This window comes from Frankia sp. AgB1.9 (assembly GCF_016786355.1).
GTDB lineage: Bacteria > Actinomycetota > Actinomycetes > Frankiales > Frankiaceae > Pseudofrankia.
Window position 1 is genome coordinate 1 of sequence record NZ_JADWYX010000046.1, and the last position, 56,307, is coordinate 56,307.

The 56,307-nt window shown below is 73.4% G+C and carries 53 protein-coding genes (1 of these 53 only partly in view); 23 read left to right on the top strand and 30 right to left on the bottom strand.

All coding sequences use genetic code 11. The features are described 5' to 3' along the window. Window positions 1-145 precede the first annotated feature (145 nt). The 8 genes from I6A60_RS19565 to I6A60_RS19600 form a co-directional block, all read right to left on the bottom strand. The gene (locus I6A60_RS19565) at window positions 146-505 is read right to left on the bottom strand and encodes an ATP-binding protein (RefSeq protein WP_203020763.1); all 360 of its coding nucleotides are present in this window, start codon (window positions 503-505) and stop codon (window positions 146-148) included. Beyond that, entirely contained in the window at window positions 480-1,067 is a 588-nt protein-coding gene (locus tag I6A60_RS19570; RefSeq protein ID WP_203020729.1) for a 3'-5' exonuclease, read from the bottom strand. Before I6A60_RS19570 ends, I6A60_RS19565 begins: the two co-directional genes overlap by 26 nt. Then, window positions 1,064-2,218, bottom strand: a complete 1,155-nt coding sequence (locus tag I6A60_RS19575) for a radical SAM protein (protein WP_307873757.1) — start codon at window positions 2,216-2,218, stop codon at window positions 1,064-1,066. Before I6A60_RS19575 ends, I6A60_RS19570 begins: the two co-directional genes overlap by 4 nt. 135 nt (window positions 2,219-2,353) lie before the next feature. Further along, on the bottom strand, window positions 2,354-3,235 hold the full coding sequence (locus I6A60_RS19580) for a helix-turn-helix transcriptional regulator (protein WP_203020731.1): 882 nt from the start codon (window positions 3,233-3,235) through the stop codon (window positions 2,354-2,356). Beyond that, window positions 3,204-3,743 (bottom strand): DUF6879 family protein, encoded by a 540-nt coding sequence (locus I6A60_RS19585; RefSeq protein WP_374210253.1) that lies wholly within the window; start codon window positions 3,741-3,743, stop codon window positions 3,204-3,206. The genes I6A60_RS19580 and I6A60_RS19585 overlap by 32 nt, the downstream gene beginning before the upstream one ends. Beyond that, window positions 3,740-3,988, bottom strand: a complete 249-nt coding sequence (locus I6A60_RS19590; protein ID WP_238435797.1) for a hypothetical protein — start codon at window positions 3,986-3,988, stop codon at window positions 3,740-3,742. The genes I6A60_RS19585 and I6A60_RS19590 overlap by 4 nt, the downstream gene beginning before the upstream one ends. Window positions 3,989-4,058: 70 nt before the next feature. Beyond that, window positions 4,059-4,244: a hypothetical protein gene (locus I6A60_RS19595; RefSeq protein WP_203020735.1), complete on the bottom strand. Its 186-nt coding sequence runs from the start codon at window positions 4,242-4,244 to the stop codon at window positions 4,059-4,061. After that, the gene (locus tag I6A60_RS19600) at window positions 4,241-5,698 is read right to left on the bottom strand and encodes an amidase (protein WP_203020737.1); all 1,458 of its coding nucleotides are present in this window, start codon (window positions 5,696-5,698) and stop codon (window positions 4,241-4,243) included. Before I6A60_RS19600 ends, I6A60_RS19595 begins: the two co-directional genes overlap by 4 nt. A gap of 72 nt (window positions 5,699-5,770) precedes the next feature. Here I6A60_RS19600 and I6A60_RS19605 point away from each other — a divergent pair, with 72 nt between their 5' ends. Both I6A60_RS19605 and I6A60_RS19610 read left to right on the top strand, forming a co-directional pair. Next, the gene (locus I6A60_RS19605; protein ID WP_203020739.1) at window positions 5,771-6,475 is read left to right on the top strand and encodes a GntR family transcriptional regulator; all 705 of its coding nucleotides are present in this window, start codon (window positions 5,771-5,773) and stop codon (window positions 6,473-6,475) included. Window positions 6,476-6,630: 155 nt separating this feature from the next. After that, window positions 6,631-8,229: an MFS transporter gene (locus I6A60_RS19610; protein WP_203020741.1), complete on the top strand. Its 1,599-nt coding sequence runs from the start codon at window positions 6,631-6,633 to the stop codon at window positions 8,227-8,229. A gap of 29 nt (window positions 8,230-8,258) precedes the next feature. On the opposite strand, the gene I6A60_RS19615 is transcribed toward I6A60_RS19610, so the two are convergent. Beyond that, on the bottom strand, window positions 8,259-8,915 hold the full coding sequence (locus I6A60_RS19615; RefSeq protein ID WP_203020743.1) for a TetR/AcrR family transcriptional regulator: 657 nt from the start codon (window positions 8,913-8,915) through the stop codon (window positions 8,259-8,261). A gap of 55 nt (window positions 8,916-8,970) precedes the next feature. Between I6A60_RS19615 and I6A60_RS19620 the strand changes: the two genes are divergently transcribed. Both I6A60_RS19620 and I6A60_RS19625 read left to right on the top strand, forming a co-directional pair. Continuing rightward, complete coding sequence (locus I6A60_RS19620; RefSeq protein WP_203020745.1) at window positions 8,971-10,698, top strand: amidohydrolase family protein; 1,728 nt, start codon at window positions 8,971-8,973, stop codon at window positions 10,696-10,698. Between the two features lie 20 nt (window positions 10,699-10,718). Further along, entirely contained in the window at window positions 10,719-11,936 is a 1,218-nt protein-coding gene (locus I6A60_RS19625; RefSeq protein ID WP_203020747.1) for an amidohydrolase family protein, read from the top strand. A gap of 72 nt (window positions 11,937-12,008) precedes the next feature. Here the strand turns inward: I6A60_RS19625 and I6A60_RS19630 are convergent, their stop codons facing one another. The 3 genes from I6A60_RS19630 to I6A60_RS19645 are packed head-to-tail and all read right to left on the bottom strand — an operon-like array spanning window position 12,009 to window position 17,595. Beyond that, entirely contained in the window at window positions 12,009-13,034 is a 1,026-nt protein-coding gene (locus I6A60_RS19630; protein WP_203020749.1) for an acyl-CoA dehydrogenase family protein, read from the bottom strand. After that, the gene (locus tag I6A60_RS41815) at window positions 13,031-15,547 is read right to left on the bottom strand and encodes an acyl-CoA dehydrogenase family protein (RefSeq protein ID WP_238435799.1); all 2,517 of its coding nucleotides are present in this window, start codon (window positions 15,545-15,547) and stop codon (window positions 13,031-13,033) included. Before I6A60_RS41815 ends, I6A60_RS19630 begins: the two co-directional genes overlap by 4 nt. Further along, complete coding sequence (locus I6A60_RS19645) at window positions 15,544-17,595, bottom strand: mycofactocin system FadH/OYE family oxidoreductase 1 (RefSeq protein WP_203022752.1); 2,052 nt, start codon at window positions 17,593-17,595, stop codon at window positions 15,544-15,546. Before I6A60_RS19645 ends, I6A60_RS41815 begins: the two co-directional genes overlap by 4 nt. Window positions 17,596-17,800: 205 nt before the next feature. Here I6A60_RS19645 and mftR point away from each other — a divergent pair, with 205 nt between their 5' ends. Continuing rightward, on the top strand, window positions 17,801-18,427 hold the full coding sequence (gene mftR / locus I6A60_RS19650; protein WP_203022751.1) for a mycofactocin system transcriptional regulator: 627 nt from the start codon (window positions 17,801-17,803) through the stop codon (window positions 18,425-18,427). Between the two features lie 17 nt (window positions 18,428-18,444). On the opposite strand, the gene I6A60_RS19655 is transcribed toward mftR, so the two are convergent. Further along, window positions 18,445-19,245 (bottom strand): DUF4232 domain-containing protein, encoded by an 801-nt coding sequence (locus I6A60_RS19655; RefSeq protein WP_203022750.1) that lies wholly within the window; start codon window positions 19,243-19,245, stop codon window positions 18,445-18,447. 185 nt (window positions 19,246-19,430) lie between these two features. After that, on the bottom strand, window positions 19,431-20,126 hold the full coding sequence (locus I6A60_RS19660) for a TetR/AcrR family transcriptional regulator (protein ID WP_203022749.1): 696 nt from the start codon (window positions 20,124-20,126) through the stop codon (window positions 19,431-19,433). 392 nt (window positions 20,127-20,518) lie between these two features. Here I6A60_RS19660 and I6A60_RS19665 point away from each other — a divergent pair, with 392 nt between their 5' ends. Continuing rightward, window positions 20,519-21,430 (top strand): PAC2 family protein, encoded by a 912-nt coding sequence (locus I6A60_RS19665; RefSeq protein ID WP_203022748.1) that lies wholly within the window; start codon window positions 20,519-20,521, stop codon window positions 21,428-21,430. A 7-nt stretch (window positions 21,431-21,437) separates the two neighbouring features. On the opposite strand, the gene I6A60_RS19670 is transcribed toward I6A60_RS19665, so the two are convergent. Then, window positions 21,438-22,322, bottom strand: coding sequence for an LLM class flavin-dependent oxidoreductase (locus I6A60_RS19670; RefSeq protein ID WP_203022747.1), 885 nt, complete (start codon window positions 22,320-22,322; stop codon window positions 21,438-21,440). Window positions 22,323-22,477: 155 nt separating this feature from the next. On the opposite strand from I6A60_RS19670, the gene I6A60_RS19675 reads away from it, so the two are divergent. After that, complete coding sequence (locus I6A60_RS19675) at window positions 22,478-23,647, top strand: epoxide hydrolase family protein (protein WP_203022746.1); 1,170 nt, start codon at window positions 22,478-22,480, stop codon at window positions 23,645-23,647. A 10-nt stretch (window positions 23,648-23,657) separates the two neighbouring features. On the opposite strand, the gene I6A60_RS19680 is transcribed toward I6A60_RS19675, so the two are convergent. The 4 genes from I6A60_RS19680 to I6A60_RS19695 all read right to left on the bottom strand — a co-directional run bounded on the left by I6A60_RS19680 (window position 23,658) and on the right by I6A60_RS19695 (window position 25,990). Continuing rightward, window positions 23,658-24,068 carry a type II toxin-antitoxin system VapC family toxin gene (locus I6A60_RS19680; protein WP_203022745.1) on the bottom strand — a complete coding sequence of 137 codons (411 nt, stop codon included), beginning with the start codon at window positions 24,066-24,068 and terminating at the stop codon, window positions 23,658-23,660. Beyond that, a complete protein-coding gene (locus I6A60_RS19685) occupies window positions 24,065-24,328 on the bottom strand; it encodes a hypothetical protein (protein ID WP_203022744.1) in 264 nt (87 codons plus the stop codon). The genes I6A60_RS19680 and I6A60_RS19685 overlap by 4 nt, the downstream gene beginning before the upstream one ends. Window positions 24,329-24,649: 321 nt before the next feature. Continuing rightward, complete coding sequence (locus tag I6A60_RS19690; protein ID WP_203022743.1) at window positions 24,650-25,132, bottom strand: hypothetical protein; 483 nt, start codon at window positions 25,130-25,132, stop codon at window positions 24,650-24,652. Window positions 25,133-25,150: 18 nt separating this feature from the next. After that, a complete protein-coding gene (locus I6A60_RS19695) occupies window positions 25,151-25,990 on the bottom strand; it encodes a mycofactocin-coupled SDR family oxidoreductase (RefSeq protein WP_203022742.1) in 840 nt (279 codons plus the stop codon). A 123-nt stretch (window positions 25,991-26,113) separates the two neighbouring features. Between I6A60_RS19695 and I6A60_RS19700 the strand changes: the two genes are divergently transcribed. Continuing rightward, on the top strand, window positions 26,114-26,593 hold the full coding sequence (locus tag I6A60_RS19700; RefSeq protein ID WP_203022741.1) for a MerR family transcriptional regulator: 480 nt from the start codon (window positions 26,114-26,116) through the stop codon (window positions 26,591-26,593). Between the two features lie 43 nt (window positions 26,594-26,636). Next, on the top strand, window positions 26,637-27,002 hold the full coding sequence (trxA, locus tag I6A60_RS19705; protein WP_203022740.1) for a thioredoxin: 366 nt from the start codon (window positions 26,637-26,639) through the stop codon (window positions 27,000-27,002). Between the two features lie 58 nt (window positions 27,003-27,060). On the opposite strand, the gene I6A60_RS19710 is transcribed toward trxA, so the two are convergent. Together I6A60_RS19710 and I6A60_RS19715 are read right to left on the bottom strand one after the other, a co-directional pair. Then, window positions 27,061-27,603 carry a GNAT family N-acetyltransferase gene (locus tag I6A60_RS19710; protein ID WP_203022739.1) on the bottom strand — a complete coding sequence of 181 codons (543 nt, stop codon included), beginning with the start codon at window positions 27,601-27,603 and terminating at the stop codon, window positions 27,061-27,063. A gap of 202 nt (window positions 27,604-27,805) precedes the next feature. Continuing rightward, the gene (locus I6A60_RS19715; protein ID WP_203022738.1) at window positions 27,806-28,321 is read right to left on the bottom strand and encodes a VOC family protein; all 516 of its coding nucleotides are present in this window, start codon (window positions 28,319-28,321) and stop codon (window positions 27,806-27,808) included. Window positions 28,322-28,957: 636 nt separating this feature from the next. Between I6A60_RS19715 and I6A60_RS19720 the strand changes: the two genes are divergently transcribed. Together I6A60_RS19720 and I6A60_RS19725 are read left to right on the top strand one after the other, a co-directional pair. Beyond that, complete coding sequence (locus I6A60_RS19720) at window positions 28,958-30,070, top strand: PHB depolymerase family esterase (protein ID WP_203022737.1); 1,113 nt, start codon at window positions 28,958-28,960, stop codon at window positions 30,068-30,070. A gap of 314 nt (window positions 30,071-30,384) precedes the next feature. Then, on the top strand, window positions 30,385-32,229 hold the full coding sequence (locus I6A60_RS19725; protein ID WP_203022736.1) for a DUF4139 domain-containing protein: 1,845 nt from the start codon (window positions 30,385-30,387) through the stop codon (window positions 32,227-32,229). Between the two features lie 22 nt (window positions 32,230-32,251). Here the strand turns inward: I6A60_RS19725 and I6A60_RS19730 are convergent, their stop codons facing one another. Then, the gene (locus I6A60_RS19730; RefSeq protein ID WP_203022735.1) at window positions 32,252-33,604 is read right to left on the bottom strand and encodes a DUF1501 domain-containing protein; all 1,353 of its coding nucleotides are present in this window, start codon (window positions 33,602-33,604) and stop codon (window positions 32,252-32,254) included. Between the two features lie 17 nt (window positions 33,605-33,621). Continuing rightward, window positions 33,622-34,965 (bottom strand): DUF1800 domain-containing protein, encoded by a 1,344-nt coding sequence (locus tag I6A60_RS19735; RefSeq protein WP_307873758.1) that lies wholly within the window; start codon window positions 34,963-34,965, stop codon window positions 33,622-33,624. Window positions 34,966-35,189: 224 nt separating this feature from the next. On the opposite strand from I6A60_RS19735, the gene I6A60_RS19740 reads away from it, so the two are divergent. Next, window positions 35,190-35,903 carry a response regulator transcription factor gene (locus tag I6A60_RS19740; protein ID WP_238439905.1) on the top strand — a complete coding sequence of 238 codons (714 nt, stop codon included), beginning with the start codon at window positions 35,190-35,192 and terminating at the stop codon, window positions 35,901-35,903. Next, window positions 35,896-37,488 carry a cell wall metabolism sensor histidine kinase WalK gene (locus tag I6A60_RS19745; protein WP_203022037.1) on the top strand — a complete coding sequence of 531 codons (1,593 nt, stop codon included), beginning with the start codon at window positions 35,896-35,898 and terminating at the stop codon, window positions 37,486-37,488. Before I6A60_RS19740 ends, I6A60_RS19745 begins: the two co-directional genes overlap by 8 nt. Window positions 37,489-37,497: 9 nt before the next feature. Here I6A60_RS19745 and I6A60_RS19750 read toward each other — a convergent pair whose 3' ends face one another. Together I6A60_RS19750 and I6A60_RS19755 are read right to left on the bottom strand one after the other, a co-directional pair. Continuing rightward, the gene (locus I6A60_RS19750) at window positions 37,498-37,743 is read right to left on the bottom strand and encodes a DUF2630 family protein (protein WP_203022038.1); all 246 of its coding nucleotides are present in this window, start codon (window positions 37,741-37,743) and stop codon (window positions 37,498-37,500) included. Between the two features lie 53 nt (window positions 37,744-37,796). Continuing rightward, window positions 37,797-38,714 carry a hypothetical protein gene (locus I6A60_RS19755; protein ID WP_238435800.1) on the bottom strand — a complete coding sequence of 306 codons (918 nt, stop codon included), beginning with the start codon at window positions 38,712-38,714 and terminating at the stop codon, window positions 37,797-37,799. A gap of 162 nt (window positions 38,715-38,876) precedes the next feature. Here I6A60_RS19755 and I6A60_RS19760 point away from each other — a divergent pair, with 162 nt between their 5' ends. The 7 genes from I6A60_RS19760 (at window position 38,877) to I6A60_RS19790 (ending at window position 45,449) form a co-directional block, all read left to right on the top strand. Beyond that, a complete protein-coding gene (locus I6A60_RS19760) occupies window positions 38,877-39,098 on the top strand; it encodes a hypothetical protein (protein ID WP_203022040.1) in 222 nt (73 codons plus the stop codon). 138 nt (window positions 39,099-39,236) lie between these two features. After that, window positions 39,237-40,484, top strand: coding sequence for a serine hydrolase (locus I6A60_RS19765; protein ID WP_238435801.1), 1,248 nt, complete (start codon window positions 39,237-39,239; stop codon window positions 40,482-40,484). A gap of 118 nt (window positions 40,485-40,602) precedes the next feature. Continuing rightward, window positions 40,603-41,163, top strand: a complete 561-nt coding sequence (locus tag I6A60_RS19770; RefSeq protein WP_307873760.1) for a nuclear transport factor 2 family protein — start codon at window positions 40,603-40,605, stop codon at window positions 41,161-41,163. Continuing rightward, window positions 41,160-41,441, top strand: coding sequence for a hypothetical protein (locus tag I6A60_RS19775; RefSeq protein ID WP_203042406.1), 282 nt, complete (start codon window positions 41,160-41,162; stop codon window positions 41,439-41,441). Before I6A60_RS19770 ends, I6A60_RS19775 begins: the two co-directional genes overlap by 4 nt. Before the next feature lie 110 nt (window positions 41,442-41,551). After that, the gene (locus tag I6A60_RS19780; RefSeq protein ID WP_238435802.1) at window positions 41,552-42,406 is read left to right on the top strand and encodes a GNAT family N-acetyltransferase; all 855 of its coding nucleotides are present in this window, start codon (window positions 41,552-41,554) and stop codon (window positions 42,404-42,406) included. Window positions 42,407-42,495: 89 nt separating this feature from the next. Beyond that, complete coding sequence (locus I6A60_RS19785) at window positions 42,496-44,820, top strand: FdhF/YdeP family oxidoreductase (RefSeq protein WP_203022043.1); 2,325 nt, start codon at window positions 42,496-42,498, stop codon at window positions 44,818-44,820. An 89-nt stretch (window positions 44,821-44,909) separates the two neighbouring features. Beyond that, window positions 44,910-45,449, top strand: coding sequence for a hypothetical protein (locus I6A60_RS19790; RefSeq protein WP_203022044.1), 540 nt, complete (start codon window positions 44,910-44,912; stop codon window positions 45,447-45,449). A 6-nt stretch (window positions 45,450-45,455) separates the two neighbouring features. On the opposite strand, the gene I6A60_RS19795 is transcribed toward I6A60_RS19790, so the two are convergent. From I6A60_RS19795 to I6A60_RS19815, 5 genes are all read right to left on the bottom strand, one after another. Continuing rightward, entirely contained in the window at window positions 45,456-48,143 is a 2,688-nt protein-coding gene (locus tag I6A60_RS19795) for a tetratricopeptide repeat protein (protein ID WP_203055662.1), read from the bottom strand. 54 nt (window positions 48,144-48,197) lie between these two features. Then, a complete protein-coding gene (locus tag I6A60_RS19800; protein ID WP_203025180.1) occupies window positions 48,198-48,665 on the bottom strand; it encodes a hypothetical protein in 468 nt (155 codons plus the stop codon). Further along, a complete protein-coding gene (locus I6A60_RS19805) occupies window positions 48,662-48,943 on the bottom strand; it encodes a hypothetical protein (RefSeq protein ID WP_203025181.1) in 282 nt (93 codons plus the stop codon). Before I6A60_RS19805 ends, I6A60_RS19800 begins: the two co-directional genes overlap by 4 nt. 51 nt (window positions 48,944-48,994) lie before the next feature. Beyond that, window positions 48,995-51,001 (bottom strand): S8 family serine peptidase, encoded by a 2,007-nt coding sequence (locus I6A60_RS19810; RefSeq protein WP_203025182.1) that lies wholly within the window; start codon window positions 50,999-51,001, stop codon window positions 48,995-48,997. A gap of 78 nt (window positions 51,002-51,079) precedes the next feature. Then, entirely contained in the window at window positions 51,080-51,496 is a 417-nt protein-coding gene (locus I6A60_RS19815; protein ID WP_203025183.1) for a hypothetical protein, read from the bottom strand. Between the two features lie 315 nt (window positions 51,497-51,811). Here I6A60_RS19815 and fabG point away from each other — a divergent pair, with 315 nt between their 5' ends. The 3 genes in view from fabG to I6A60_RS19830 are tightly spaced (at most 23 nt apart) and all read left to right on the top strand, a layout consistent with a single transcriptional unit that may run on beyond the window. Continuing rightward, window positions 51,812-52,564 (top strand): 3-oxoacyl-ACP reductase FabG, encoded by a 753-nt coding sequence (gene fabG, locus I6A60_RS19820; protein ID WP_203025189.1) that lies wholly within the window; start codon window positions 51,812-51,814, stop codon window positions 52,562-52,564. 23 nt (window positions 52,565-52,587) lie between these two features. Next, complete coding sequence (gene gabT, locus I6A60_RS19825; protein ID WP_203025184.1) at window positions 52,588-54,012, top strand: 4-aminobutyrate--2-oxoglutarate transaminase; 1,425 nt, start codon at window positions 52,588-52,590, stop codon at window positions 54,010-54,012. Window positions 54,013-54,026: 14 nt separating this feature from the next. Beyond that, a protein-coding gene (locus I6A60_RS19830) for an NAD-glutamate dehydrogenase domain-containing protein (RefSeq protein ID WP_307873761.1) crosses the window boundary here: on the top strand, window positions 54,027-56,307 show its 5' portion. It continues 1,100 nt past the right edge of the window; the window shows 2,281 of its 3,381 coding nt (coding positions 1-2,281); it begins with the start codon at window positions 54,027-54,029; its stop codon lies beyond the right edge, outside the window.

Sequence of the window (56,307 nt, forward strand, 5' to 3'; positions counted from 1 at the left end):
CCCCGGGGGGGGGGGGGGCGCGCCATCGCCCCCGCGCGGCCCCCCCGCTCACGTATGCCGTCCCCGAATGTGGGCGCGGTCCGGCACCGCCGGTCCTGCGTCTCTGAGGCGGCCGAGCGTTTCCCTTGGCCGCGGGTGCTGTGCCCTACGCTGGTGTCTCGATGGCGGGCGCGGCGAAGAAGGCCATGAGACGGTCGCGGATGGCCTCGGCCAGGCGTTCGGGGGGCCGTGCGCCGCAGTCGATACGCAGCACATCGAAGCCGGCCTGGAGCAGTCGGTCGGTGGCCTGGCGGTAGAAGTGGGCCTCGGCGTGGCTGGAGCCGGGGGCGAGCTGGAAGCGGTTGTGCGCGCCTCGCTCGACTACGCGGCGGGCGATGACTTCGGGATCGGCGACGAGCAGCTGGGCCAGATGCCGCACCAATGTGGACTTCCCGGCACCGCTCGGACCGTCGATGGTGATGAACAGTCCGCGCTGGTGGTCAGAAAAGGGTCGCAGGCGGGTCATCGGCGCCTCCAGGGTCAAGGTCTCGGAGTTCGTCCAGAGACATGGGGCGGCCGTCCGGGCTGGTGGCCAACAGCGCGAACAACCGGGCCGTCACCAGGGCGTCATAGGTGGCGCGGTGAGGCCGGAGGTCCAGGCCCTGTGCCAAGCCGAATTCCTCCACCAACGAGCCGAGGCGGTAACTGAGGCGCTCGGGCCGCAGCCGCCGGGCGAGCTTCAGCGTGTCGAAGACTTCCCGCGGTTCCCAACCCGTGAGACTGCGCCGCAGAACGCTCAGATCGACGTGCGCGTTGTGAGCGACGAACACCGCACTTTCCAAGGCGGTCCGGATCTCCTTCTCCGCGTCGGCCACGACGGGGGCGGAGATTACGGTCTCATTGGTGATGCCGTGGATGCGCCGAGCGAATGCGGTGATCGGGCGTTCGGGCCGCAGAAGCCACGTCGTAGGCTCGCCGATGATGCCGGCCGCGATGGGTACGACCGACAGTTCCACCAGGTCCGGCGGTTGCTGGCCGTTGCCCTCGACGTCGACGACGGCGTAGTCGAGGCTGGTCCAGTCGGTCACGAGGCGGTGGGTTCCTTCCATCCGATGTCGGCGCGGCCGTGGCGATGGGTGCGGTGCGGGTGGTGGGTGTCGTGGATCTGGAAGCCGAGGGCGTGTTGCAGGAAGTAGCGGGGCTGCTCGTGCGGGAGGCCGGCGACCACCGCGGCGCGGTCGTCGATGCTCAGGATCTGTAGGTCCGCCGCGTCCGGGACCGTGTCGGCCAACGCCATCAGCTGCGCGGCGGTCGGTATCTGGTGGGCGCTGTGACACCGGCGTATCTGTGCCACCGGGCAGATGTCGCACAGCTCGCGGACGCCATGGTGGCCGTTGTAGTCGGGCAACCCGTGGACATACGACACGGCACACGAGGTCTTGCGAAACAGCTGACTGCGGCCGCCGAGGGTGTCGAGGACTCGCCGTTCGAGCATCTCGGGCAGCACCTTGCGTCGCGCGGTGGCCGGGTACGGTTCGGGCAGGCCTCTGTCCTGGTAGTAGGCAGCGATCTCGTGTCGGTAGAAGAGGCCTGTGAAGACCGTGGCATCGGCGTGCTGGGACAGGTCGGCGCCACGGGCGAGGTGCTCGTCGGTGTCGTTGAGGCCGGGCACCAGGGGACGCCAGTAGAAGATCGTGCGGTAGCGGCGAGGCTGGACACCTGTTGCCAACTGCAGCGAGGCGGCGGCTACCTCGGACGGGTAGGGCTCGATGCGCCGGTCCTCGATCCCCGAGTAGGTGAACAGCAGCGTCACTTTGAGGTGGCGCAGGTGGTCCAGCCGCTCGCAGTCCTCAGGCCGCAGCTGGTAGCGCGTGATCACGAGGACGTGGTTGGTCAGTCCTCGAGCGTCGAGGTCCTCCAGCACGGCGAAGGTGTGTGGCTTCACGGCCGGGAGGAAGGGCTCGGTGGCGCGGTTGAAAAGCTGGATGGGCGTGGTTCCGGCCCGGAAGTAGCGGTGCCGCACGAGCGTCTCGACGGCCTCGGCGTCGGACATCAGCGCCCGCGGCTCGCGCTGGTCCCACAGCCCGTAGGTGTGGCGGATGCAGTAGGCGCAGTCCAGTGGACATCCTTGGATGTGGTTCAGCGACAGCCCGCTCTTGCGGTACTCGACAACCTCGCGCGCTCGCGCGGGCAGACGTTCGATCTGCCCTTGGCCGAGCAACGGGACGGAACGGTGCACTCGTCGGCCCTCCAACCCTCCCCAAACGGGGCGGCGTGACGTCATTGCGTCGGAGGGTAAACAGGCGTCGATGCGCAACACCAGAAAGTTTCTTGAGATTGCTGGAAATATTGGATGCCGGATCGGTCAGCGAAACTACGAGCCATCCTCGGGGGCGTCCGACGCAAGATCCTCTGCCACCTGGTTGATGATCGTCCGGGCCGAGCGGCCGTAGCTGGCGACGGCAGCGAGCTCGTCAAAGGCGCCCGCATATAGCTCAAGCTCCTGCGGCTGCCGCAGATCGAGGGCCGCACTGAAGGTCTCGATCAGGACCCGCTCGGTGTCGTAGATCCAGAAGCCGTGCCAGGGCGACGTGTCGTACTGCGTGGCAAAGCCGATGATCCCCAGCCGGACGTTGGGGAGCTGGGAGAACGAGATCAAGCGGTCAAGCTGCCCGAGCATGACGTCCGGCGGGCACAGCCGAAACCGGAGCGCTGCTTCGGTCAACACGAAGTGGAACCGCTTGTCGGGGCGGTACAAGATTTCTTGCCGCCGGACCCGGCTAGCCACCGCTTCGTTGATGTCGTTCGGCAACTTCAGGCGGCGGATGGCCTCGGCGAACCGCGCCCGCGCATACTCGGCGGTCTGGAGCAGGCCTGGGATCACAGTGGCCTCGAACGCCCGGAAGAGCCGGGTCCGCTCGTCCCACTCGATCAGCTCTTGCTGCCGTGGCTTCAGGCCCATCCGCAGGATGCGCTGCCACTCGGCGTGCTGGACTTCGAGCGTGTGCAGGGTGGCGAGCAGGGCTTCGGTCTCCGCCTCGCCGCCGGTGGCTCCGGTCCAGCCCCTGATGTCGTCATCCGTGGGAGTCTGCCGACCGTTCTCCAGCTTGGACACCTTCGACGGTGGCCACGACAACGACTCCGCGAGCTGCCGACCGCTCAGGGCGGCTGACGTGCGAAGCTCGCGGAGTCGCTTGCCGAGCGCGTTGCGCGCCTCGTGGACGTTAGACGCGCCTGAGGTGCTGTTCGGTGGCAAAATCGTCCCGTCTTACAGCGTGGTGCCAGGCGGCATCACGCCAGTAGTTGTGCCGTACGACCTCGGTCGGGTCCTCGACGACCTCACCGCCGAGGAAGCTGTCGGCATCGAAGACCATCCGAACCAGCTTGGACGAGTCGAACAGCCAGTAGTCGTGGTCCGGCAGGCCGCCGGCTTCGGCCAGGTCGCGCGTCAGGTAGCGGATGTCCTCGCCCGCCCCGTTGGTGAACTGCGCACACCACACCCCGAACCGGCTGTAGTCCGTAAGGGGCAGGCTCACCACCCGGACGCGGGCGAACCGGCGGCCCGCGGCCGTCGCATCCCGGAGCATGTCCAGCCAGCTCTGCATCCACGGAAGGTCGTCCGGCTCGCCTGCGAGGAACCTGCGCAGCGACTCAGTCTCGTAGCTCGCCTGGTAGGTGTCGCGTGCCTCCAGGCGGTACGCGGTGTGCTCGAAGGAGTGGAAGAGGCGCCGGAACTCGGGGCCGGCTGGGATGAGCTGGCTCAGTGCTCCTCCTTCTGCTCCAGGTAGCGGCGGGCGTAGAACTTCAGGACGTCTTCCGGGATCTCGATCAGGGTCTCGTGGTCGGGCACGGCGCCGATGTCCGCGAGTGCCTGCGGGTCGGTCACCTTCCATCCTTGGGCGATGTAGGTCACGCGGTCCGTGCGGTCGGTGGCGAACAGGGTGGGTGAGTTGTCGATCTGAGACTCAGGGTCCTTGCCGAGGAACCGGACACGCACGGGTGTCTCCATTGCTAGAAATATCGCGAACCGTTCGCCATCCATGGTGACGAACCGGTTGGGAGACGTCAACTGAGGATGGTCAGAGGACGATCCAGGACGCCCCGCGCGGCAGGGACCTGGAGACCGCCCGGCCGTCGGCGACGACCCGCGTGCCGCGGCAGTAGACGTCGCGCACCGTGCCGGCGCACGTCCAGCCCTCGTAGAGGGAGTAGTCGACCTCGCTCCCCGCCGTGATGGTCGTGCCGCCGGCGATCCGGGTCCTCACCGGCGTGCTGCCCGCGTGGCCGCCGCGAGCGCGGCCGCCCCGAGGTCGCGGTCCACCTCCAGCTCGGCCGCGACGTCCAGCGCGAGGTGTTCCTTCCAGGGCGCGGCGATCACCTGGACCGACAGCGGTAGCCCTTCCGCCGACACGCCCACCGGGACCGACACGACAGGCACGCCGAGCAGGCTCACCGCCCGGCAGTGGGCCATCAGGTCGGGGCCCTCGACGCGGACGCCGTCGACGTCGAGCCCGTCGTCCGGGTCGCAGGCCGGTCCCGGCGCGACCGGCAGGATGACGACGTCAACCAGGTCGAACACGGCGAGGGCGGCGGACCGCGCCTCGTCCGCCGCCCGTTCCGCCCGGGCGAGGCGGTCGGGATCCGGCCCGGGCGGTGGGATGAGCTTCGCGAGGACGTCGGCCGGCACCCGGTCGAGGTGCGAGAGGGCGGCGAAGTGGTCCGGGTTCGGCGTGAGCGCCCGGACCTCGCGGTAGCGGTCGAAGCACTCGGCGAACACGTCCGGCAGCGCCACGACCGCCGCGCACAGCGAGGCGAGCCCGCCGGCGACGTGGGCCATCAGGTCGGCGACCTCGCGGCGCACCGGCGCGATCGAGGCGCCCGTGCTCCAGCCGATGATGAGCCGGTCGATACCGGCCGGCGCGGGCACGGGCAGGTCCCGGACGCGGGGATCGATCCCGTCCGGCCGGGCGATCACGGACAGGAGCAGGCGCAGGTCCTCGACCCGCCGGGCCATCGGGCCGATGACCTGCAGGCGGCCCTGCAGGCCGGTCAGATCCGGCAGCGGGGGGCGGCGGTCGCCGAGCTCGCCGCCGGCGCCCGGTACCTGGCCGGTGCCGGGGACGCGGCCGACGGTGGCCCGCAGGCCGACGATGCCCGTGCACTGCGCCGGCCACCGGATGGATCCCCCGAAGTCGCCGCCCAGGCCGGCCGCGCTCAGGCCCGCGGCGATGGCCGCCGCCTCGCCGCCGCTCGACCCGCCGGGGGAGTGGGCGGTGGACAGCGGGTTGGCCGTCGCGCCGAACCGGGCGTTGTCGGTCACCGTGCCGAACGCGAGCTCGGGCAGGTTGGTCTTGCCGACGATCAGCGCCCCGGCGGCCCGCAGGCTCGCCACCGCCGAGGCGTCGGCGGCCGCGGCCCGGTCGTCCCAGCCGAAGCCGCCGGCGGTCGTCGGCGCGCCGGCCACGCAGATGATGTCCTTGACCGTCACCGGCACCCCGGCGAGCGGGAGGCGCCCGCGCTCGCCGGGGTCCAGCCCGTCGAGGCGCTTGGCCGCCGCGTGGGCCGGCTCCCACAGCGGCGTGACGATGGCGTTCAGGTCACTGGCCGCCGCGCGCGCGGCGTGGGTCTCCAGCACCTCGACCGCGCTGCGCCGGCCGGACCGGACGTCCGCGGCGATCTGGGCCGCGGACTCGGGCGGGCCGTCGGCTGGAGTTGACACGGAGCGCCTCCTCGAAGCTCTGGTATCCCCAAAGTAGAGAGACGCGCATGTCTGCCGAGTAAAATCTCCACTGTGAGCCCATCGGGTATACCGGATGATGAGATCGGCGGCGGGAGTGGCGACGCGTCGCCTCCCGCGACCGAGTCCCTGCGGCTGCTGGACGGTCTGCGGGAAGGGATCATCCGCGGCGACTACCCGCCGGGCACGCGGCTGCGCGAGCGCGACCTCGCCGTCGAGTTCCAGACCTCTCGGATGCCGGTGCGCGAGGCCCTGCCCCAGCTGGAGAGCGAGGGCTTCGTCATCACGCATCCCCGCCGGGGCACGGTCGTGACGCGGCTGACCCTGCGGGACGCCGTCGAGCTGTTCGAGGTCCGGCTGGGCATCGAGGTCCTCGCGACCCGCCAGGCGGCGAACCGGGTCGCCGCCGGAGCGTCGACCGACGGGCTGCGGGCGGCGATGGCGCGTTCGGAGGAGGCGACCGTCGGGGGCGACCCGCGGGAGGTGGCGCTGCGCAGCGTCGCCCTGCACGCCGAGATCATCGCGCTCGCCGGCAACTCGCTGCTCAGCTCGATGATGCGCACCGTCGCGATGCGCGACCGCTGGATCTCCCAGATCGCCAAGGATGCGAAACCGAGCATCGCCTGCGAGGAGCACCATCGCCTGTGCGACGCCATCTACGCCGGGGACGGTGACCTCGCCTCGTCGCTGGCCTACGCCCACATCGCGCGGGCCCGGGGCGAGCAGCTGGCCGTGCTACGGACCGTCCTGCCGTCCTGACGCCACCCCCGGACAAGCCCGGCCCGCAGGAGTGACGCGCCTACCTTCCGATCTGGAGCTGATCCTCCCTTTACCCTGCTAGGGTCAAATGGAGGATCTTCCTCCATTTGTGGCGCTGCTCACGACGGTCGCGCGCTTGACGAAGGGATGGCCGCATGTCACAGGACGTCGTCGCCGGCGACCGGCGGACTCGGTCCGCCTCGGCGAGCGCCGCCACTGGCCGGCGGGGAAATCCCTGGTGGGCGCTGGTGAGCGTCGCCCTGGGCGTCATCATGGTCGGCCTGGACGGGACGGTCGTGTCGATCGCGAACCCGCGGATCGCCCAGGACCTCGGCGCCTCGCTGACCGACCTGCAGTGGATCACCAACTCCTACCTGCTGGCCCTGGCGGCGCTACTGATCTTCGGTGGCAAGCTCGGCGACCGATACGGCCGCAAGAGGATCTTCCTGATCGGCGTCGTCGGGTTCGGTCTCACGTCGCTGGCGATCGGCCTGGTCGGCAACATCATCGGGATCATCGTGCTTCGGGCGCTCCAGGGAGCGTTCGGCGCACTGCTGATGCCGAACACCCTCGCCATCCTGCGCGGCGCCTTCGAGCCCAAGGAGCTGAACCGGGCGATCGGGATCTGGACCGGCGCGTCGTCGGTCTCGATCGCCGGCGGCCCGATCCTCGGCGGCCTCCTGGTCGAGCACGTGAGCTGGGAGTCGGTCTTCTACATCAACGTGCCGATGGGCGCGATCGCGCTGGCCGTGGGCCTGGCGGTGCTCAACGAGTCCCGCAGCGAGAGCGCGCGCCAGCGCCACGACGTTCCCGGCATCGTCACGCTGTCCGGCGGCCTGTTCGTCGTCATCTTCGGGCTGATCAAGGCGTCCAGCTGGGGCTGGACGGACGCGAAGACGCTCGGCTTCATCCTCGTCGGGCTGGCGGTGCTGGCGGTGTTCACCGTGATCGAGATGAGAGTGCCCGCTCCGCTGCTGCCGATGCGGCTGTTCGCGAGCCGGTCGATCTCGGTGGGCAGCGCCGTTCTCATCATCAACTTCTTCGCGCTGTTCGGCGTGCTGTTCTTCGTCACGCTGTTCCTGCAGAACGTCCAGGGCGCCTCGCCGGTCGCGACCGGCGTCCACATCCTGCCGCTGACGCTGGCAATGATGATCATGTCGCCGATCGCCGGGCGAGTCACCGAGCGCTTCGGGCCGCGCCCGCCGATGGCGGTCGGTCTCACCCTGTCCGGGGTCGGGCTGCTCCTGCTCACCAGGCTCCAGGTCGGCTCCGGCTTCGGCGCGCTGTGGCCGTCGCTGCTCATGCTCGGCATCGGGATGGGCCTGGTCATCACGGCGAGCGCGGAGGCCATCATCAGCAACGCGCCGGTCGACGACGCCGGGGTCGCCGGCGGCCTGCAGACCACGGCGCTGCAGCTGGGCGGGGTCGTCGGCACGGCGGTGCTGGGCTCGATCCTCAGCAGCCGGGTCGGATCGGTCCTGGTCGACCGGCTGACCGGCGCCGGAGCACCGGGCGAGGTCGCGAACCGCCTGACCGGCTCGACCGAGCTCGTCAGCCAGGGAGTCGCGCCGACGGTGACGGGCGCGTCGGACTCGGTGCAGGCCGCCGTGGACGCCGGCAGCCACGCGGCCTTCATGACCGGCCTGCACACCTCACTCGTCGTCGCCGGCGTCGCGACCCTCGTCGCCGCGGCGCTGAGCCTGCTGGTCCGCCGAGGAGCCAACACCGAAGGCGCCCCGGTCGTCGTGCACTGACGCAGCGAGCGACCGAGGGAGCCCGGGCCTCAGGAACGCGATTGCTGGGGGCGTTCGAGGGCCGAGGTGATCCAGCGCTGGCAGGTGTCGCGGACGCGGCCCATCTCGGTCAGGCCGGCGTCGGTCAGCAGGGTGGCGGCGACGCCCCGGACCAGGCCCTGCAGCAGCACCGCCACGGTCTGGGCGTCGAGGTCGGGCCGGATCGAACCGTCGCGCTGGCCTGTCTCGATCAGGCCGGCCCAGCCTTCGAGGCTGCGCCGGTCCGCGTCGATCATCCCCTCGACCGAGGCCTCGGTGGGGAAGGTCGCGCCCCACATGACGATCAGCGCCCGGTCGTCGGAGTGCGGGTGCTCGAAGCGCTCCAGGAACCCGTCGACCGTCGCGCGCACGAGGTCCAGGCCGTGCGCGTCCTCGACGTTGGGCATCCGCTCCCGCAGGGCGGCCCAGGCGGAGTCGTCGATCTGGTTCTGCGCGCGCCGGGCCAGTCGGGCGACGAGCGCGTCCTTCGAGCCGAAGTGATGGGTCGCCAGCCCACGGCTGGTCCCGGCGCGCTCGCCGATGCTGGCCAGCGAGGCGCGCTCGACGCCGCGCTCGGCCACGAGGTCGGCGGCGGCGTCGAGGAGGGCCTCCTCGGAGTCGTTGCGCCGTTCGACCTGGGTCCGGCGTCGAGGAGTGGCTGCGGTCACGACTTTTAGCCTACTTACTTGATAGACGACCAACAAGTTAGGTACCGTCCGGGCCATGGCCACGTACGACATCGTCATCATGGGCGGGACCGTCATCGACGGCCTCCGTACCCCTCGCTACAAGGCCGACGTCGGGATCAAGGACGGCGTGATCGCCCAGATCGGCGTGATCGACGCGAGCGAGGGCGCCGAGGTGGTCGACGCGACGGGCAAGATCGTCGCGCCTGGCATCGTCGACATCCACACCCACTACGACAGCCAGCTGTTCTGGGACCCCTGGTGCACCATGTCGGCCTGGCACGGCGTCACGACGGTCGTCCTGGGCAACTGCGGCTTCGGCTTCGCCCCGTGCCGGCCGGAGGACCAGGACCGCACGATGCTCAGCCTGTCCCGCAACGAGGCTGTGCCGATCAAGACGATGCGGGCCGGGATGCCGTGGGACTGGGTGAGCTATCCCGAGTTCCTCGACAGCGTCGAGCGGACGCCCAAGGGCGTGAACGTCATGTCGCTCGTCCCGCTCGCGCCGCTTTACACCTACGTCGTCGGCATCGACAAGGCCAAGAAGGACCGGGCCTCCGACGAGGAGCTCGCGCGGATGTGCGAGCTGCTCGTGGAGGGCATGGAGGCCGGCGGCTGCGGCTGGAGCTCGCAGATCTCGGGCGACCTGAACAACGTCCAGCTCGACTACGACGGCTCGCCGATGGTCACCGACATGATGACCGAACGCGAGGTCACCGCGTTCGCGCGGGCGCTGAGGAAGCTCGGGCGGGGGAGCACACAGATCACCGGGCAGCTGGAGACCGCGGCGCTGATCGCCCGGGAGAGCGGCCGCCCGATCATCTGGAACGCGCTGGCGCCCACCGGCTCGGTCAACCAGCACGGCGAGTCCCAGTTCCCGCATCTGGAGACCATCCGGCGGCTGGAGGAGCTGAACGCCGAGGATGGCCTGCGCGTCTTCGCCTCAGCCCAGATCGTCCGGTTCCAGTCGGAGATCGTGCTGGAGAACTACAACCTCATGGACATCTTCCCGGCCTGGAAGGACGCGGGCCTCGGCACGCTAGAGGAGAAGATCGCCAAGTTCTCCGACCCAGAGCGCCGGCCGGCGCTGAAGGCGGCGGTCGACGAGCTGGAAGGCGGTTTCGGCGCCGCCCGCTACCCGATGGCCGAGATCACGGTCAACTGGATCACCAGCGACGCGCACGACGCCCTGGCTCTCAAGGAGCGCTACGAGGGCTTCACCCTCGGCGAGATCGCCGAACGCGAGAACAAGCACCTGGTCGACGTCCTGCTCGACATCGCCGTCGCCGGCGACCTCAACGTCGGCTTCGGCACCACCATGATCGACATGGACACCCAGGCGGTGCGGGAGGTGGCCTCCTGCTCGGTCGCGCTCCCCGGGATCAGCGACGGCGGCGCCCACACCAAGTTCGTGACCACCGCCCGGTTCGGGACGGAGCTGCTCGCCCACTGGGTCCGCGACCACGAGGTCATGTCGCTGGAGGAGGCGCACTGGCGCCTGTCCGCCTACCCGGCGATGGCGATGGGCCTGCGGGACCGCGGCTCGCTCGCGGAGGGGAAGCCCGCCGACGTCATCGTCTACGACCTCGACCGTCTCGAGGCGCTGCCCCAGGAGCGCCTGTTCGACTACCCGGCGGACGAGTGGCGGCTCGTGCAGAAGGCCGTCGGCTACGACCGGATCATCGTCAACGGCAGGACCACCTTCGTCGACGGCGTCTGCACGGACGCGACCCCCGGCAAGCTGCTGCGCCACGGCAGGGCATAGCGCCCAGTGAGGATCACCTGATGACCGAGACCGGTGCGACCGCCCCGAAGCTGTTCGACGCGGACAACCACTACTGGGAGACGAGCGACGCCTTCACCCGCCACCGCGACCCGAAGTTCGCCGACCGCGGCGTGCAGGTCAAGGAGGTGGACGGGGTGCTGCGCTATCTGGTCGACGGCCAGCAGACCGAATGGCTCCCCGGCCCCGCCGACGTGCACCCGCGCCCGCTGCCCGGCGCGTTCCTGGACTACTTCAAGGGCGGGACCAGCCGCGACGTGTTCCTCTCGGGCTTCACCGAGCAGGCGGCGGACCATCCGGACTGGTACGAGCGCGAGGCCCGCCTCAAGGTGATGGACTCCCAGGGCCTCGACGCGACCTGGCTGTTCCCCTCGCAGGGCGTGGTGATCGAGCCGCTGCTGCACACCGACATCGAGGCCGCGATCGAGTGCTACCGGGCCTTCAACCGGTGGCTCGACGAACAGTGGGGCTTCGCCTACCAGGACCGGATCTTCGGCGTCCCCTTCATCACCATGTGCGACCCGGACGAGACCGTCCGGGAGCTCCGCTGGTGCCTCGACCAGGGCGCCCGCGTCGTGAACATCCGCCACGGGGCCGCGGTGACCCGGTCCGGCAACCGGTCGCCCGCCGACCCGATGTTCGACGGTTTCTGGGGCCTGGCGGCCGAGGCCGGGGTCGTCGTAGCCACGCACGACGGCCAGGACGAGACGTACACGCCGGTGACGAACCTGATGGCCTCGGTGTGGGGGGAGGCCCACATGACGGGCATCGCGCCCGGCGACACCGCGCACCTCGGCCAGTCCTCGACCTTCTCGGGCCTCATGAAGCACCGGACGGTCCACGACTTCGCTTACGTCCTCGTCGCCCACCGGCTCTTCGAGCGGTTCCCCGCGCTGAAGGTCGCCTACATCGAGAACGGCTGCGCCTGGGTGCCGTCGCTGCTGCTCTCCCTAGACTACCTGGGGCACGGCGAGGCGTTCAAGACGAGCCCCCGCGACCAGTTCATCGAGCACTGCTGGGTGGCGCCCTTCGTCGAGGAGGACGTGCGCGACCTGTCCCGCTACCTCCCCGTCGAGCGGATCCTCTTCGGCTCCGACTGGCCGCACGGGGAGGGGTTTCCCACCCCGAAGCACTTCCTGGCCAACGTCGCCGGCTTCACCCCGGCCGAGCAGCAGCGCATCCTTTACGACAACGCGCGGGAGCTCACCTTCCCGCGCTGAGGGCCGGTCGCCGGCCTGCCCCGCCACGCGGCCGCGCCCATCAGCCGGGGCCGCGTGGCCGGGCAGCGCGCCTCAGTGGGCGTCGGCCACCGGCGGTCGCGCGAGCAGCGCCGCCAGCGGCACCGCGGTGTCGCCGCGCGTCTGGCGCAGCCGGGAGCCGAGGCCGTGGGTGAGCTCGGCCGACGTGCCCAGCAGCGCGTCGAGGGCGAGCACGCGGCTGTGGAAGTGGTGGTGGCTGTGCTCGCTGGTGAAGCCGATGCCACCGAGCACCTGCAGGGCCCGCTCGCAGACGAGCCGCCCGTTGCGCCCGGCGAGCGCCTTGACGATCTCGTCGTGGTGCGGGGGAGCGGCCTCGTCGAGGCTGATCGCCTGCGCGGTGACGCTCGCCAGCGCGGCGGCGTCCGTGGCGGCGGCCGCCAGCAGGTGGCGGACGGCCTGGAACGTCCCGATGGGCCGGCCGAACTGCTCGCGGGTGCCGGCGTAGGCGGCCGCGTCGGCCAGCGCCGTCTCCGCCGCGCCGAGGATCTCGCAGGCGAGCGCCACCCGGCCTAGGAACAGGCTCCTGGCCCGGGCGGTCGCGGCCGTGCTCTCGTCCAGCGTGACCACGACCGTGGCCTCGTCGGGGTCGAGCTCGTGGACGGCGAGCCGGCCGGCGATGGCGACGGGCCGCAGGGTGACGTCGGCGGCCGCGAGGACGACGGCGCCGCCGCCTGGCCGGTCGACGAGCAGGTGCTTGCCCGTCACGTCGCCGAGGACGACGTGGCGCGGGCCGTTACGCCCCGAGCGACGGGTGACGGTGGCGATCACCGTGCCGGCGGCCAGGCCGGTCGCGGGGCGTAGCGGCTCCGCGAGCAGCGCGCCGAGCGCGGTCGAGCTGGCCAGCTCCCGGCCCTGGGCGCGGAAGAGAGTGAAGACGGCCGCGCGGGTCTCGGGGTCCGCCAGGTCGGTGAGCAGGTCCCACCAGCCGAGCGTGTCCAGCGGGTCCTCCCGGCGCCCTGCCGCCGGGTCGTCCTCCCCCGGGGCGCGCAGCGCGAGGCACGCCGCCGCCAGGAAGGCGTCCTCGTCGGTGCGCGCGGGGCCGGTCGTGGTGCTCGTCATGGGAGCCGCAGGATCTGCTTGGCGATCGTGTCGAGCTGCATCTGCTGGGAGCCCCCGTAGACGGTGACGATCCGCGAGAACAGGTAGTCCTGGCGGGCCACCGCGACCTCGTCGTCCTGCATGCCGATGGCCAGGTCGGGGTCGGCCGCGAGCATCCAGTCGCCGACCGAACGCTCGCTGGCGCACAGCAGGAGCTTCACGAACGCGGCGCGCGGGCCGAGCGTCCTGCCTGCGGCGTGCGCGAGCAGCCCGTCGAAGCTGGTGGCCCGCACGGCCGCCAGGTCGAGGACGGCCGCGCCGAGCGCGCCGTCGAACGCCGCCGCGCCGGGCCCGACCTGGTCCAGGTGCTCCTGGAGCCGCCGCTGGAAGAAGCAGTGCTTGAACCAGGCCAGCGTCCCGCGCTCGCTGCTGAGGATGTGCATCGCCACGGCCCAGCCGCCGCCCGGCGTGCCGACGATCCGGCCGGCCGGGACGTGCACGTCGTCGAAGGTGACCTCGGCCAGCTCGTCGGTGCCGTTCGCCTGCTCGATCACCCGGACCTCGACCCCGGGGGAGCGCAGGTCGACTGCGAACGCGGTCAGCCCGCGGTGGCGCTCGGCCGGCGTCCCGGTCCGGGCCAGCACCAGGCACCAGGTGGCGTAACGGGCCCAGCTCGTCCAGATCTTGCGGCCCGTGATCAGGTAGCCGCCCTCGGCGGGGACCGCCCGGGTCCGCAGGCTCGCCAGGTCGGAGCCGGCCTCGGGCTCGGAGAAGCCCTGCGACCAGGTCTCGTCGCCGCGCAGGAACCGGGGCAGCACCTCGGCGACGAACGCGGGCTCGCCCAGCGCCGCGAGCGTCGGCGCCAGGATCTCCAGGTGCTCGAACAGCGCCATCGTCGGCAGGCCGGCCCGCGCGAGCACGTCCCACAGCGCGGCCCGGTGCTGGATGCCGCCGCCGAGGCCGCCCAGCTCGACCGGCCACCCGTAGCGGGACCAGCCCTCGTCGAAGAGCACCCGCATGAGCGCGGACGTCGCGGCGACCCGGTCGGCGTACTCGGCGATCGGCCGGGCCGCGACGCGCAGCTCCGCCGGGCCGGCGGCCGCCCATTCCTCGAAGGCGGCCGCGAACCCGAGCGGATCGGCACGCGGATCACCGGCACCGGGCGCGGCCGGGCGTGGATCGCCGTCAGGCGACACGTCATCGCCCTGACCCGGGGTGAAGTGCAACATTGACGTCAATATAGACATTGGGTTCTGATCACGCAATCCGGACGGCGGCTGGCCGGGCGCGAAACGCCTGGCCGGCCGCCGTCGCGGCGCGCGCGGGCGGCCCGGGGCCGGCGGCCCGCCCGGCCCGCCGCCGCCGCCCACCCCCCGCGGGCCGCGCCGGCGCGGCGCCGGCAGCGCGACGGCCTCCCGGCCGGTGCGCGGGTTCTCGATACAGCCGAGCCAGCGGTTCAGGCCCATCCGCCCGACGCACTCCTGGTTGCACGACAGGCAGGTGCGGATCTCGGTGGCGTGCCCGGCGCGGGCCTTCGCGACGAAGTCGGCGTCGGCGATCTGGCCGCGCACGATGCCGATCAGGTCGGCCTGGCCGGCGGCGAGCGCCCGGTCGGCCTGCAGCGGGTCCTTGAACCGGCCGACGCCGACCACCGGCAGGTTCACCGCGGCCCGGATCGCGCTCGGGATGAACATCGCGTAGCCCGGCGGCACCTGCATGCTCGCCTCGATCATGTACAGCGTGGCGGTGGCGACGCCGATCGAGGTGTTGATGTAGTCGACCTTGCCGGACGCCTCGACCATCGTCGCGATCGCCACCGCGTCCTCGATGGTGGTACCGCCCTCGATCAGCTCATCGCCGCAGATCCGGACCCCGAGGGCCAGCTCGGGCCCGATCGCGGCGCGCACCGCGTCGACGATCTCCAGCAGCAGCCTGGCCCGGTTGGCCAGCGAGCCGCCGTACTCGTCGGTCCGCCGGTTGGTCGCGGGGGAGAGGAACCCGCGCACGATCGACGAGTGCGAGCACTGCAGCTCGATCCCGTCGAACCCGCCGGCCGCGCAGTGCTCGGCGACCTGCCCGTAGCCCGCGACGACCTCGCGGATCTCGTGCGGCTCCAGTGCCTTGGGGACCTCGCGGAACAGCGGGTCGGGCACCGGGCTCGGCGCCCAGACCGGCTGGCGGGAGAACATCGACGACGCCTGGCCGCCGTTGTGGTTGATCTGGGCGAGGATCGGCGTGCCGTGTGCGTGGACCGCCTCGGTGATCCGCCGGTAGCCGGGGATCACGGCCGGGTTGAAGCCGTGGATGAGCTTCTCGTACGGCCAGTCGGTCGGGTGGGTCGAGTGCTCCTCGGTGATGATCAGCCCGGCGCCGCCGGCCGCGCGGGCCGCGTAGTAGGCGGCGTGCTGCTCGGTCGGCAGCCCGTCGGCGGCGTAGTTCGTCAGGTGGGCCGAGAAGACCACCCGGTTGCGGACCGTCAGGGGCCCGATCCGCAGCGGGCTGAACAGATACTGGTACCGCGAGGTCGCGCTCATCGGGTCCCTCCCGTGCCGGCGGCGACCAGCGGGCTGACGCGAGCCGGGGCGCGGCGGGCGAGTTCGAGTGCTCGGCGCCGGCCTTCCAGCACCGCTTCCAGCGCGGTGCGCGGGGCGACGCAGTCGCCGGCCCGCGGGGTGCCGGGGCGGGCCAGGTAGAGCGCCTCGTCGGGCAGCCGGTGGCCGCAGTCGACGAGCGCCGCGCACGGGATCTCGCGGCGGGCACCGGTCCAGACGTCCTCAAGCACCACGTGGCCGTCGCCGATCTCGCGGACCAGTGCGCGCAGCTCGCGGCGCACGCCGGCCTGCGCGAGCCGGGTGTTCGCCGGGGCGAGGTCGCCGGTCAGCGACAGCAGCGTGCCGGCGACCTGGTCTGGCGCCACGAGGGCGACCTCGCGGCCGGCCGCGGCCAGCCATTCGGCGATCCCGACCGCCACCGGGCCGCCGACCGGGTCGTGCAGGACGACCGGCCCGGCGACCAGCAGGTCGGGACCGGCGGCGAGCAGGCTCAGCGCGTCGACGACCTGGGGCGCGAAGGCGTCCGCCGTCGCCGGGTACTCCCGGCCCGCGGCCACCGAGCCGGTGGCGAGGATGACGGCCTGGCCGGCGGCCTCGGCAGCGTCCAGTTCTGCCGCGGTCACCGTCCGGCCCAGCTCGACCGTCACGCCCAGGCGCGCGCACTCGGCCTCCTGCCAGTCGACGAGGCGCGCCAGCCGCTCCCGGCCCGGCCCGACAGCCGACGTGCGCAGCGTCCCACCCAGTTGCTCGCCCGCCTCGGCCAGCGTGACCGTGTGGCCTCGGCTGGCGAGCACCCGGGCCGCCTCCAGTCCCGCGGGGCCGCCGCCGACAACCAGGACCGCGCGCGGCCGGGGATCGCTGCCCTCTACCGGGGCGTCCTCTGTCTCGTGGCCGCTGCGCGGCTCGCCGACGCAGGACACGATCGGGTTGCGGTTGTCGCGGACCCGGCAGGCCTGGTTGCACAGCAGGCAGGGCCGGACCCGCTCGGCCGCGCCGGCCCGGACCTTCGTGACCAGCTCCGGATCGGCGATCTGCGCCCGGGTCATCTCCACCAGGTCGGCGACGCCGTCGGCCAGCGCGGCCTCGGCGTCACCGGCGTCGACGACGCTGCCCTGCAGCGCGACCGCGACCCGGCCGGCCGCCGTCGCCCGGATCGCCGCGCACAGGTCACGGTTGAACGTCGGGGCGGTGTGCGCCGTCGGCCGGTAGGCGGCTGTCGAGTACGGGCCGCCGCGGACCACGACCAGCAGGTCGAGCAGGCCGAGGCCGGCCAGCGCGTCGACCTGCTCGGCCGCCTGCTCGGGCGTCACCCCAGCCCAGGGCGCCAGCTCGTCGCAGCTCAGCCGCAGCGCCAGCACCTTTTCCGGGCCGATCGCGGCCCGGACGGCCGTCAGCACCTCGCGGGTGAGCCGCAGCCGGTCGGCGTAGCCGTCGCCGCGGTGGTTGGTCAGCCCGGAGTGGAACTGGCGCAGCAGCGCGAGCGGGCCGGCGTCGATCTCCACCCCGGCCAGGCCGGCCTCGACCGCGAGCGACGCTCCGGCGGCGAAGCCGGCCACGATGGCGTCGATCCCGTCCTGCTCCAGCTCGGCGGGCAGCTCCCGGCTCGCCGCGTCCGCGACGGGCGACGGCGCCCACAGCACTGCCTGCGAGTACGCGCTCGACCCCTGCCCGCCCGCGTGGCCGAGCCCGGCGAGCACGACGGTGCCATAGGGCCGGACCGCGGCGGCCAGCGCCGCCCAGCCGGGCCCGCAGTCGGCCGCGAGCGGCGCCCGCTCGTAGGGCCAGTCGTCGGCGGTGACGGACGCCGTCTCGGTGACGATCACCCCGGCGCCGCCGGCGGCCCGGCGGGCGTAGTAGGCGACGTGCCGGTCGGAGATGTCGCGGCGGCGGGCCAGGTTCGTCTCGTGCGGGCCGAACAGGACCCGTGACGGCGCGACGTGGCCGCGAAGGGTCAGCGGCGTGGCGAGCGCCGGGCCGGCGGGCTCGGGGGAGCCCGTCGACACGGCGGGATCACCGTCGATCGCGGTCATACGTTGGCCATACCGTGTGTCCGTCCGCCTCGCAATGGGGTTGGCCGCTCGCCGGCGGGCGGGGCGGCCGCGCTCCGGCCTTCTATGGCACTCGGTGCCATAGAAGAGGGAGCGTGGCGAAGCATATTGGCACCGGGTGCCAGAGGAAAGAGATAGCGCCGCGAGCGCCAGGCGCCGTAGGAACGATCTTCGGGAGTACGGTGACGTGGTGCACAACGGCGCGCCCCCGCAGGATCCCAGGGCCTCGACGGGCCGGGCCGGCCGGCGGCCGGTGACGACGGCCGCCGAGCTGGAGCGGCACGCGCTCCTGATCTTCGAGGAGCGAGGGTTCGACGCGACGACGGTCGACGACATCGCGGCCGTCGCCGGCATCGGCCGGCGCACCTTCTTCCGCTACTACGCGTCCAAGAACGACGTCGCCTGGGGCGAGTTCGACGCCCACCTGGAGACCATGAGCGCCGCGCTGGCCGCCACCCCGGCCGAGGTCCCGGTGCTGGCGGCGCTGCGCCGGGCGATCCTGGACTTCAACACCTACCCGGTCGCCGAGGCCGACTGGCACCGGCGCCGGATGGCACTCATCCTGCGCACGCCGGCGCTACAGGCGCACTCGACGCTGCGCTACGCGGCCTGGCGCGCCGTCGTCGCGGAGTTCGTCGCCGCGCGGACCGGCCGGCAGGCGGACGCCCTGGAGCCGCGCGCGGTCGCCTGGGCGTTCCTGGGCGTCGCGGTCGCCGGCTATGAGGAATGGCTGACCCGCCCCGACGCGGACCTCGGGCCGATCCTCGACCAGGCGCTGCGCCTGCTCACGGACGGCCTGGCCGAGACCCTGTAGGGCTGATGGCCGCGCGGTCAGCGGATGACCGGGCCGATGGAGGTGCTGGACCCGGGGTCGGCCCGCTGGTCGACGATCGGGCCGCCGGGCCAGTCCAGCCGGACCGCCTCGCGGTCGTCCGGCGGGGTGACCAGGACGTACTGAGGGGTGAACGTGTCGCCGGCCGGCGTGGCGGTGGCGGCGGGAATCGCGGTGGCGGCCGGGTCGTCCGCGAGGTCGGCGAGCGGCGCCGGGTCGGTCGTGGCGACGGCGGGGACCTGCAGGTAGGTCAGCAGGGCCGACGCCGTCCCACCCGGCGGGAGGTACATGGTGTCGGCCGTCTGGTCCGTGCGCCGGGGCAGGTCATAGGTGGCACCGGCGGCCGTCACCAGCGCCACGCCCGGGAAGCCGAAGATCGAACACGTCAGCGAGAAGTGGTTGGTGAACGTCACGGCGAGGCCGAACTGCAGGCTCGCGGGGTCGGCGGGCGACATCACCACCGGCGTTCCCAGCTCCACGGTGACCTTCGCGCCCGTGCACCGGGTGCCCATGATCTCCAGGTCGGCGCTCGCCGAGCCGCGGGCCGTGGGCGAGGCGCTGGCCGACGGGCGGTCGGGTGGCCGGGTGGTCGCCGGTCCGGACGCGGCGGCGGCCGGCGGGGAGCCCTGGATGTTGAAGCCCGTGTCCTGGGCCGGTTGCGAGCAGCCGGCCAGCCCACCCAGCGCGATCGCCGCGGCGGCGCACGCGGCGGCGGTGACGCGGCGGGAGACGGTTGGGGGGACCGCCGTGGCGTGGCCGCAGCCTGCGGCCCGGCCGGCGTGCGCGGCGAACGGGGACATCCGCGACCTCCTGGGCATCGCGGCTGCCCGGGGGCGGGGCCGCTGACCAGGGAGTATTCGGCGCGACGCGACCCGTTCCCGGCCAACACGACGCGACCCGCCCGTCCGGGTGCGCGACCGGCCGTGGATGTCCGCCGACGTCCCGTCCGCCTCGTTCGTCCGCTATGGGCGCCCGTCGGGCCCGCTCAGCGCGTGCCCAGGATGCTGTCGAGGCCCGTCTCGAACTGGTCGTCGAGGTCGGCGTGCAGGAACGGCGCCGCGGCCGCGAGCTCCGGGTACCGGGAGCGCGGCGGGTTCACGGTCGGCATCGGCGCGCCGACCCGGTCCGTCGCGAGGTTCTCCGCCAGGTGGCGGGCCTCGACCAGGGCGTGGCCGACCACGAAGAACAGCAGCGTCTGCCAGACCGCCGCCGCCTCGGCCTCGGACCGGCCGCCCGCGCGCAGCGCGCCGACGGCCTGCTCCATCCGGTCCCACCAGGAGCCGCTGCCCGGCGGCTGGCGCAGCACCGACGGGGCCAGCGTCGGGTAGCGCAGCAGCTGGCGGCGCAGCTGGCGCAGGCTCTCCCGCAGGTCGGCGGCCGGATCGCCGGTCGCGGGCAGCGCGCCGTCGCCGCGGATCATCAGGTCGGCGAGCGCGTCGAGCAGCTCGTTCTTGTTCTGGAAGTGGCGGTAGATCGCGGTCGGGTCGACGCCGAGCCGGGCGCCCAGCGCGCGCATCGACAGCGCGGTCACCCCGCCGATGTCGACGATCTCGCGGGCGCTGTCCAGCAGCACCTGCCGCGACAGCGTGCCGCGCGGTGTCCGCCGGCCGGCCGCCGCGCTGACGGTCACCCGCCCGGGCCCCGACTCGTCGAGGTCCAGGCCGTCCTGCTCGTCCGACATTCCGCACCTTCCGCGCCGCCGTCCGCGAACCCGATCACTGTCACTGTAGACAACAATGTTGACAGCCGGCCAGCGGCCGCCCAGCGGATCAGCCGTGGCGGTTGGGCCGATCGGGGTACACCCGAGCGACCGGAGAGGAAGCTGGAGGGAGGAAACCAGGAATGGATCCACGCCACCACCGCTTGCTCGTGATGAGTGGTGAAGCGTGAGTGGGGCACCGCCGGCCGGGATGTTGCCGGCAAGGCAGGATCTAGCCGGCAGGATAGCCACGGCGACCCGCCCACGACGTGACAATGGAGGGACGGTGACCCGGCACCGTCCCGGAACCTGGCCGAAGTAGGCGCGGCTGCGCCGGCGGAGGCCCGTGAAGGTGCACAGGGGAGGTCTCGGCCATGCTCGACCCGAGTGAGCTCTACGAGGTCCACGGCGACCTGCCCGACCTGGGGCGGCCGGTGATGCTCGAGGCGATGACCGGGGTGGTGGACTCCGGCAACGCGGTCCGGCTGGCCAGCGAGCACCTGCTGACGAGCCTGGAGCACGAGGTCGTCGCCACCTTCGACGTCGACCTGCTGCTCGACTACCGGTCCCGGCGCCCGGCGATGACCTTCGTCGAGGACCACTGGGAGCACTACGAGGACCCGGTGCTCGCCCTCTACGCCCTGCGCGACCGGGCCGACACCCCGTTCCTGCTGCTCGCCGGGCCCGAGCCAGACCTGATGTGGAAGCGGTTCTCCACCGCGATCCGGGAGCTGACCCGCCGGCTCAACCTGCGGCTCGCGGTCGGCCTCAACGCCATCCCGATGGCCGTGCCGCACACCCGGCCGACCGGGCTGATCGTGCACGGCACCCGCAAGGAGCTCGTCGCCGGCTACGAGCCGTGGGTCCGCCAGGTCCAGGTGCCGGGCAGCGCCGGCCACCTGCTGGAGTTCGAGTTCGGCAAGGAGGGCCGGGACGCGATGGGGCTCGCGGCGCTCGTCCCGCACTACCTCAACCAGACGGACTTCCCGGCGGCCACCGAGGTGCTGCTGACCTCGGTCTCCAAGACCACCGGTCTGATGCTCCCGCTGGACGGCCTGCAGTCGGCCGCGGCGACGGTGCGCGGCGAGGTCGACCAGGAGCTCGCCAAGGGCGGCGAGATGGCGTCGCTGGTGCACGCGCTGGAGGAGCAGTACGACGCCTACAAGCGCGGCAAGGAGTCCGGCGGCCTCCCGACCGTCCAGCCCGAGGACCTTCCCACGGCGGACGAGCTGGGCGAGGAGCTGGAGCGTTTCCTCGCCGAACAGTCCGAGCCGGACGGCCAGTAGCTGAGGCTCAGCGCAGGCCTTCGATGACCTCGGTGAAGGCGGCCAGGGTGTCGGGCTTGGCGAAGTCCGTGAACCAGGCGTAGACGCGGTCCACGCCGCGGGCGGCCAGCGCGCCGAAGTGCTCGGTCAGCTCGGCGGGTGTTCCGGTGACGAGGCCACCCTTGGCGAGCAGGTTGCTGAACCGGCGGTTCGCGGTCGCGGTGATCTTCTCGCGCTCGGCGGCCGTCGCGTTCGGCGGGATGACGGTGACCATCTGCTGGACCGAGACCCGAGCCGTGCCGACCCGGTCGCGCAGTTCGTCGAGCTGGCCGATCTTGTCGACCTGGACGTTCCACCAGTCCGCGTACTCGGCGACCAGCTTCAGGGTGCGCGGGCCGGTGCCGCCGATGGTGATCGGGATCGCCCTGGTCGGCACCGGCAGCGCGGCGGCCTCCGTCAGCGCGAAGTGCTCACCCCGATAGCTGACGGACTCCCCGCTCCACAAGGCCCGCAGGACCGCCAGGGTTTCGGCCAGCCGCTCGACGCGGACGCGGGCCGTCGTGTCGCCGATGCCGTAGCGCTCGAACTCGGCCGGCACCGAGCCCCAGCCGATACCGAGTTCGAACCGGCCTTCGCTGGCATGGTCGAGCGTCACCGCCTCCTTCGCGAGCATGACCGGATGGCGGAACGTGTCGCAGAGAACCAGGTGGCCGACCGTCAGCCGTTCGGTCTTCGCGGCGACCCAGGCCGCCGTCGTCATGGCCTCGAACATCGGGGTGTCGACCGCCCCGGGCGGGGCGAGGTGGTCCATCATCGCGATGCCCGCGAACCCGGCGCCCTCGGCGTTGCGGGCCCGCTCGACGATGTCCGGCATCGCCATTCTCATCTGGGGCAGGTAGAGGTGGAACTCCATTTCGCCTCCGTGGCGCGGCCCGCTCGGGTCTGTGGACCCGAACGGGCGGTGACGGGCCTGGACCGGTCCAAGACGAACAAACCACTGCCCACCCCCCGGCGCCACCGACGAAATCGCAGATCGCGTCCACGGCCGGGATGTGGTGGAGTGTCCACATGACCGAGCCCGCAGACGCGGAGATCACGCCGTTCAAGGTGTCTGTCCCCGACGCGGACGTCCTCGACCTGAAACGCCGTTTGACCGCCACCCGGTGGCCCGAGAAGGAACCGGTCGGCGACTGGAGCCAGGGCGTCCCGCTGGCCTGGTTGCGCGACCTCTGCGCCTACTGGGCCGACGGCTACGACTGGCGCCGCTGCGAGGCGCGCCTCAACGCCCACGAGCAGTTCGTCACGACGATCGACGGTCTGGACATCCACTTCCTGCACGTGCGCTCGCCCAACCCGGACGCGCTGCCGCTGCTGCTCACGCATGGCTGGCCCGGCTCGGTGATCGAGTTCCTGGACGTGATCGAGGCCCTCACCAACCCGGCGGCGCAGGGCGGCGACCAGGCGGACGCCTTCCACCTCGTCATCCCGTCCCTGCCCGGCTACGGCTTCTCGGCCCGTCCGACCGCGCCCGGCTGGGGAGTCGACCGCACTGCCGCCGCGTGGGCGACGTTGATGGCACGGCTCGGCTACGACCGGTACGCCGCCCAGGGCGGCGACTGGGGATCCGCCGTGACGAGCGCGCTGGCTGCCCAGGACAAGGAGCACCTTGTCGGCATCCACCTCAACTTCGTCGTGATCGGCCCGCCGTCCGGCGAGAAGGACTTCACCGAGGAGGAGCTCGCGTCGTTGACGGCCGGCGCCGAGCACCTGCAATGGGGCACCGGCTACTCCACGCAGCAGTCCACGCGACCCCAGACCTTGGCCTACGGGCTGGTGGACTCGCCGGTGGCCCAGTGCGCGTGGATCGCGGAGAAGTTCTGGGCGTGGTGCGACCACGCCGGCGATCCCTACACGGCGCTCACCCGCGACCAGATGCTGGACGACATCTCGCTGTACTGGTTCACCGCCACCGGCGGGTCGTCGGCGCGGATGTACTGGGAGGCAGGCCTGTCCCGGCAGGGCGGCGGCTCCGAGACGTTCCGCCGGGAGGTGAGCGTGCCGTCGGCGCTGTCGCTGTTCCCCGGCGAGATCTTCAAGCCGTCCCGGCGCTGGGTGGAACGTGCTTTCTCAGACCTGCGCTTCTACGAGCGCCCCGACCGCGGCGGTCACTTCGCCGCCTTCGAACAACCCGCCATCTTCACCGACCAGCTCCGCCGAGCCTTCCGCGCGATGCGCTAGACGCCCGATCTCACGGCAACAGCGTAAGGGCCGGAAGGCGCGCTGGCCGTACGACGGCGAAGTGCCGACGGTCGAGCGTGGCGACCCGGTCGATGTTGAAGCGTTCTGCTGTGGCGACGACCGAGGCGTCCACCGCACCTAGCGGAAGGTCGGCGTACTGCCGGACGAGGTCGGCCATGCGGGAGAGATCCGCGGTCGTGAGGGCGACCAGTTCGAACGCCCCTTGGGCGACTTGGTCGAGCAGCATGGCCTCGGCTTTGGGCGTGCGTTCGAGCATCCAGCAGATCTCGGTCAGAACCGGGCTGGGAAGCAGCCTCCGCCCCGTCAGAGTCGATAGCAGCCGGGCACAGTCGGCGTGCCGACGACCTGACTTGTTCAGCGCGGCGACGACGGGGCCGGTGTCAAGGACCGTGGCCTTCATGCCTGGTCGCCGAGGTCGCGGCGCAACCGGTCCCGGATGTAGTCGTCATGCCGCTCGGCGAGGTCCGGTGGGCCGTCGATGATGCCGATGAGCGCCAAGAGACTGGATGGCACTTCCTCGGTCGCGGCCTCGTCGGCGTCGTGCGAGGCGCGGGACAGTTCCTCGTCCTGGTCGACCAGCCACTGAAGGCGTTGCGTCTGCGCCGGGGTAAGGCTGTCGACGAGGCGATGAAGGGCTTGACGCTCGCCTCCGACGCTCACCTGCGCAGTGTAGGCCCGGCGCCGGTGCCCGTCCCGCGTGTACGGGCCACGCGACCGCTCAGGACGGGCTTCCACTTAGTCGGGCGGTATTCGCGGTGGTTCGGTCACGGCGTCCTCGCATTCTGTGGGCGAATGTTCGACAACCTGGCACGCGTACCGTCGACCAGGATCGACGTGAGGTGTCCGACCAGACACTATCGCACCCATCACCAGATTGTTGGCCAGAGCCGACATCGCCACTGAGCTGCCCGCCCGGTAGGGCGACCGCCCCAACCACTCCCGGCAGCTACCGTCGCGGGATGACGCCACCGGTCAGGGTGGTCAACGTTCGGGGTAGCGCGAAAGCATCTCCTCCCAGGCGACGGCGGCCGTGCGCAGGTCGGCTGGCGCGACGGTGAGGGTGATGCTGTATCCGTAGCTGGGGGTCGTGGGATCAAGCCCATGCGACGGCGGCGCCGATTCGCACTGCAGGTGCACCCGGATCACGCGAGATTCGTCGTCGGAGTCGGCCACACTGAGCCCGAGGCACGGTTCCAGGAACGTGAGAGCTGGACCGTCCTCATCGAGACCGTCGCTCGGCTCGACTCGCCCGGCGGCCGCCTTCCGTAGCCACTGGACGAGGTCTCGAACCTCCCAGGTCGTCAGGCAGGGCTCGCGGAAGGACCAGGTCTCGCCGTCCGCGCCACGCGCGGTGCCCGCGATGAAGAGCCAGTTGGCGTCCCAGTCCTGCCTTCCGACCGCCTTGTGTTCTGGGAACTGGTAGCCGTCGATGCGTAGGTCGACGTACGACCCGGTCGCGGACATCAGGAACATCGGCTTGGCTCAGCCCTTGGCGGTGGCGCCAGCGTCGATGGGGAGGGCTACGCCGGTGATGTAGCGGGCCTCGTCGGAGGCCAGGAACAGCACGGCGTTGGCGACGTCGACGGCCTCGATCAGCGGGACCGGCATGAGGTGCAGCGCGCCGAGGACGGCGGCGGCGTCGTCGATCGTCGGGTTCTCGAGGTCGGGGCGCAGCATCCCGCGCAGGGACGGGTTGTCGATCATCGGGGTGCGTACGTTGCCGGGGTGCACGCTGTTCACCCGGATCAGCGCGTGGGCGAACTCGTTCGCCAGGGACCGCATCAGGCCGACGAGGCCGTGCTTGGCGGAGACGTAGCCGGCCATCCAGCCCTGGCCCTTCAGCCCCAGCATCGAGCTGGTCAGGATGACCGAGCCGCCGCGGCCGCCGGCGACCAGGTGTGGGAGGGCGACCTTCGCCGTCAGGAAACAGCCGGTCAGGTCGATGTCGAGCACCGTCTGCCAGGCCCGCAGGCTCAGCTGGTCGGTGGCGGCGGCCGAGCCCGAGATGCCGGCGTTCGCGACGACGATGTCGAGCCGGCCCAGCTCGGCGACCCCGGCGTCGACGGCGGCCCGCAGCGCGTCCTCGTCGCGGACGTCGGCGACGGCGGTGACGATCCGCCGGCCCAGCCTCGCCACGGCGGCCGTCGTCTCGGCCAGGTCGTCGGGTGTGGCCATCGGGTAGTCGACGGTGTCGACGTCGCCTAGGAGATCGACGCCGATGATGTCGGCTCCCTCCTCGGCGAGCCGCACGGCGTGGGCTCGGCCCTGACCACGGGCCACCCCGGTGATGAACGCGACCTTGCCCTCGACCCGACCCGCCACGTCGACCTCCGTCGCTCGCCGTCCGTCGTGATGTTGTCGCACGATCTGGTGGGAAGCGCGAGCGATAGGCCGTGCGGGCTCGGGCTGGCGTTGACGTCGACGGCAGGGTTTAGCGTCGGTCTCATGCGGATCGGGGAGCTGGCGCGGCGGGCCGGGACCAGCCCACGGGCACTGCGGCACTACGAGCAGGAGGGCCTGCTCGCCGCCCGGCGCCGGGCCAACGGGTACCGGGAGTTCGACGAGCACGACCTGCGGCTGGTCGCCGAGATCAGGTCGTTGCTGGCGATCGGGTTCACCCTGGCCGAGACCCGGCCGTTCGTCGAGTGCCTGCGCGCCGGCAACGACCGCGGTGTCACCTGCCCGGACGCCGCCGCCGTCTACCGTCGCAAGATCGCCGAGATCGACGCGTGCACGGCCCGGCTCGGCGAGATCCGGGCCGGCCTGGTCGGTCAGCTCGCCGATGAGCTGGCCGCCCGCTCGCCCGCTGGCCGCCGGGCGGGGTCGCAAGCGGGGATCGCGCCGCAGGACGTCCGCGCGGTGCCCGTGCCCGACGCCGCGCCGGCCTGCGCGCTGTCCATCGGAAAGAACCAGTCTTCGGCGTAGACCAGCTTCGCGCCGAGACCACTACCGCGAGACGAGGTTCGCCATGTCGTCCACCCCTTCCCCCGCCGGCGTCGTCACCGCCCCCGCCGGGCAGGTCCTCACCGTCACCGACCGGTCCTTCGCCGCTCTCGTACTGGACAGTCAGGTTCCCGTCCTCGTCGACTTCTGGGCCGAGTGGTGCCCGCCGTGCCGGATGATGACGCCGGTCCTGGACCGCATCGCGGCGGACTACGCGGGGCGCCTCGTCGTCGTGTCACTCAACTGCGACGAGCAGCCCCAGACCACCCGGACCTACGGCGTCCTGGCGATGCCCACGTTCAAGATCTTCCGCGGTGGCGAGCCGGTCGCCTCCGTCGTCGGCGCCCGCTCCGGTGCCGCCATGCGCAAGCTCATCGACGAGCACCTCTAAGCCGGGAGGCACCCACGGCTGGCGGGCCACGAACCGTGGGTGCGGGCCGCGCGCGGGTTCAGGCGACGCGGCCGCGGGTCTTCGTGCGGTACGGGCGGAAGCCGCGGGCGCGGTAGTTCGCCAGCGCGCGCCGGTGGTCCAGCGTCGAGGTGTGCAGCCAGACGCGGTGAACGCCGTCGAGGCCCGGGTGGTCGAGCGTCCAGGCGAGCCTGGCCGCGAGCGTCAGCGCGTGGCCGCCGATCCCGGTGCCGACGTACTCGGGCACCAGGCCGAACGAGGTGATCTCGACGTCGTGCGGCGGGTGCGCCTCGGTCTCCACGACCCCGGCCACCTCGCCGTCGGCGCCACCGGTCCGCAGCAGGAAGCTCTGGCGGCGCGGGTCGGCGAACCAGTCCGACCAGGCGGCATCCCCCCAGGCCACGGACGGCCACTGGTAGGGCGCGCCGACCCGCGCGATCGTCGCCCGCGTCAGCGGCTCGTCGGCCGGCGAGGTGGGGATCAGGACCAGCTCGGGAGCGACCCGGCCGGGCGTGAGCTGGTCAGGACTGGTCATCTCCAGGAACGTGATGACCTCGCCTCGCACCGGCTCCACGATCGCCACGCTACCCCTCCCCGATCAGCCCGCGCAGTGGCCACGGGACCGGCTGGACCGACGCCGTCGTGCCGGCCAGCCCCCGACGATGCCGGCCGTCGGCGAGCCGCGCCGCGCGCCGCGCCGGGGAGTCCCGAACCGGTGCGGCCGGTGTTCCGTCCGGCCTCCCGCGCCGCCGGACGAGGCGGCGCGAAGTTGTGCGGACCGCGCGTCAGAGCACCTTCGTGCCGTACATCTCGCCGAGCGGGTCGGCGATCAGCTCCAGCCGGGCGCCGTCGGGGTCGCGGAAGTAGACGGAGACCTCGGAGTGGACCACGTGGTCGACGCCGGCCGCCGCGAGCTTGTCGACCAGGCGCCGCCACTGGTCCGGGGCGACCGAGATCGCGACGTGGTGCAGCCCGCCGAGGACCTCGGCGTACGGGCCGAGGTCGAGGCCCGGGAAGTCGAAGAAGGCGATCAGGTTCCCGTTGCCGATGTCGAAGAAGAAGTGCGACGAGCCGGCGTAGTCGCGGTTCTCGATCAGCTCGGTGAGCGGGAACTCCAGCACGCCCTGGTAGAAGCGGATCGTCCGCTCGACGTCCTGGCTGATCAGGGCGGCGTGGTGCAGCCCGCGGGCCGAGGACGGGGCCCGCTCGCCGGCCGGGGCCAGGTAGGTCGCTCGCAGGGCGGCCCGGGCCGCCTCGAGGGCCGGCAGGTCGCGGCCCACGGTCGTCGTGTCACTGCTCATGACTTGCTCCTCGGTCCGTCCCGGCCCGCCGATGGGCCGGGGCCGTCGCACGGCAGAACTAGTTGCTGATACAACACCTTCCCGGTCGCGGTGTCGGCTAGTGCCGCCGCCGGCGAGGTTCGCCCGCCTGCGGGCTGCCCATGATCGCTATTTTGGCCCTGGAGTGGTCGTGGCGAGGGCGATTTTGCGACCACTCCAGGGCTCAAACCGCGATCATGGCGGGTGAGTGGCTCGCGATGCCGGGACGGTACGCCGCGCGTCGGCTTCCCGATCACCGGCAGGCCGGATCAGGCTCCGCTCATCCCTCGCGCTCGACCGCGGACGAGATTCGCCACCACCAGGTAGGACCCACGCAGCCTCAAGATCCCGACTTGGCCAGCAGGGCCCCGCCGGAAGGCGAAAACAGCGATCAAGGCGACGGACAGACGTTGACGACCGCTGCCCGTTCATCCGGGGGCCGGGCCTTGACCTCGTTCTTACAGGACCCTTGCGGATCGTTGGGTGATCTCTGCGAGCGTGCTGTCCACGGGGGTTGACCGGCCCCCTCGGCCGTCCGGCCCCCGGGTTGGACGACTCTCGGGTCGGCGGCAGTCGGCTGCAATCGGGTCGGTGGCGATCGGGTGAGGGGACGGGCTGATGGGACGGGGCGGAATGCCACGGCTGATGGCCGTGACGGTGCTGGTGGCCGTGGTGGCTGTGGGTGCCGCGGCCTGTGGGCCGATGGAGCGGCGGGCGCCCGTGGCCGCGCCACCGTCGTCCGGGACGGCGCCGAAGCCCGGAACGGTCAGCCACACGCTGACGGTCGACGGCAGGTCCCGTGACTACGCGATCCACGTCCCGGCCGGAACGGGCACCGCACCTCTTCCGCTCGTCGTCCAGCTCCACGGCGGCGGGGGTAACAACGTCAACATCGAGAAGCAGACCGGCTTCTACGACCTCGCAGACCAGGACCATTTCCTGGTGGCGAGTCCAGACGGCACCGGTGGGAAGGCGGACCGGCTGCTGACCTGGAACGCCGGCTGGTGCTGTGGGTCGGCGCTGAACAACCAGGTGGATGACGTCGCGTTCATCGGTGCCATGCTCGACGACCTCGAAGCCCACTATCCCGTGGACCCGCGCCGGGTCTACGTCACCGGCTTCTCCAACGGCGCGATGATGACCTACCGGCTCGGGTGCGCGCTCGCCGACCGGATCGCCGCGATCGCCCCCGTGTCGGGCGCCCTGGACTTCGACGGCTGCGCCCCGGCCCGTGCGCTGCCACTGCTCGCCATCCATGGCACGGCGGACGAGAACGTCCCCTATGACGGCGGCAAGGGCACCGACGAGGGCCGACGATTCCCTTCCCAGAAGGACCGGATCGACCGGTCGGTTGCCGACTCCGTGGGGTTCTGGGTGAAGAACGACGGTTGCCAGACCCCTGCGGCCGAGCAGCATTCCGGCAGCCTGATCCGCGCGACCTACCGGTCCTGCGCCGCCGGCGCGGACGTGGTCCTGGACACGATCGTCGGCGGCGTCCACGCCTGGCCCGGCGGCCAGAAGATCCGCCCCAAGGCCGGCGAGCCCAGCGACGCCATCAACGCCACCGCCGAGATCTGGCGCTTCTTCTCGGCCCACGAACTGCCCAGCTCCGTTCCCCCCACGCCGACGCCGGCAACGGCGGCAGCGACGCCGACGGTCGGCGCTCCGGCCCGGCCGGCCAGCCGTGCGGGCCTTCCTGCCGCCACCCGGCGCCCTTCCTGGGCGGCGTAGGGCTCCATCGGCTACCTGGACGTGCCACCCGGAGATCGGACTGTTCCGCGAACGATCGTGCCGGTCCGCGTGCCGTGACCGCGAAGGTCGGCCCGGCGCAGTGATCGCCGTTTTGGCCCTCAGGTGGTCGTGAATCGGGTCTTCTTACAACCATTCGAGGGCAGAAACGGCGATCATGTTCGGGGTTCGGAGCGGGAAGCGCGAGACCGCCTCGGCGGGGCGGCGGCTGATGGGAGCGACAGAGTCGGACAGGGCTGTGACGGTCACGCGTGGGTCGTGCCGAATTGTCGGACGCCCTCGTTACGCTGACCGCCATGGCTGATCCAGCAGCGACGGTGCTCACCCTGGACGCTCCGATCACGGCGGTCGTCGTCTATCCGAGGCAGGCCCGCGTGACGCGGCGCGGGGTGGTGACGCTGCCCTCCGCGGCTGGCCCGCGGCCGGCAGACGGGTCCGCACCGCCCGAGCCGGCGCCGACGGGGTCTGCCGCGCCGACCGAGTTCTCGGTGACGCTCGGTGGGCTGCCGCAGCAGATCGACCCCAACTCTGTCCGGGTGTCCGGGCGCGGGGCGGTCAGGGTGCTGGGGGTCGAGGTCGATCTCGTGACCCGGGCGGCTACGGCGGACGCGACGCTCGCCGAGCTGCAGCAGCGACTGCGCGTGCTGCGGCGCAGGGGCCGCGAGCTGGACGATGCCGCCGAGACCGAGCAGGCGCTCCGGAAGTTCCTGGACGTGGCCGGTCGCAACGGGGCCGCGGCGGTCGCTCGCGGCTGGGGAGGGCCGTCCTGGCACGGCGGGCCGGCGGAGGCGAGGGGAACGACCTCTCAGGGCGGCTCCGGCGAGCCGAGTGGGACCGCGGGCCTGTCCACGGCGGCCGCGGAGCCTCCGAGTGCCGAGGCGCTCCGGCTCGCCGAGATCGGCGCCGCGCTGGGCGGTCAGCTCGCGGAGCTCGCCGGGCGCCGGCGGACGATCGCCGACGAGCAGGCGGACCTGCAGCGCGAGATCACCGCCGCCGAGACCGCCGTGGCCAAACGTCAGGGCCGTGCCCGCCCGGAGCAGACCTACCAGGTCACGGTGGTGCTGGAGCCGACCGCCGCCCTGCCCTCGCCGGCCGGTTCCGAGCCGGCTGGGTCCGAACCAGCCGGGGTCGAACCAGCCGGGGTCGAGGTGGAGCTGGAGGTTTCCTACCTTTCCCTCAACGCGTCCTGGTCGGCCCGGTACGACGCCCGCCTGGTCGACGGGACCGTGACGTTGACCTGGTTCGGGATGGTCACCCAGTCCAGCGGCGAGGACTGGCCGCTGTGCGACCTGGCGCTGTCGACGGCGCGGCCGGCGCGCAGCAGCGGGCTGCCCGAGCTGACGCCCTGGTACGTCGACGTCGCCAGGCCGAGGCCGCTGCCGCCGCCGATGGTCGCGGCCAGGAGCGCCCCGGACGGGATGGGCACGTTGGCGGGCGGCTCGGTCAGGATGGCGAGCCTCGCGGCGGCGCCGGCCGGGGCCGCGCCCGTCGAGCATGCCGTCGCGACCGTGGACACCTCGGGAACCGCGGCCACCTACCGGCCGGCCCGCCCGGTGCCGGTGCCCGCCGACGGCCAGTCACACCGCAGCACGCTCGCGATCCTGGAGCTCGCCGCCGAGCTGGACCATCTGACGGTCCCCAAGCTCGCGCCCGAGGCCTACCTGCGGGCGAGTGTCACGAACGCCTCGGCGCACACCCTGCTCGCCGGCCCGATCGCGATCTTCCACGGTGCCGACTACGTCGGGACCAGTGCGTTGGACCAGCCGGTCCCGCCGGGCGCCGAGGTGGAGCTGCAGCTCGGCGTCGATGACCGGCTGGTGGTCGAACGGGAGCTGGTCAGCCGTGCCACCACCCGCAAGGTCGTCGGCAGCCTGCGCCGTACCGACGTCGGCTACGCGGTCACGCTGACCAACCACACCGGGCGGCCGGCCAGGGTGACGGTCCGCGACCAGATCCCGGTGTCCCGGCACGAGGGCGTCACGGTCAAGGACTTCCACGCCACCCCGGCCCCCGGCGAGACCACCGACCTCGGCCAGCTGACCTGGCCCGTGGAGCTCGCCGCCGGGGCCACCAGGAAGATCGAGTTCGGCTTCCGTCTGGAGCACAACCGCGGCCTCGACCTCACTGGCTGGGCGGAGTAACGGGAGTCCGCGCGGTCGGCCGTCAGACGAAGGTCAGGCGGGGGAAGTGCTCGCCGGAGCCGAGCACGGGACCGGCCTCGCTGGCCAGCACGCGTTCGAGCACGGTGGCGTAGACGGAGCGGAAGTCGGTGGTGGCCTTCAGGTCGCCGTCGTCGAGGTTGGTGAGGCTCGGTTGGTCGCCGTAGAAGCCGCCCTTGACGCGTGAGCCGAGGACGAGGACGGGCGCGGCGGTGCCGTGGTCGGTGCCGTTGTTGGCGTTGGCGGCGACCCGGCGGCCGAACTCCGAGTAGACCAGGGTCGTCACCGCGGCGCCGTGAGGGTCGGTGCCGATCGTGGTCTGGAAGCGGGTGAGGGCCGCGTCGAGCTGACCGAGCAGCCGGGCCTGGGTGGCCTTCTCCTCGGTGTGGGTGTCGAAGCCGCCGAGGTTCACCGAGTAGACCCTGGTCGGCACGCCGGCCCGGATGCAGGCCGCGACCACGTCGAGCTGCGCCCCGAGCTCGCCGGCATCGCCCTTCGCCGCCGTGCCGCCCTTCCCGGTCGTGCCGCCTTTCCCGGTCGTACCGGCGGCGGTCGGCCCAGCGGTCGGCCCGGCAGCCGGGTCCGCGCCGGCGTCCAGCTGGCCCGTCGGTGCCTGAGCCTGGTCGGACTTCGTGCCCAGGACCGGGCCCAGCGCGCCGGCCACGGTGAACAGGTCGGCGCCCGACGACGCGACCCGGGCGGCGAGTGGACCGTCCGCCCGGTCCGGTCGGTAGAGCAGGTTCAGCTCCTGGCCGAGCGCGCCCCCCGGTGCCTTGAACGACCCGGTCGGCACGGCCGCCGCCGCGGTCGAGGCGCCGACTACCAGCGGCGCGAGCGTCGGCCCGATCGAGATCGCCCGCAGGGCGGCGACGCTGCTCGCGGCCTTCGGGTCGGCCTTGGCCTGGGCGTCGAGCCAGCGGCCGAGCCAGCCGGTCGTCGCGGCCGTGTCGGGCGAGGCGGTCTGCCAGATCGCCATCGACCGGAAGTGGCTGTGGTCCGGCTTCGGGTAGCCGACGCCGCGCACGATCGCGAGCTGGTGGGCGTTCCACCGGCCGTGTAGCCCGGTCAGCGCCGGGTGCAGCGCTAGGCCGTCGGACAGCGGCAGCGCCTCGCCGGCCGGGTAGGCGAGCTCGGGCCTGGCTGCTTGGTAGGCCGGGTCGTCGGCCGGGATCACCATGTTCAGCCCGTCGTTGCCGCCGTAGAGGGTGACGACGACGAGGATGCCGCCACCGGCGAGCGGATGCTCGGTGGACGCGTGGTGCAGGTCCCGGTAGGTGAGGACCCCGCCGCCCGCTGCGGCGGCGAGCCCGCCGGTCACGCCCGAGGCGATCAGGAACCGGCGTCGGTCGAACGGCATCGCTTGTCCTACCTTTCCTAGACCGTCAGGTACTCGGGGGACAGCAGGGCGAGCGCGACGAGGCGGGCCGGGTTGCCGCCTGTCGCGGCGAGGGCCGTGCGGGTGCGGGCGGTCCAGCCGTCGACGGACAGCAGGTGGGCGACGGCGTCGGCGCGGGTGGCGGCCGGCTCGTCGGCGATCGCCGACAGGTCTGCCGCGGCCGCTGCCGCCGCCGCGAACCTGGCGCGGACCTGGGTGGACGCGGTCGTCAGCCAGGCCGCGTTCGACGGCCAGCCGCCGACGCTCGGCGGGTCGAACGGGATCTGGCCGAGCCCGGCGAGGACCGCGAGGACCGCCTTCTGCTTCAGCGCTCCCGGGCCGGCGCCTGCCTCGGTCGCGGCGCCCGAGCCGTCGGCCGCGGCCGGGGCGACCCGCAGGCCGAGGGCGCGTAGCACCCCGACGACGTACTCGACCGGCTGCGGGACCAGCTGGCCGCGGGTGGCCAGGAACTCGGGAGACAGCAGCATCGCCCGGACGGCGGCGCCCGTGTCGAGCGTCGGCCCGTAGGCGGCGAGCATCCCGGCGGCCGCCGGGTTGGCCGCCGGCGCGGTCGGGGCGGCGAACCGGGTGAACAGCCGGCCGCACACCCACCGGGCCGACGCGGGGGAGTGCGTCAACAGCGCGATGACGTCCTCACCGCTGAGGTCGCCCGACTTCCCGAGGACGGTCTTCGTTCCGTCGTCGTGCTGCGCGGCGGCGAGCTGGAAGCCGGTGCGAGCCTTGTCGACCCGCCAACCGGTGAACGCCCGCGCCGCCTCGCGGACGTCGGTCTCGGTGTAGTTGCCGATCCCGAGGGTGAACAGCTCCATCAGCTCGCGGGCGAAGTTCTCGTTCGGATGCTCCTTGCGGTTCTGGCCCGCGTCCAGCCAGACCAGCATCGCGGGGTCGTGCGCGGCGGAAAGCGTCAGCGCGTCGAACCGGCCGGTGCCCTGCTGGCGGAAGAGCTGGTTCTGGGCCAGCATCATCGCCGCCGAGCGCACCTTGACGATCGACGTGGCGAAATGGCCGTGCCAGAAGAAGGTCAGCTTCTCGGTGAAGGGCGCGTCGGTCGCGACCATGCGCCGCAGCCACCAGCCGGCGAGCGTGGTCGCCTGGTCGCGCACCATCTTCGCGTAGGTCGCCCGCGCCTCCGGGTCGGCGCTTCTGGGGAGGGTCAGCGGGGCGAACGTCGGCGGCGGCTCGAGCGACGCCGTCGCCGTCGCGCCGAGCAGGGCGTCGACGGTCGCGGCATAGCCACGGCCGACCGCGGCGTCGAGCTCCGCCGGGCGTGCGCCGAAGGCGGCACGGCGGTGGAGGAACGCGAGGTCCGAGCGAGAAGCCACGGTGCAGACCATTCCAGCGGACCGTCAGCGAACCGTGGCCGCGATGTTCGAGGACGGTAAGGGAATGCCCGCAAGCCCGAGCGGGGTCCCGCCGGTGGCCGGTCCGGCCGCACACTGGACGCGTGGCAGCCCACCCCTCCGCTCCCGGCCAGCCGCCGTCCCCGCCGACGGCCGCCTTACCGCCGGCTCCGGCCGCGACGACCAACTCGTCCGCCCAGACCGCGCTGGCCGGGCCCGTCGCGGGGTCGGCGCCGCGGCAGCAGACCGGCCTCGTGCTGGTGGTGGAGGACGAACCGCACATCAGCGACCTGATCCGGCTGTACCTGACCAGGGAGGGCTTCGGCGTCGAGGTCCGCAAGGACGGCGCCGCCGGGCTCGCGGCGGCCCGCGAGCTCGCGCCGGTCGCGCTCGTCCTCGACGTCCGGCTGCCCGGCCTCGACGGGCGCGACGTGCTGCGCGCGCTGCGCGCAGAGGAGAACTGGACGCCGGTGCTGTTCGTGACCGCGCGCGACGACGAGGTCGACCGGATTCTCGGCCTGGAGCTCGGTGCCGACGACTACCTGGTCAAGCCGTTCTCGCCCCGCGAGCTCGTCGCCCGGCTGCGGGCCGTGCTGCGCCGCGCCGGCCCGCAGGCGGCCCAGCCGCCGCCGCGGCGGCTTCGGGCCGGCGCCGTCGAGCTCGACCTGGACCGCCGCCAGGTCGCGGCCGCCGGGGTGCCCGTCGCGCTGACGGCGACCGAGTTCGACCTGCTCGCCGCGCTCCTCGCCCGCCCGGGGCTGGTCTACACGCGCGAGCGGCTGCTCTCCCAGGTGTGGGGTTACCAGGCCGCGGCCGGCACCCGCACCGTCGACGTCCACGTCGCCCAGGTCCGCGCCAAGCTCGGCGACGTCTCCCCGATCCGGACCGTCCGCGGCGTCGGTTACACCGCCGATGCCTGACCTGGGCCGGCGGTCGCGACGGCCGCGTCAGGCCCGGTCGCGGCGCGGGCGCGGGCGCGGGCTCGGGTCGCGCACGGCGCTCGTCACGACGGCGGTGGCGCTGCTGGCCGTGATCATCACCGGGGCCATCTTCCTGGGACAGCTCGGCCGGGTCGGCGAGGCGCAGGCCCGCCGCGCGCTTGGGCGACAGGCCGACCTCGTCGCCGACCTGGCCCGCAGGCCGGGCGCGCTGACCGGTCAGGCCCGCGACCCCCAGCTGCGCGCCGACGTCGTCCGCGCGGTGGGCGCCCAGCAGATCAGCCTGCTGGTGCTCGACCCCGACGGCCTGGCGACGCTCGCCGTCGGCCCAGGTGACGGCCGGCGGGTGCCGATGCTCGCGGCGGGCACCCGGGCCCGGCTGGCCGGCACCAGCGAGAACACCGGTGTGCGGACCGTCGCGGGCCGCCGGGTCCTCGTCTCCACCCGGCAGCTGTCCGGGGGGAACACGCTGGTGCTCGTCCAGGACGTCGCCGCGGCCCGGGAGCTGACGGTGACCGAGAGCCGCCGGCTGCTCATCGCGCTGGTCGTCGCCCTCGCCGTGGCGACGGTCGCCGGGCTGGTCCTCGCCCGCAGGCTGGCCCGGCCGCTGCGGGCGCTCGCCGGCGCCGCGCACGCGCTGGCCAGCGGTCGGCGCGACGTCGACGTGACCCTCGCCCTGCCCACCCGCGGGCCGGTGGAGATCGCCGACGTCGCCGACGCGCTCGCCGGCCTGGCCGCGGCGCTCGCGACGAGCGAGGCGCGGCAGCGGGAGTTCCTGCTCTCGGTCTCGCACGAGCTGCGGACCCCGCTGACCGCGATCCGCGGCTTCGCCGAGGCGCTCGCGGACGGCGTCACCCCGGGGCCCGAGGCTCCGCGCGCCGGTCAGGTGATCCTCGACGAGGCGCTGCGGCTGGACCGGCTGGTCCAGGACCTGCTCGACCTGGCCCGCCTCGACGCCGACGACTTCCGGGTCGACCTCGCGCCGGTCGACCTGGGCCGGGTCCTCGCCGACGCCGCCGAGGTCTGGCGGAGCCGGTGCGCGGCCGAGGGCATCCCGCTGCGCGTTGAGGCGCCGCCACCGGGCCGGCCGGTCGTCGTCGTCGGTGACGCGGCCCGGCTGCGCCAGATCCTCGACGGGCTGGCCGAGAACGCCCTGCGGGTCGTGCCGGCGGGCGCGCCGATCGTGCTCGCCGCCAGGGCCGAGCCGTCGCCGCTGGGTCTGGTAGGGGTGCTGGAGGTCGGGGTGCTGGAGGTCCGTGACGGCGGGCCGGGCCTGACGGCGGACGACTGCGCGGTCGCGTTCGACCGCGCGGCGCTCTATGAGCGCTACCGCGGCCTGCGCCCCGTCTCCACCGGCCTCGGGCTCGCGCTCGTCGGGCGGCTCGCGGCGCGGCTCGGCGGCTCGGCCCGGGCCGGCGCCGCCGCCGAGGGCGGGGCCGCGTTCAGCGTCCGGCTGCCGCTCGCCCCGCTCGGCGACGCGGGCGGCAGCGACGGTCCGGCGGCCCGGCGGGCCACCGGGCCGCACCGGGTGCTCGCCGTCGGCCCGTCCCGGGACACGCGTCCCTGAGGAGGGGCGCTACTGGACGTAGCCCTCGACCTGGGTGATGGATGCCGGCTTCGCGTCGACCGGGTCCCGGCCGGCGGCGCGCAGAGCGTCCCGCCGGCGCAGCAGGTCCCAGCACTGGTCCAGGGACGCCTCGACGTGGCGGAGACGGGCCAGCTCCTCGTCGGGGTCGATCGCGCCCGACGCCCGCTTGGAGCGCAGGTCATGCTCCTCGGCGACGAGAGCGTTGATCTGAGTGAATATCGCTTTGTCGTCCATGTCCTCAGCCAAGCACGCGCCGCCGGCCAGACGGCCCGTCGTGACGGCGCGGCTCAGTCGGGGATCTCGACGGCGATCTCGGCGCCGAGGCTGAACCCGGGCGTGAGCGGAAGGTCGTCGCCACTCCAGAACCGGCCCGGGTCGTACCAGTTCGGCCGGCGGCCGGCGGGCAGCAGCCCCATCGCCTGGTAGGTGATCGCGACGACCTCGGCGCAGTAGGCGGTCTCGAGGGACGAGTTGCCCGCCGCGCCCAGGATCTCGGCGTCGGGCAGGCCGGTGACCGGCGGGTCGTCGGCCGGCGGCGCGGTGGCGCGCACCCGCCGTGACCGGACCCGCAGCCGTGGCCAGCGACCGGCCCGGGCCACCGGGCCGGTGGGTATCGCTTCGTCCGGCCAGCCCGGCCCGAGGCCGGGCCGCGTGGGATCGTCGGATCCGGCGACGTCGGTGCCGAGCTGCCAGGGGAACACGGCGAACCAGGGTTCGGCCGCCGCCTCGTCCGGGTGCTGGTCGGCGTCCTCGTCGTCGTCCGCTCCGGGCTCGTGGCGCCGGATCGGCGCCCGGCCCAGCAGCCACCGGCCGGCGAGCTGGGCGGTCGACGGGAACGGGGTGCCGTCGAGCCGCGCGACGATCCGCAGCGCGGCGTCCTCGGCCTCCCGGGGCACCTCCGGTTCGAGCTGGCGCAGCCAGGCCCGCTGGTCGTACCGCTGGCCCCACTGCTCGACGGCGGCCCGCAGGTCGTGCAGCTGCACCCCGCGGTGGCGGCCGCCGGTCCACCGGTCGGGCAGCGACCGGCCGAGCTCGGCATGCCAGATCATCGGCGGCATGTCGTCGAGGACGAGGGCCATGCCGACATGGTTGACGGGACTGTTCGTGAGCGTCTGGATCGCCCGGTCGGCCGCGGTGCGGCCCCGGAACAGCCACAGGTCGCCGGTGCGGCTCGCTTCCACGGCCGCGTCCAGGCTGACGGGCATGGCGCACATAACGTCCAGACTAGGCCGACCTGGGCGATGTCCGGGGCGACTCGGCGAAGGCCCGGTCAAGGTGACCGCGCGTGGCCGGACTTTTGTGCCGCGGACGCGGACTCGTCCCGCCATGGCCCCCGCAAGACCGGCCGATTCGACTTAGCCTGAGGTATGCGCGTGTGGAAGGTGCTCGGACTGGCCGGAGTCGTCGGCGTCGCGGCGACGGGTGCGATGGTCGCCCGCGCCGAACGGGCCCGCCGGTCCTACACACCGGACGAGATCCGCGAGCGGCTGCACAGCCGGCTCGCCGGCGACGCGCAGCCGGCACCGGACGGCACGGCGGCCACGGCCAGCGCCGAGGACGCCCGTCGCGCCCGCCCCGACGCGTCCTAGGCCGGCGCAGCCCCGGCAGCCGCCCGCCCGCTCGCGACGCTGCCGCGCCCCGAGCCCTTGCATTCGCTGAACATTTCTCCTACCGGCGCCTGACCTTCGGGTGCCACGATCGGCGCACCCCGTCGAGAGGTGCGTGCGTTGAGGTCTCTGTCACCCCGTCGACCGCTATCCCGTCAGCCGCGCGGTCTGGTCGCGGCAGCCGCGGCGCTGGTGGCGCTGCTCGGCGCCGCCGCCTGCCAGGGCGGCGCGGCCGCGAGTGCGCCGCCAGCGGCCTCCGGCAACCCAGCCTCCGGGACCCCAGCCTCCGGGACCCCAGGGCAGCCCCCGCACCAGCCAGGGGCCGGCTGGGAGACCGCCGACCCGGCGTCGGTCGGTCTCGACCCGAGCGTCCTCGCCGACCTCGCGAAGACCGCCGAGACCGGCAAGTCGAACTGCCTGCTGGTGGTCCGCGGCGGGAAGATCGCCGGCGAGTGGTACTTCCGGGGCACGAACGCGAACACCGAGCAGGACGTCTTCTCGGCGACGAAGTCGGTGACGAGCACCCTGACCGGCATCGCCCAGGATGACGGCGATCTGAAGATCACCCAGCCCGCGTCGACGTGGATCCCGGCGTGGCGGGGCACCCCGTCGGCGGCGGTCACGGTCCGCGATCTGCTGAGCAACGACTCCGGCCGCCAGTGGAGCATCGACCTCGACTACGACAAGCTCATCAAGGCCAGAGACAAGACCGCCTTCGCCGTCGGCCTCGGCCAGGCCCAGGCGCCCGGCCAGGTCTGGGCCTACAACAACTCGGCGATCCAGACCCTCGACCAGGTGCTCCAGGGCGCGACCGGCCAGGACCCGGCCGCGTTCGCCCAGCAGAGGCTGTTCGCGCCGCTCGGGATGACACACACGTCGATGTCCCACGACGGAGCGGGCAACACCGAGATGTTCACCGGCGTGCACAGCACCTGCCGTGACCTGGCCCGGTTCGGGCAGCTGGCGCTCGACCACGGCACCTGGCACGGCAGACAGATCGTCTCCACCGACTGGCTGCGCGCCGCGACCGGGACCTCGTCCACCCAGCTGAACGCCGCGTACGGCTATCTGTGGTGGCTGAACCACCAGGGGCTGGTCGGAAACCCGCTGGTCGCCACCGACCTGTCCCAGGTCGGCAACCAGACCTCGAAGCAGGGCCGGCTGGTCGCCGGTGCCCCGGACGACATGTTCTGGGCGATCGGGCTGGGCAACCAGGTGGTCCAGGTCGACCCGGCGACCGACACCGTGGTCGTCCGGCTCGGCACCCCCGACGCCATTCCCAAACCGCCCACCTTCGGCCCCGCCGAGGCCAGCCGCGTCGTCACCGAGGCGATTACCGGCTCGCCGGGCGCGACCACCGGCGGATAGCCCCGCGAGTCGAATCCACCGGCCGCGTCGCGTTCGAGAAAGGGCGGCAGTACGCTCCGGCCGGCCCCCGGATGGCGGGCCTGGTTTCTCGGGACGGCGTATCACACCCGCGCGGCGCGTGTGGCTGGCTGACTGCGTCGCGAAACGGCATAAGGGGATGCTGGTGGAAATCGGGGACCTCTGTGAGATCGAGGCGCTCAAGCAGCTCAAGGCGCGTTATCTGCGCCTGGTCGACGAGAAGAAATGGGACGAGTGGGCCGACGTTTTCACGCCCGACCTCGACGCGTGGATCGCCGACGTCCCGGACGAGCGGTTCAACACCCGTGAACAGTTCATGGAGTTCATCTTCCGGGCCATCGGCGCGGGACTGACCGTTCATCACGCCCACATGCCGGAAATCGAGATAACCGGGCCGCGGACGGCGCGCGGAATCTGGGCGATGAACGACTACGTGCGGTTCGCCGGCGCGGACGGAATGCTGGAGATCGCCGGAAGCGGCCATTACCACGAGGAATACCGCAAGTGCGAGGACGGGCAGTGGCGCATCTGCCGGCTGCGGATCACCCGGCTGCTCGGGATGGTCGACGAACTGGTCCGGCGCGGCGTGGTCGATCAGGCGGCCGTGACGATCCCCGACAGCCGCGCCGTCGGCGCCGACGAGAATCTCGCGGATCGGTGAGCGACCGACGCGAGCCCGGGCGGCGGCGCGCGGCCCTCGCCGTGCACGTGGCCGACCTGGTGATGGTCGTGCTGACCCAGTGGCGGTCCTGGCTGGCGCGACCGGCCACACCCGCTCGCCGGGCCCCGACGGCGAGCCCGCCGAAGCCACGGACGCCGGTCGCGCCGCCCGCGAAGACGCCACGCGCGCAGCAGAGCCCGCCACCGGCGAGGGTGCCGGGCGCGGACCAGAGCCCGCTGCCTGTCTCCAGGGCCGGTACCGGGCGGGACGCCGGGTAGCCAGGACGAGCCGGCGTCGCGATCGTCCACGCGGCGCCGGCCGTGGGCCGTAGGCCTGGGTCCGGCCGAACCTGCCCCATAGAGTGGCCAAAGGGGCTGGCGGACGGAGGATGAGCGCGGTGACGGATGCCACCCGGGTGCGGGCGCACGACGACGGACGCCAGCAGGGCGGCCCGGCCGGTCGCGACGACGTGCTGGACAACGTGATCTGGACGGCGCTGACGGGCCGGCAGGCGGGCTTCGCCGACCAGCTCGACCAGCTCGGACGGGTCGCTCGGGCTGGCCAGTTCCAGCCCGAGGTCGCGCCGTTCGCCGCGATGGCCGGTGGGCCTGGGGCGTGGGCCTGGGACGACCTGGCCGCCGTCGTCGGGCCGGGCGGGGTCGCGACGCTGTTCTTCGTCGAGGACGCGCCGCCCGCCGGCTGGACCGTGCTGGACCGGATCGGGCTCGTCCAGATGGTCGCGACCGCGGACTTCGCCGACGCGCCCGAGCCCGCGGCCCGGCCGCTCGGCCCGGACGACGTGCCCGCGATGATCGAGCTCGTCGAGCGCACGAAGCCGGGGCCGTTCCGGTCCCGCACCGTCGAGCTGGGCTCCTACCTCGGTGTCTTCGAGGGGAACGCGCTCGTCGCGATGGCGGGAGAGCGGCTGCGGGTGCCCGGCTACACCGAGATCAGCGCGGTCTGCACCGACCCGGCCCTGCGGGGCCAGGGCCTGGCCACCCGGTTGATGCGCGCGGTCGCCGCCGGGATCCGCGGCCGGGGCGAGACGCCCTTCCTGCACGCCTCCGCGCTGAACGTCAACGCCATCCGGCTCTACGAGCACCTGGGCTTCGTCACGCGGACGGTCACCAACTTCCAGTTCGTCCAGGCGCCCGCCCTGCCCGAGCAGCGGCCCGCGGCGGACGACGGACCGGACTACGACGACGAGGACGACCCGTTCGTCCGCCGAGGCGAGTGCGGATAGGCGGACCCGGCCGGCGGGTACCCGTCGGGGAGGCCGGGGCGTAGCGTCCGACAGGCGTCCGGACCCCACGCCGGGCGAGGAGGTGCGTCGTGGCGCGCAAGGCACCGGTCGGCGACCCGGCGGACGACCCCGCGGCGGCGAACGAGCCCGCGACCTGGGCGGCCGGAGTCCCCGGGGTGGCCCACGCGCTGGCGCAGTCCTGGGCCCAGATGGGGGCGCGCCGCAGCCTGACGACGCTGCGCCTGCTCAACCAGGCCGACGGGTTCGACTGCCCCGGCTGCGCCTGGCCCGACCCGGACCCCGGGCGCCGCGCCCACGCCGAGTTCTGCGAGAACGGCGCCAAGGCCGTCGCCGAGGAGGCGACGCTGCGCCGGGTCACCCCCGAGTTCTTCGCCGAGCACAGCCTGACCGACCTGGCCGGCCGGTCCGGCTACTGGCTCGGCCAGCAGGGCCGCCTCGTCGAGCCGATGCTGCGCCGGCCCGGGACCGACCACTACGAGCCGGTCGGCTGGGACGAGGCGTTCGACCTGGTCGCCGCCGAGCTGACCGCCCTGGACAGCCCCGACCAGGCCGTCTTCTACACCTCCGGACGGACCAGCAACGAGGCCGCGTTCCTCTACCAGCTGTTCGTCCGCGCCTACGGCACGAACAACCTCCCGGACTGCTCGAACATGTGCCACGAGTCCTCCGGCAGCGCGCTGACCGAGACGATCGGCATCGGCAAGGGCTCCGTGACCCTGGAGGACCTGGAGAACGCCGACCTCGTCCTCGTCGTCGGCCAGAACCCGGGCACCAACCACCCGCGGATGCTGACGTCGCTGGAGAAGGTCAAACGGCGCGGCGGGTCGGTCGTCGCCGTGAACCCGCTGCCCGAGGCGTCACTGATGCGGTTCCGCAACCCGCAGAAGCCGTCCGGGATCGTCGGCGCCGGCACGGCGCTGGCCGACCAGTTCCTGCGGATCCGCGTCAACGGCGACCTCGCCCTCTTCCAGGCGCTGTCGCGCCGGCTGCTGGACGCCGAGGACGCGGCTCCCGGCACGGTGCTCGACCATGAGTTCCTGGACGCACACACCACCGGGTTCGCCGCGTTCGCCGCCCATCTGCGGGCCCTGGACGAGGCTGACGTCGCCGCCTCGACGGGCCTGGCCGCCGCCGAGATCGACGAGCTGGCCGGCCGGGTGCTCGCCGCCGAGAAGATCATCGTCTGCTGGGCAATGGGCCTCACCCAGCACGCCAACGCCGTCGCGACCATCCGCGAGGTCGTCAACTTCCTGCTGCTGCGGGGCAACATCGGCCGGCCCGGCGCCGGCGTCTGCCCGGTGCGCGGCCATTCCAACGTCCAGGGGGACCGGACGATGGGCATCTGCGAGAAGATGCCCGACGCCTTCCTCGATCGGCTGGGCGCCGAGTTCGGCTTCGCGCCGCCGCGTCGGCACGGGTACGACGTCGTCGACGCGATCCGGGCGATGCGCGACGGGCGGGCGAGGGTGTTCGTCGGCCTCGGTGGGAACTTCGTCTCCGCCACGCCGGACAGCGCCGTGACCGAGGCGGCGATCCGGTCCTGCCGGCTCACCGTCCAGATCTCCACCAAGCTCAACCGCTCGCACGCCGTCACCGGCGCGGCCGCGCTGATCCTGCCCACCCTCGGGCGCACCGAGCGTGACGTCCAGGCCGCCGGCCCGCAGGTGGTCACCGTCGAGGACTCGATGGGCTCCGTGCACGCCTCCCGGGGCACGCTCCCACCCGCCGGCCCGCGGCTGCGGTCCGAGGCCGCGATCATCGCCGGCCTAGCGGCGGCGACGCTGTCCCGACGCGGCCAGGCCACCGCCGGCCACCCGGATGTCGACTGGGCCGGGCTCTCCGGCGACTACCGCCGGATCCGGGCCCACATCGCGAACGTCGTCCCGGGCTTCGACGGCTACGAGCGGAAGATCGCCGAGCCTGGCGGGTTCCTGCTGCCCCACCCGCCGCGCGACGCCCGTGAGTTCCGCACCCCGTCCGGCCGGGCGGTGCTCACGGTCAACGAGCTGACGGTGCTGCGGGTCCCGCCCGACCACCTGCTGCTGCAGACAGTGCGCTCGCACGACCAGTACAACACCACGATCTACGGCCGCGACGACCGTTACCGCGGCATCCGGGGCGCCCGCCGGGTGGTGCTGGTCAACCCCGACGACCTGGCCAGCCGCGGCCTCGCCGACGGCGCCCAGGTCGACCTGGTCAGCGTCTGGACGGACGGCGTCGAACGGCGCGCCCCGGATTTCCGCGTCGTCGCCTACCCCACCGCTCCCGGCTGCGCCGCCGCCTACTTCCCCGAGACCAACGTCCTGGTCCCGCTCGACTCGACCGCCGAACGCTCCAACACCCCGACGTCGAAGTCCCTGGTCGTCCGCCTCGAACCGCGCGGCGAACGCTGAGCCGGCGGGTTCTGGCCAGTTTTGTAAACCGCGCCCGCGGCGGGCGCAGGCTGATCCGGTACCTGACGGATCAACGGCCGGAGGCAACCATGAGCCCGCACTCGAAGGACGTCCACAGCAAGGACGTGCATCCCAAGGACGTGCATCCCAAGGACGTCGCCGCCTTTCTCGCCCGGCGCGACGTGACCCCACCGCTCCCGGACGTGATCCTGGCCTGGGGGCCGCTCGCGTTCCCCGTCGTGATCGAGGCACAGCCGGCGACTCTGGTCCACCTGGCGGTCCGGTCCATCGAGGCGCTGACGGACGCCGGAGTGATCACGGCTGATCAGAGCGCCGAGCTGCAGGCCCGCATCCGGGGCCTGGAGAACCTCGCCCGGCTGGGGCTCGAGCCGAGCCCTGTCACGGCGCCGCCGGAGGGCGAGCCGCTGCCGTCCGTGTTCGAAATCGTCGCCGCCACCCTGCCCGATCCGAGCCTGTCCGGGTTCTGGGACGTCACCGCGACCGGTGTCGTCGCCATGGCCGGCGTGATCGGCGACGCGGTCGCCCCGGGGGTCGGGGGGCCCCGCGGTGCGATGCTCGCCGCGCTCGCCTGGCCCGAGTGGGCCGCCCGGCAGACCGCGTCGACCTGAGCCCCGCTACTCGACCGGCGCGAGCGCGTCCGGCGCCGGGGCCCCGAGGCGGCCGAGCTCCGCGCGGACCTCGGCCGCCTCGGGCACCCCGAGCCCGTCGAACAGCCCGAGGGCCTCCAGCCAGTGGCTTCGGGCGAGCGGGACGTCGGCGCCGGCCAGCGCGGCCCGGGCCAGCCCGTCGAGCGCCTTGGCCCGCTGGAACAGGTCGCCGGTGACGCCCGCCGCCTCGTACGCGGCACGGTGGCTCGCGGCCCCGTCCGTGCCCGCCAGCCGCTCGGCCAGCCCGATGTCGTTGAGCGTGGCGGTCTCGACGTCGGCGTCGCCGGCGCCGCGGCCGAGCTCCAGCGCCGCGCGCAGGGTCTCCAGGGCCTGCGCGTGCGCGCCCTGGCGGGCCAGCACGACCCCGAGGCCGCGCCGGGCGTCGGCGAGCCCGGCGAGGTACCCGACCTGGGCGCAGACCTCGATTCCCTGGCGGTAGCTCTCGACGGCGTCCGCGTAGCGCCCGCGCCGCTCGGCGACCTCGCCCAGGTTGGCCAGCGCGACGCCCATCCCGGCCCGGTTGCCCACCTCGGTGGCGATGGTGAGCGCCTCGCTCAGCGCCGCGTGGGCGGTGTCGTAGCGGCCGAGCCGCAGGCTGACCACGCCGACGTTGTTCGCCACCCGGCCGAGCGCGACCCGCTGGCCGAGCGTCCGGTACAGCTCGTAGGCGTGCTCGTGGCGGGCGAGGGAGTCGGCGAACCGGCCCAGCTGCATCAGGGCGATGCCCCACCGGTTGGCCGCCGCGGCCTCGCCCGACCTGTCGCCGAGCTCCCGGTGCAGCTCGACCGCGCGCGCCAGCTCCTCGCCGGCCAGCTCGTTGCGGCCCTGCCGGACGTGCACCGCCGTCAGCGCGTCGAGCGCGGAGGCGATCCCGGCGCGGTCGTCGAGCTCCTCGTAGATGGCCATCGCGCGTTCGGCGGCGGCGAGCGACTCGGCCAGCGCCCCTGACCTGCGCAGCACTCCGGCCAGGCGGCGCAGGGCGCCGGCGAGCTCGGACCGGTCGCCGCCGGGCCGCTGGGCGGCCTGGATCGCGGTGCGCTGAAGGGCGATCGCGTCCCCGTAGTAGCCGGACACCTCCAGGTAGGGGTGCAGGAGGGCCGCCAGCCGCAGGCAGTGCGACGGGCTGTCCTGGCCGGCCGACCGGGCGACCGCGAGCAGGGACTGCCGATGCCGGTCGAGCCACGTCCTGGCCTCGGCCGACCCCGAGTCGGCGAACGCAGCCGCCGCGGCGCGCCCGGCGGCCCGCACGTGGTGGTCGAACAGCCGCTGGCGCGCGGCGTGGCGCTCGGCGGCCGGCCGGCGGGCGGCGAGCTCGACGACGTAGTCGCGCAGCAGGTCGTGCAGCCCGATCGCGTCGCCCCGCCGCTCGACCAGATGAGCGCGCAGCAGCTCGTCGACCGCCGCCGCGCCGGCCGCCGGCCCGGCCCCGAGCAGCGCGGCGGCCGCCGCCGTCTCCAGCTCCCGCGACGGGCTGAAGCCGAGCAGCTCGAACAGCGTGCCGGCTTGGGCGCCGAGGCGCCGCCGGGACCACGAGAACACGCTGCGGACGCTGGTGCGCTCGTCGCCGCCGGCGTCCAGCAGGTCGAGCCGGGCCGCGCGGCCCTCGAAGCGGGCCACCTGCTCGGCCAGCTCCCAGTCCGGGTCGCGCGTGACGACCTCAGCGGCGACGCGCAGCGCGAGCGGCAGGTAGGCACACCGGCGCGCCAGCTCGGCGACCGCGTCCGGCCGCGCGTCGGCGGGCTTGCCGATCAGCTGGGCGAGCAACGTCGTCGCGTCGTCCTCGTCCAGCCGGCGCAGCCCGATCCGCTGGGCGCCCGCCCGGGTGACCAGCGACGGGAGGCCATCGCGGCTGGTGACGACGACGAAACACGAGGCGGCCCCCGGCAGCAGCGGCGCCACCTGGTCGGCCGAGTGGGCGTTGTCGAGGACGAGGAGCAGGCGCCGGCCGGCCAGCAGCGAGCGCAGCAGCGCGGAGCGGTCGGCCAGCTCACGGGGTATCGCCGCCGCGGCCACCCCGAGGCGGCGCAGCACCGACTCGGCCGCCGCGGCCGGCGTCCTGGCCCGGCTCACGTCGTAGCCGCGCAGGTCCAGGTAGAGCTGGCCGTCCGGATGCCGGCCGGCGACGGTGTGGCTCCACGCGACCGCGAGGCAGGTCTTGCCCACCCCCGCCGGCCCGGTGATCAGCACGACCCCTGGCCCGGTGCCGGCCTGCGCGGCCTCGAACGCGTCGTCCAGGCGGGCCAGGTCCGCGATGCGGCCGACGACCGGGACGATCGGCGCGGGCAGCTCACGGGGCGCGACGAACCGCTCCGGCTGCTCGGGCTCCGCCGGCGCCGGCCCCGACGCCGTCGAGGCCGCCGGGGCTGGCGCGGGTGCGGCCGGTCCGAGCTCGGTCTCGGCCGCGCTCGCGGCGAGCCAGAGTCCCCGGAACCGCTCCACGTCACCGTCGAGCGCCTCGACGATGAGCTCCAGCAGGCCCCAGCGCGGTAGCCGCGGCTCGCTGAACGCGACGGAGACGGTCGTGTGGCTGCAGCCGACCTCGGCGGCGATCCTGCGCAGGCTGGGCCAGCCGGCGCGGTGGTGTTGCTCGTGCAGCGCGCCGAACAGGTCGGCGACCGGCCCCGGCGGAAGCGGTGGCTGGGGCAACGGACTCACGCGGTTCTCCCCCGAGTACTGGAGATCCCAGTATCACGCGGTGCGCTGCCGCCGTCACCCTCGCGGATCGTCGGCCAGCCGACCGTCGTCGCCCCGGCCGTCCGGCTGGTCCGCGCGGGTGTGCACGACCTTCGGGCAGGACCGGCACGCGGCCACCCCGTTCTGCGACCACCAACGGCAGGTGGCCCGGATCGAGCAGGGCGGCGGCGCGGCCACGGCCCCCGGCCCGGCCGCGGCCGCCGGCTGCCCGGCGACGAGGTCCCCGATCCGGCACCGGTCCCCGTGCCACTGGTGGCACTGGGAGGTGACGCACGGGCCGGCGAAGCGCAGCCGGGCCTCGGGCACCCGGTCGGCGGCCCGCGCGCTGGCGACGAACGCCTCGTCGATCGGCAGCGGCGGCCAGACCCCCGCGGTCGTGCCGTCCGGGCGCACGATGCCGATCAGCAGATGGCCGGGCTCGCACGAGCTGCTCGGGCACGTCGCCGGCCGCAGGAGGTCGGAGGTCGCAGGGTCGCCGGTCACAGGTCGGTCGCCAGGATCGGCGTCCCGGGGTCGATCGTGCCGTCGGGGCCTTCCTTGAACCACCAGCCGAGCAGCTGCGGGATCTGCAGGCCCAGCGACGGGTCGAGGCCGGGGTCGAGATCGAAGGGCTCCAGCGGGACCGGGAACTGCTTCGGCGCGAGGTCGGTCTGGGCCAGCTCGGCCAGCACGGCGGAGCGGATGCCGACCCGGATCCTCATCATCACGTCGTCCGGAAGGTCGCCCTGCACGACGACCCGAACTCCGGTTGCCTCGTTCATTTCCTGTCTCCTTCAGATTGGTGATCTTGTCTGTGGTCGGTGGCTGGCAGGTCAGCCCAGGTCCCCGGCGGCGACGAGCGCGTAGCCCTGGCCCGGGTCGCCGACGTTGACGGCGACCCCGGAGACGACGACGGTCCAGCGCCCGGCGGCGGGGACGCGCACGAGGACGCGCCGCACGTTGTTCAGCCGGTCGGTGGCGTCGCCGGGGACGGAGAAGCCGCCCGCGAACACGTTCGCCCGCAGCGCCGGCCCGCCGTCCGGCGGCAGCGCCGTCAGCTCCAGGACGTTGACGGTCGCGACCGCCGCCCCCGCCGCGCCGGGCGGCTCGGTCCACACCAGCGTGATCGTCAACGGCTCGCCCGGCCCGGCCACGTCGACCGGGTGCTCGGTGCTCTCGCCCGTGGCGATCCCGTCGGCGTTGCGCCGGTCCCAGACCCGCGGCCGGCGGGCCGACCCCGGGAGGGCCAGGACGTTCTCGAGCCGGATCCGTCCCCAGCCCGTCGTGTTGCTCGGGTAGGTGGCCGGGCCGCTGAGGTCGACGCAGCCGGCCAGCAGGGTCGCCTTCAGCAGGGCGCCCGAGGGCACCAGGGCGTCGGGCGGCGACGGGGTCCCGCTGGGGTGGTAGCCGTCGACGTAGTACTGCCTGGCCAGCGCCGCCAGCCCGGCGACGGCCGGCGTCGCCCAGCTCGTCGCGCAGATCGGCCCGGCCGAGCCGAAGACGACCCGGTCGAGCTTCACGGCGCAGCCGGAGCCGACCGCCGCCGACCTGATCGAGCAGCCGGGCGCGACGAGCTCCGGCTTGTGCCGGCCGTCCTCGCTCGGCCCGGTCGTGCCGTCGCCGAAGCCGTCCAGGGTGCCGCCCCGGGAGGCGGACACCGACAGGGCGTTCTTCGCCGTGCCGGGCGGCCCCATCGCCTCGCCCGTGTTGCCGGACGAGCCCAGGACGAGGTGGTCCTCGTTGTGCCAGGCGAAGGCGTCGACGTCGGCGGAGAGCTGGTTGTACTGCGGCGTCGGCTCGTCGTGCCAGCTGTTCGTGTGCACCCTGGCGCCGTCGGCCGCCGCCGCGCCGAGGTAGCCCAGCACCCCCGTGGTCTCGATGTCGTCGGCGTTGCCGTAGGTCAGCCGCGCCGCCCAGGCCACCCCGCGGTCGGGATGCCCGCCGGGCGCCGCCGGATCGTCCCCGGCCGCGATCCCGGCGACGAACGTGCCGTGCCGCCCCGGTGGGCCGCCCGCGGCGTCCCGGAACCAGACGACCTTGCGGTGCAAGGGGCCGACCGGGTTCGTGGCGTCCGCGAAGAGGCAGTGGCCCAGGTCGACGGGGCTGTCCATCATCCCGATGATCTGGCCCTCGCCGTGCAGGCCCGCGTTCCACAGGGGAGCGGCCCAGCCGCGAGCGAGCTCGACGGGAACGGCCGCCGGGCCGGGTACGACGGGCGTCTCGCTGGTTGTCGCGGCGGCTGTCTCGGAGGCGTCGTGCTTTGCCTCGCCGACCTCGTCCAGCCAGCGGATGTCGTCGACGGTGGCCAGCGCGGCCAGGTCGCCGTCCGGCATCGTGAAGCGGATCTTCACCGCCCCGCCGTGAACGCGCTCGTCGAGCACGACCGCGTCGCCGCCGCCGTGCCCGCGGACCGCGGCGAGTGCCGTGTCCGGGTCAGCGTCCCCGAAGAGCACCGCCTCCAGCCGCCGCCCGTTCCGGCCGCGGCCCGCGTCGGTGCGGAACGTCCGCGCGCCGATCCCGGCCGACAGCCGGAACGCGGGCACGAACGGCGTCACCGCGCGGACCAGCGGGTCCGCCGCCACCCGGGCGACCGAGGCCGCCGGGATCGACTCGACGTAGGCCAGCTCGGGCAGATAGTCGGTCAGCGCGAGGCCGAACTCGTCGCGCAGCCGGTCGTGCTCGGCCCGCCGCAACGGCCGGTGCACCTGGACGATCATTCGTAGGCCGGCCCCGGCGGCCCCCCCGAAGGCGTCGCCGGGAGCAGGCGCCGGTGGCCCGACGACGGGATCGAAGGTGTGGCCGTTGACGGTGACCGTCAGCGGCCTCGACGGCTCGGTCATGGTTCCCCCGCGGGAGGCAGGCCGCTCGGCCAGGCGGTTCGCGCCACCCGGCCGAGCGGGCATCGACTCAGATCTCGATCATCCGCCGGCGTTGACGATGACCGGCGGCGGCGGGGGAGCGCCGGCGTCCTCACCGGCGATGTAGGAGACGATGATTCCGCCCACCACGGTGACGACGATGGCCGTGATCGCCACCGCGACGATGACGGCGGGGTTGTCCTCGTGGCCGCCCAGGGCGTGGTCGAGGCCCTGCAGGAAGGCGCTCACGTCGCTGGTGGCTTTCGGAGCGCCCGTCGGCGGCGTCACGCCCACCTGGCCGATGGCACGCTCGAAGACCAGGTCCTCCAGGAAGTCCTCGACGGAGCGCTTCCAGCCCGCGGCCTGAAGCGGGTCCGAGCCCTCGAACGGACGGCTGCGGATGAGGAAGGCCGCGCGCTGGACCAGCTCGCGTGCCTCCTCCGTGGTGATGGTGACGTCGTCGGTCAGGGTTGACATCGGGTCCCTCCCAGGGACTGTCCCGGGCGGCCGCTCGGCCGCCTCGACATCAACCCTCCGGCACCCCGGCCGGCCTTTACGGAACCTGACACAACCGGCCAGGGGGCACGCCCGCCGCGCCTCTCGCCACCGCGTCAAGCGCGCCCGCACGTGAGATCCGCCGTCTCGGGGCGACCCCGGACCGGCCGGTTCGGCAGTATGACGGCGACGACACGTAGCGGTCCGGCCCCGGCGGACGGCCGCGACCCGCTGCATCATCGGCGTCATCTGAACATCGGTGGCCGTGAGCCGCCCGGAGAACGGGAGAACATCAGCATGACCGAACGGGTGGCGATCGTGACGGGGGCGGCGCGGGGCCTGGGCGCGGCCATCGCCCAGCGACTGGCGCAGGACGGCCTGGCCGTCGCGGTGCTCGACCTCGAGGAGCAGGCCACCAAGCCGGTCGTCGACCAGATCGTCGCGGCCGGCGGCAAGGCGATCGGCGTCGGCGCGGACGTGAGCGACGCGGCGGCCGTCGAGGCGGCGGTCGCGAAGGTCGTGGCCGAGCTCGGCCCGCCGACCGTTCTGATCAACAACGCCGGCATCACCCGGGACAACCTCATCTTCAAGATGGCGGAGACCGAGTGGGACCAGGTCATGGCCGTGCACCTGCGGGGCGCGTTCCTGATGACCAAGGCGACGCAGAAGTACATGGTCGAGGCCAAGTTCGGCCGGGTGGTCAACCTGTCCAGCACCTCGGCGCTCGGCAACCGCGGCCAGGTCAACTACTCCGCGGCCAAGGCCGGCCTGCAGGGCTTCACCAAGACGCTGGCGGTCGAGCTCGGCAAGTTCGGCGTGACCGCGAACGCGATCGCCCCGGGCCTCATCGAGTCCGAGATGACCCACAAGACCGCCGAGCGCCTGGGCGAGACGTGGGAGCACTACGAGGCCCGCCGCGCCAAGGAGATCCCGGTCGCCCGGGTCGGCCAGCCGGCCGACATCGCCCACGCGGCGTCGTTCTTCGTCAGCGAGGGCGCAGGCTTCGTCACCGGCCAGGTCCTCTACGTCGCCGGCGGCCCGCGCGCCTGAGCCGAGCGGCCTACCGTAGAGGAATGACGACGACCGCCGGCCCGTCGACGCCGGTCCCCGCAGTGTTGGCCGCGACGGGCGAAAGCCCCGGCCCGCTCGCGGTGACCGGCGGACCGGGCCTGCCGCAGCGGCGTCGGCTGGTCACCGAGCTCCCGGGGCCCCGGTCCCGGGAGCTGCTGGCCCGCCGGGAGGCCGCGGTCGCCCGGGGCGTCTCGATCACCTTCCCGGTCTTCGTCGTGGCGGCCGGCGGCGGCATCCTGGTCGACGTCGACGGCAACGCGCTGATCGACCTGGGCTCCGGCATCGCCGTGACGACCGTCGGCAACAGCGCGCCGGCCGTCGTCGACAACGTGATCCGCCAGGTCCAGGCGTTCACCCACACCTGCTTCATGATCACGCCGTACGAGGGCTACGTCGCGGTCTGTGAGCAGCTGGCCCGGCTCACGCCAGGCGACCACGAGAAGCGTTCCGCGCTGTTCAACTCCGGCGCCGAGGCCGTCGAGAACGCCGTCAAGATCGCCCGCATCCACACCGGGCGGCAGGCCGTCGTCGTGTTCGACCACGCCTACCACGGCCGCACCAACCTGACGATGGCGCTCACGGCGAAGAACCACCCCTACAAGAACGGGTTCGGCCCGTTCGCCCCGGAGATCTACCGCGTCCCGCTGTCCTACCCGTACCGCGACGGGCTGTCCGGCGCCGAGGCGGCAGCCAGGGCGATCCACCTCATCGAGAGCCAGATCGGCGCCCACAACGTCGCGGCGGTCCTCATCGAGCCGATCCAGGGCGAGGGCGGCTTCGTCGTCCCGGCCGAGGGCTTCCTGCCCGCGCTGGTGGCCTGGTCGAAGGCGGCAGGCGCGGTCTTCGTCGCCGACGAGGTGCAGACCGGGTTCGCCCGCACCGGCGCGATGTTCGGCTGCGAGCACGAGGGCGTCGTCCCCGACCTGATCGCCACTGCCAAGGGCATCGCCGGCGGGCTGCCGCTGTCCGCCGTCACCGGCCGGGCCGAGATCATGGACTCGGCGCACCCGGGCGGCCTCGGCGGGACCTACGGGGGCAACCCGCTGGCCTGCGCCGCCGCTCTCGGCGCCATCGAGACCATCGAGCGCGACGGACTCGTCGGGCGGGCCCGCGCCATCGGCGCGCGGGTGCTGCCGAGGCTGCGTTCCGTCGCCGAGCGGGTCCCGGCCCTCGGCGATGTCCGCGGCCGGGGCGCCATGCTCGCCGTCGAGATCGTCGACCCCGCCACCGGCCGGCCCGACGGTGCCGCGGCCGGCGCGGTCGCCCGCCGCTGCCACGCCGAGGGCGTCGTCGTGCTCACCTGCGGCACCGACGGCAACGTCCTGCGCCTGCTGCCGCCGCTCGCCATCGGCGACGAACTGCTGGACGACGGGGTCGGCGTCCTCGTCGCCGCCCTGGAGTCGCTGGCGGAGCCGGTGCGGCCGTGAACGTGGGTGGCAGTGTGACCACGGACGGCACTGTGGCCACGGAGATCGCCCCGATGGTGACGTTCGTCGACGGGGCCGCCGGTCCGCCGGGGACCGCGCGGTGCGTGCTCACCTGGCCGCCGGCCTGCCCACGGCCGCCGCTGGCCGCGGTGGTCGACGTGTTCGGCCGGCTCGGCGTCGAGGTGGTCGATCACACCCGGGCCGCCGGCGGGGCTGACGGCGCCGGTCCGCAGGACCGCGACGAGTACCTGCTGCGGCTTCCCGACGCCACCGGCGCGGACCCGGACGAGGCGCTGGACGCGTTCGGGCAGCTGTTCGTGGCGGTCTGGAGCGGGCAGGCGGAGCTGGACGGCTTCACCCGGCTCGCGCTCACGGCCGGGCTGCCCTGGCCGGAGGTGGCCGTCATCCGGGCCGCCTGGCGGTTCCTGCACCAGACCGGGGTCACGCTCAGCCACGGGTACGCGGAGCGGACGGTGCTGGCGAACCCCGCGTTCGCGCAGGCCCTGCTGGAGTACTTCCGGGCCCGGTTCGACCCGGACCGCGCTCCGGCCGACCGGGAGCCGGCGGCCCAGCAGGCCTCGGCCACCCTCGACGACCTGCTGGGGAAGGTCACGAGCCTGGACGAGGACCGGATCCTGCGCGGGCTGCGCGACGTGCTCGCTGCCGTCGTGCGCACGAGCTTCTACCAGCGCGACGAGACCGGCGCCCCGCGCCCGGCGCTCGCCCTGAAGATCGCCTCAAGTCGGCTGGGCCTGCTTCCGCCGCCGCGCCCGTGGGTCGAGGTCTTCGTGACGTCGCCCGAGGTCGAAGGGGTGCACATGCGCGGCGGGCGGGTCGCCCGCGGCGGGCTGCGGTTCTCCGACCGGCCCGAGGACTACCGCACCGAGGTGCACGGCCTGTTCCGCGCGCAGGTCACGAAGAACGTCGTGATCGTGCCGGACGGGGCCAAGGGCGCGTTCGTCCTGCACCAGCCGGCGCTCGCCGGCGGCGCGGCCAGCGGCGGGAGGCCGGACCAGGCGCGGGTGCGCGCGGCCTACCGGACGTTCGTCTCCGCGCTGCTCGACGTCACCGACAACCTGGTCGCCGGCAAGCCCGTCGGCCCGGCCCGGACCGTCGTCTACGACGAGCCCGACCCGTACCTGGTCGTCGCCGCCGACAAGGGCACCGCCGCCTTCTCCGACCTGGCGAACGAGATCGCCGCCGAGCACGGCTACTGGCTCGGGGACGCGTTCGCCTCGGGCGGGTCGGTCGGCTACGACCACAAGGCGATGGGAATCACCGCGCGGGGAGCCTGGGAGTCGGCCCGCCAGCACCTGCGCGAGCTCGACGTCGACCCCGACCATGACCCGTTCACCGCGGTCGGGATCGGCGACATGTCCGGCGACGTGTTCGGCAACGGGATGCTGCGGTCGGCCTCGATGCTGCTGGTCGGCGCGTTCGACCACCGGCATGTCTTCATCGACCCCGATCCGGACCCGGCGGACTCCTTCGCCGAGCGGCAGCGGCTCTACGAACAGCCCGGCTCGTCGTGGGCGGACTACGACCCGAAGGTGCTCTCGCCCGGCGGTGGCGTGTTCCGCCGCGACGCCCGCCGGGTGGAGCTGTCCGCCCGGGCCCGCGAGGTCCTCGGCCTGCCGGCGGCGGCCGGGCAGGACGACGGGATCTCGCCGGTCGAGCTGATCCGGGCCCTGCTGCGGGCCCCCGTCGACCTGCTCTACAACGGCGGGATCGGTACCTATGTGAAGGCGAGCACCGAGAGCCAGGACGACGCGGCCGACCACACCAACGACGAGGTGCGCGTCGACGGCGCCGAGCTGCGGGCGAAGGTCGTCGTGGAGGGCGGGAACCTCGGCGTCACCCAGGCGGGCCGGGTCGAGGCCGCCCACCACGGGGTGCGGATCAACACCGACTTCCTGGACAACTCCGCGGGCGTCGACACCTCCGACCGCGAGGTCAACCTGAAGATCCTGCTGGCCGGCGCGGTGGACGACGGCGAGCTGACGCTGGCCGACCGCGACGAGCTGCTGCGGTCGCTGACGGCCGACGTCGCCGCCGCGGTCCTCGACGACAGCGCCCAGCAGGCGGTCGCGGTGAGCCTCGCCGCCGCGTACGCGGGCTTCTACCTGGACCGGCACGCTCGGCTGCTGCGCAACCTGGAGGCCCGGTCCGGGCTGGTCCGCTCGCTGGACCTGCTGCCGTCCGAGGCCCGGATCGAGGAGCTGCGCGCCGCCCGCGCCGGGCTGACCCGCCCGGAGCTCGCGGTCCTGCAGGCGAAGGCGAAGACGCTGGTCCGCC

Excerpts from the sequence above, each read along its gene's own strand:
- I6A60_RS19790 (WP_203022044.1), top strand. The coding sequence starts at position 44,910 with ATGAGCCCGCACTCGAAGGACGTCCACAGCAAGGACGTGCATCCCAAG.
- I6A60_RS19660 (WP_203022749.1), bottom strand. The coding sequence starts at position 20,126 with ATGTCGGACGAGCAGGACGGCCTGGACCTCGACGAGTCGGGGCCCGGG.
- I6A60_RS19625 (WP_203020747.1), top strand. The coding sequence starts at position 10,719 with ATGACCGAGACCGGTGCGACCGCCCCGAAGCTGTTCGACGCGGACAAC.
- I6A60_RS19815 (WP_203025183.1), bottom strand. The coding sequence starts at position 51,496 with ATGTCAACCCTGACCGACGACGTCACCATCACCACGGAGGAGGCACGC.
- trxA (WP_203022740.1), top strand. The coding sequence starts at position 26,637 with ATGTCGTCCACCCCTTCCCCCGCCGGCGTCGTCACCGCCCCCGCCGGG.
- I6A60_RS19780 (WP_238435802.1), top strand. The coding sequence starts at position 41,552 with ATGAGCGCGGTGACGGATGCCACCCGGGTGCGGGCGCACGACGACGGA.
- I6A60_RS19665 (WP_203022748.1), top strand. The coding sequence starts at position 20,519 with ATGCTCGACCCGAGTGAGCTCTACGAGGTCCACGGCGACCTGCCCGAC.
- I6A60_RS19720 (WP_203022737.1), top strand. The coding sequence starts at position 28,958 with ATGGGACGGGGCGGAATGCCACGGCTGATGGCCGTGACGGTGCTGGTG.
- I6A60_RS19810 (WP_203025182.1), bottom strand. The coding sequence starts at position 51,001 with ATGACCGAGCCGTCGAGGCCGCTGACGGTCACCGTCAACGGCCACACC.
- I6A60_RS19805 (WP_203025181.1), bottom strand. The coding sequence starts at position 48,943 with ATGAACGAGGCAACCGGAGTTCGGGTCGTCGTGCAGGGCGACCTTCCG.
- I6A60_RS19610 (WP_203020741.1), top strand. The coding sequence starts at position 6,631 with ATGTCACAGGACGTCGTCGCCGGCGACCGGCGGACTCGGTCCGCCTCG.
- I6A60_RS41815 (WP_238435799.1), bottom strand. The coding sequence starts at position 15,547 with ATGAGCGCGACCTCGCGGTACCAGTATCTGTTCAGCCCGCTGCGGATC.
- I6A60_RS19750 (WP_203022038.1), bottom strand. The coding sequence starts at position 37,743 with ATGGACGACAAAGCGATATTCACTCAGATCAACGCTCTCGTCGCCGAG.
- gabT (WP_203025184.1), top strand. The coding sequence starts at position 52,588 with ATGACGACGACCGCCGGCCCGTCGACGCCGGTCCCCGCAGTGTTGGCC.
- I6A60_RS19755 (WP_238435800.1), bottom strand. The coding sequence starts at position 38,714 with ATGCCCGTCAGCCTGGACGCGGCCGTGGAAGCGAGCCGCACCGGCGAC.
- I6A60_RS19680 (WP_203022745.1), bottom strand. The coding sequence starts at position 24,068 with ATGAAGGCCACGGTCCTTGACACCGGCCCCGTCGTCGCCGCGCTGAAC.
- I6A60_RS19715 (WP_203022738.1), bottom strand. The coding sequence starts at position 28,321 with ATGAGCAGTGACACGACGACCGTGGGCCGCGACCTGCCGGCCCTCGAG.
- I6A60_RS19620 (WP_203020745.1), top strand. The coding sequence starts at position 8,971 with ATGGCCACGTACGACATCGTCATCATGGGCGGGACCGTCATCGACGGC.
- I6A60_RS19645 (WP_203022752.1), bottom strand. The coding sequence starts at position 17,595 with ATGACCGCGATCGACGGTGATCCCGCCGTGTCGACGGGCTCCCCCGAG.
- I6A60_RS19730 (WP_203022735.1), bottom strand. The coding sequence starts at position 33,604 with ATGCCGTTCGACCGACGCCGGTTCCTGATCGCCTCGGGCGTGACCGGC.
- I6A60_RS19690 (WP_203022743.1), bottom strand. The coding sequence starts at position 25,132 with ATGTCCGCGACCGGGTCGTACGTCGACCTACGCATCGACGGCTACCAG.
- I6A60_RS19745 (WP_203022037.1), top strand. The coding sequence starts at position 35,896 with ATGCCTGACCTGGGCCGGCGGTCGCGACGGCCGCGTCAGGCCCGGTCG.
- I6A60_RS19700 (WP_203022741.1), top strand. The coding sequence starts at position 26,114 with ATGCGGATCGGGGAGCTGGCGCGGCGGGCCGGGACCAGCCCACGGGCA.
- fabG (WP_203025189.1), top strand. The coding sequence starts at position 51,812 with ATGACCGAACGGGTGGCGATCGTGACGGGGGCGGCGCGGGGCCTGGGC.
- I6A60_RS19565 (WP_203020763.1), bottom strand. The coding sequence starts at position 505 with ATGACCCGCCTGCGACCCTTTTCTGACCACCAGCGCGGACTGTTCATC.
- I6A60_RS19655 (WP_203022750.1), bottom strand. The coding sequence starts at position 19,245 with ATGTCCCCGTTCGCCGCGCACGCCGGCCGGGCCGCAGGCTGCGGCCAC.
- I6A60_RS19590 (WP_238435797.1), bottom strand. The coding sequence starts at position 3,988 with ATGGAGACACCCGTGCGTGTCCGGTTCCTCGGCAAGGACCCTGAGTCT.
- I6A60_RS19630 (WP_203020749.1), bottom strand. The coding sequence starts at position 13,034 with ATGACGAGCACCACGACCGGCCCCGCGCGCACCGACGAGGACGCCTTC.
- I6A60_RS19725 (WP_203022736.1), top strand. The coding sequence starts at position 30,385 with ATGGCTGATCCAGCAGCGACGGTGCTCACCCTGGACGCTCCGATCACG.
- I6A60_RS19760 (WP_203022040.1), top strand. The coding sequence starts at position 38,877 with ATGCGCGTGTGGAAGGTGCTCGGACTGGCCGGAGTCGTCGGCGTCGCG.
- I6A60_RS19675 (WP_203022746.1), top strand. The coding sequence starts at position 22,478 with ATGACCGAGCCCGCAGACGCGGAGATCACGCCGTTCAAGGTGTCTGTC.
- I6A60_RS19670 (WP_203022747.1), bottom strand. The coding sequence starts at position 22,322 with ATGGAGTTCCACCTCTACCTGCCCCAGATGAGAATGGCGATGCCGGAC.